48 protein-coding genes and 1 pseudogene are annotated in these 52,943 nt (G+C 35.5%); 21 read left to right on the top strand and 28 right to left on the bottom strand.

The window, feature by feature from the left end:
* Positions 1 to 397 (bottom strand): sulfite exporter TauE/SafE family protein (locus tag JF76_RS10460; RefSeq protein WP_045928821.1); only part of this gene is annotated, 397 nt, incomplete at its 3' end.
* A gap of 101 nt (positions 398 to 498) precedes the next feature.
* Between JF76_RS10460 and JF76_RS09505 the strand changes: the two genes are divergently transcribed.
* A complete protein-coding gene (locus JF76_RS09505; RefSeq protein WP_045928822.1) occupies positions 499 to 1,056 on the top strand; it encodes a TetR/AcrR family transcriptional regulator in 558 nt (185 codons plus the stop codon).
* A gap of 109 nt (positions 1,057 to 1,165) precedes the next feature.
* Here JF76_RS09505 and JF76_RS09510 read toward each other — a convergent pair whose 3' ends face one another.
* The 5 genes from JF76_RS09510 to JF76_RS09530 form a co-directional block, all read right to left on the bottom strand.
* Complete coding sequence (locus JF76_RS09510; protein ID WP_045928823.1) at positions 1,166 to 2,188, bottom strand: branched-chain amino acid aminotransferase; 1,023 nt, start codon at positions 2,186 to 2,188, stop codon at positions 1,166 to 1,168.
* 253 nt (positions 2,189 to 2,441) lie between these two features.
* Positions 2,442 to 4,538 carry an ATP-dependent Clp protease ATP-binding subunit gene (locus JF76_RS09515; protein ID WP_045928824.1) on the bottom strand — a complete coding sequence of 699 codons (2,097 nt, stop codon included), beginning with the start codon at positions 4,536 to 4,538 and terminating at the stop codon, positions 2,442 to 2,444.
* A gap of 205 nt (positions 4,539 to 4,743) precedes the next feature.
* Positions 4,744 to 7,275 carry an AAA family ATPase gene (locus JF76_RS09520; RefSeq protein ID WP_045928825.1) on the bottom strand — a complete coding sequence of 844 codons (2,532 nt, stop codon included), beginning with the start codon at positions 7,273 to 7,275 and terminating at the stop codon, positions 4,744 to 4,746.
* Positions 7,275 to 8,141 (bottom strand): alpha/beta hydrolase, encoded by an 867-nt coding sequence (locus JF76_RS09525; RefSeq protein WP_045928826.1) that lies wholly within the window; start codon positions 8,139 to 8,141, stop codon positions 7,275 to 7,277. Before JF76_RS09525 ends, JF76_RS09520 begins: the two co-directional genes overlap by 1 nt.
* Before the next feature lie 4 nt (positions 8,142 to 8,145).
* Entirely contained in the window at positions 8,146 to 9,441 is a 1,296-nt protein-coding gene (locus tag JF76_RS09530; protein WP_045928827.1) for a PTS sugar transporter subunit IIC, read from the bottom strand.
* 150 nt (positions 9,442 to 9,591) lie between these two features.
* On the opposite strand from JF76_RS09530, the gene JF76_RS09535 reads away from it, so the two are divergent.
* Complete coding sequence (locus JF76_RS09535; RefSeq protein WP_045928828.1) at positions 9,592 to 9,825, top strand: hypothetical protein; 234 nt, start codon at positions 9,592 to 9,594, stop codon at positions 9,823 to 9,825.
* Positions 9,826 to 10,001: 176 nt separating this feature from the next.
* Here JF76_RS09535 and JF76_RS09540 read toward each other — a convergent pair whose 3' ends face one another.
* The 15 genes from JF76_RS09540 to JF76_RS09610 all read right to left on the bottom strand — a co-directional run bounded on the left by JF76_RS09540 (position 10,002) and on the right by JF76_RS09610 (position 24,921).
* Complete coding sequence (locus JF76_RS09540; RefSeq protein ID WP_052697122.1) at positions 10,002 to 10,709, bottom strand: DUF975 family protein; 708 nt, start codon at positions 10,707 to 10,709, stop codon at positions 10,002 to 10,004.
* Positions 10,710 to 10,867: 158 nt separating this feature from the next.
* Positions 10,868 to 11,284, bottom strand: a complete 417-nt coding sequence (locus JF76_RS09545; protein WP_045928830.1) for a PTS sugar transporter subunit IIA — start codon at positions 11,282 to 11,284, stop codon at positions 10,868 to 10,870.
* 9 nt (positions 11,285 to 11,293) lie between these two features.
* Complete coding sequence (locus tag JF76_RS09550; RefSeq protein WP_379854800.1) at positions 11,294 to 12,133, bottom strand: PTS system mannose/fructose/sorbose family transporter subunit IID; 840 nt, start codon at positions 12,131 to 12,133, stop codon at positions 11,294 to 11,296.
* The gene (locus tag JF76_RS09555; protein ID WP_187160788.1) at positions 12,111 to 12,908 is read right to left on the bottom strand and encodes a PTS mannose/fructose/sorbose/N-acetylgalactosamine transporter subunit IIC; all 798 of its coding nucleotides are present in this window, start codon (positions 12,906 to 12,908) and stop codon (positions 12,111 to 12,113) included. Before JF76_RS09555 ends, JF76_RS09550 begins: the two co-directional genes overlap by 23 nt.
* Positions 12,905 to 13,384 (bottom strand): PTS sugar transporter subunit IIB, encoded by a 480-nt coding sequence (locus JF76_RS09560; protein ID WP_045928833.1) that lies wholly within the window; start codon positions 13,382 to 13,384, stop codon positions 12,905 to 12,907. Before JF76_RS09560 ends, JF76_RS09555 begins: the two co-directional genes overlap by 4 nt.
* A 1-nt stretch (position 13,385) precedes the next feature.
* A complete protein-coding gene (locus tag JF76_RS09565) occupies positions 13,386 to 15,509 on the bottom strand; it encodes a glucosidase family protein (RefSeq protein ID WP_052697123.1) in 2,124 nt (707 codons plus the stop codon).
* Between the two features lie 52 nt (positions 15,510 to 15,561).
* The gene (locus JF76_RS09570; RefSeq protein WP_045928834.1) at positions 15,562 to 16,050 is read right to left on the bottom strand and encodes a PTS sugar transporter subunit IIB; all 489 of its coding nucleotides are present in this window, start codon (positions 16,048 to 16,050) and stop codon (positions 15,562 to 15,564) included.
* A gap of 75 nt (positions 16,051 to 16,125) precedes the next feature.
* Positions 16,126 to 18,762 (bottom strand): sigma 54-interacting transcriptional regulator, encoded by a 2,637-nt coding sequence (locus JF76_RS09575; protein ID WP_244267940.1) that lies wholly within the window; start codon positions 18,760 to 18,762, stop codon positions 16,126 to 16,128.
* A 258-nt stretch (positions 18,763 to 19,020) separates the two neighbouring features.
* A complete protein-coding gene (locus JF76_RS09580; protein ID WP_045928836.1) occupies positions 19,021 to 19,995 on the bottom strand; it encodes a serine hydrolase domain-containing protein in 975 nt (324 codons plus the stop codon).
* The gene (gene dltD / locus JF76_RS09585; protein ID WP_045928837.1) at positions 19,995 to 21,302 is read right to left on the bottom strand and encodes a D-alanyl-lipoteichoic acid biosynthesis protein DltD; all 1,308 of its coding nucleotides are present in this window, start codon (positions 21,300 to 21,302) and stop codon (positions 19,995 to 19,997) included. The genes JF76_RS09580 and dltD overlap by 1 nt, the downstream gene beginning before the upstream one ends.
* Entirely contained in the window at positions 21,295 to 21,534 is a 240-nt protein-coding gene (gene dltC / locus JF76_RS09590) for a D-alanine--poly(phosphoribitol) ligase subunit DltC (protein WP_034978535.1), read from the bottom strand. Before dltC ends, dltD begins: the two co-directional genes overlap by 8 nt.
* 28 nt (positions 21,535 to 21,562) lie before the next feature.
* Positions 21,563 to 22,807, bottom strand: coding sequence for a D-alanyl-lipoteichoic acid biosynthesis protein DltB (gene dltB / locus JF76_RS09595; protein WP_045928838.1), 1,245 nt, complete (start codon positions 22,805 to 22,807; stop codon positions 21,563 to 21,565).
* Positions 22,807 to 24,321 carry a D-alanine--poly(phosphoribitol) ligase subunit DltA gene (gene dltA / locus JF76_RS09600; protein WP_045928839.1) on the bottom strand — a complete coding sequence of 505 codons (1,515 nt, stop codon included), beginning with the start codon at positions 24,319 to 24,321 and terminating at the stop codon, positions 22,807 to 22,809. The genes dltB and dltA overlap by 1 nt, the downstream gene beginning before the upstream one ends.
* A gap of 15 nt (positions 24,322 to 24,336) precedes the next feature.
* A complete protein-coding gene (locus JF76_RS09605) occupies positions 24,337 to 24,489 on the bottom strand; it encodes a teichoic acid D-Ala incorporation-associated protein DltX (RefSeq protein WP_034978542.1) in 153 nt (50 codons plus the stop codon).
* Positions 24,490 to 24,603: 114 nt separating this feature from the next.
* Positions 24,604 to 24,921, bottom strand: a complete 318-nt coding sequence (locus JF76_RS09610; RefSeq protein WP_045929013.1) for a hypothetical protein — start codon at positions 24,919 to 24,921, stop codon at positions 24,604 to 24,606.
* Between the two features lie 563 nt (positions 24,922 to 25,484).
* Between JF76_RS09610 and cbpB the strand changes: the two genes are divergently transcribed.
* The 3 genes from cbpB (at position 25,485) to JF76_RS09625 (ending at position 28,830) form a co-directional block, all read left to right on the top strand.
* Complete coding sequence (cbpB, locus tag JF76_RS09615) at positions 25,485 to 25,970, top strand: cyclic-di-AMP-binding protein CbpB (RefSeq protein ID WP_034978546.1); 486 nt, start codon at positions 25,485 to 25,487, stop codon at positions 25,968 to 25,970.
* Positions 25,971 to 26,252: 282 nt separating this feature from the next.
* Positions 26,253 to 26,825 carry a hypothetical protein gene (locus JF76_RS09620; protein ID WP_045928840.1) on the top strand — a complete coding sequence of 191 codons (573 nt, stop codon included), beginning with the start codon at positions 26,253 to 26,255 and terminating at the stop codon, positions 26,823 to 26,825.
* A 136-nt stretch (positions 26,826 to 26,961) separates the two neighbouring features.
* Complete coding sequence (locus JF76_RS09625) at positions 26,962 to 28,830, top strand: heavy metal translocating P-type ATPase (protein ID WP_045928841.1); 1,869 nt, start codon at positions 26,962 to 26,964, stop codon at positions 28,828 to 28,830.
* Positions 28,831 to 28,904: 74 nt separating this feature from the next.
* Here JF76_RS09625 and JF76_RS09630 read toward each other — a convergent pair whose 3' ends face one another.
* Positions 28,905 to 29,582, bottom strand: a complete 678-nt coding sequence (locus JF76_RS09630; RefSeq protein WP_045928842.1) for a CPBP family intramembrane glutamic endopeptidase — start codon at positions 29,580 to 29,582, stop codon at positions 28,905 to 28,907.
* 203 nt (positions 29,583 to 29,785) lie between these two features.
* On the opposite strand from JF76_RS09630, the gene JF76_RS09635 reads away from it, so the two are divergent.
* The 6 genes from JF76_RS09635 to JF76_RS09660 all read left to right on the top strand — a co-directional run bounded on the left by JF76_RS09635 (position 29,786) and on the right by JF76_RS09660 (position 35,655).
* Complete coding sequence (locus JF76_RS09635; RefSeq protein WP_045928843.1) at positions 29,786 to 30,877, top strand: YdcF family protein; 1,092 nt, start codon at positions 29,786 to 29,788, stop codon at positions 30,875 to 30,877.
* Between the two features lie 98 nt (positions 30,878 to 30,975).
* On the top strand, positions 30,976 to 33,321 hold the full coding sequence (locus JF76_RS09640; protein WP_045928844.1) for an ABC transporter ATP-binding protein/permease: 2,346 nt from the start codon (positions 30,976 to 30,978) through the stop codon (positions 33,319 to 33,321).
* Positions 33,322 to 33,479: 158 nt separating this feature from the next.
* A complete protein-coding gene (locus JF76_RS09645) occupies positions 33,480 to 34,205 on the top strand; it encodes a glucosamine-6-phosphate deaminase (protein WP_045928845.1) in 726 nt (241 codons plus the stop codon).
* 156 nt (positions 34,206 to 34,361) lie between these two features.
* Positions 34,362 to 34,916, top strand: coding sequence for an alkaline shock response membrane anchor protein AmaP (amaP, locus tag JF76_RS09650; protein ID WP_147446241.1), 555 nt, complete (start codon positions 34,362 to 34,364; stop codon positions 34,914 to 34,916).
* An 11-nt stretch (positions 34,917 to 34,927) separates the two neighbouring features.
* Positions 34,928 to 35,110: a DUF2273 domain-containing protein gene (locus tag JF76_RS09655; protein WP_045928847.1), complete on the top strand. Its 183-nt coding sequence runs from the start codon at positions 34,928 to 34,930 to the stop codon at positions 35,108 to 35,110.
* A gap of 14 nt (positions 35,111 to 35,124) precedes the next feature.
* A complete protein-coding gene (locus JF76_RS09660; RefSeq protein ID WP_379854803.1) occupies positions 35,125 to 35,655 on the top strand; it encodes an Asp23/Gls24 family envelope stress response protein in 531 nt (176 codons plus the stop codon).
* Positions 35,656 to 35,953: 298 nt separating this feature from the next.
* Here the strand turns inward: JF76_RS09660 and JF76_RS09665 are convergent, their stop codons facing one another.
* From JF76_RS09665 to JF76_RS09675, 3 genes are all read right to left on the bottom strand, one after another.
* A complete protein-coding gene (locus JF76_RS09665; protein ID WP_045928849.1) occupies positions 35,954 to 36,361 on the bottom strand; it encodes a hypothetical protein in 408 nt (135 codons plus the stop codon).
* A gap of 334 nt (positions 36,362 to 36,695) precedes the next feature.
* Positions 36,696 to 37,922 carry an MFS transporter gene (locus tag JF76_RS09670; protein WP_045928850.1) on the bottom strand — a complete coding sequence of 409 codons (1,227 nt, stop codon included), beginning with the start codon at positions 37,920 to 37,922 and terminating at the stop codon, positions 36,696 to 36,698.
* 274 nt (positions 37,923 to 38,196) lie between these two features.
* A complete protein-coding gene (locus tag JF76_RS09675) occupies positions 38,197 to 39,825 on the bottom strand; it encodes an ABC transporter ATP-binding protein (protein WP_052697124.1) in 1,629 nt (542 codons plus the stop codon).
* Positions 39,826 to 40,571: 746 nt separating this feature from the next.
* Between JF76_RS09675 and JF76_RS09680 the strand changes: the two genes are divergently transcribed.
* From JF76_RS09680 to JF76_RS09700, 5 genes are all read left to right on the top strand, one after another.
* Positions 40,572 to 41,222 (top strand): deoxynucleoside kinase, encoded by a 651-nt coding sequence (locus JF76_RS09680; RefSeq protein WP_045928851.1) that lies wholly within the window; start codon positions 40,572 to 40,574, stop codon positions 41,220 to 41,222.
* 12 nt (positions 41,223 to 41,234) lie between these two features.
* On the top strand, positions 41,235 to 41,924 hold the full coding sequence (locus tag JF76_RS09685; protein WP_045928852.1) for a deoxynucleoside kinase: 690 nt from the start codon (positions 41,235 to 41,237) through the stop codon (positions 41,922 to 41,924).
* Positions 41,925 to 42,164: 240 nt separating this feature from the next.
* Positions 42,165 to 42,806: an amino acid ABC transporter permease gene (locus JF76_RS09690; protein WP_045928853.1), complete on the top strand. Its 642-nt coding sequence runs from the start codon at positions 42,165 to 42,167 to the stop codon at positions 42,804 to 42,806.
* 15 nt (positions 42,807 to 42,821) lie between these two features.
* Complete coding sequence (locus JF76_RS09695; RefSeq protein ID WP_045928854.1) at positions 42,822 to 43,475, top strand: amino acid ABC transporter ATP-binding protein; 654 nt, start codon at positions 42,822 to 42,824, stop codon at positions 43,473 to 43,475.
* Positions 43,476 to 44,330, top strand: a complete 855-nt coding sequence (locus JF76_RS09700; protein ID WP_052697125.1) for an amino acid ABC transporter substrate-binding protein — start codon at positions 43,476 to 43,478, stop codon at positions 44,328 to 44,330.
* On the opposite strand, the gene JF76_RS09705 is transcribed toward JF76_RS09700, so the two are convergent.
* Complete coding sequence (locus tag JF76_RS09705) at positions 44,327 to 45,118, bottom strand: Cof-type HAD-IIB family hydrolase (protein WP_045928855.1); 792 nt, start codon at positions 45,116 to 45,118, stop codon at positions 44,327 to 44,329. The genes JF76_RS09700 and JF76_RS09705 overlap by 4 nt on opposite strands.
* A gap of 225 nt (positions 45,119 to 45,343) precedes the next feature.
* On the opposite strand from JF76_RS09705, the gene JF76_RS09710 reads away from it, so the two are divergent.
* The 5 genes and pseudogenes from JF76_RS09710 to JF76_RS10465 all read left to right on the top strand — a co-directional run.
* On the top strand, positions 45,344 to 46,651 hold the full coding sequence (locus tag JF76_RS09710) for an NCS2 family permease (RefSeq protein ID WP_045928856.1): 1,308 nt from the start codon (positions 45,344 to 45,346) through the stop codon (positions 46,649 to 46,651).
* 101 nt (positions 46,652 to 46,752) lie between these two features.
* The gene (locus JF76_RS09715) at positions 46,753 to 48,198 is read left to right on the top strand and encodes a DASS family sodium-coupled anion symporter (protein ID WP_045928857.1); all 1,446 of its coding nucleotides are present in this window, start codon (positions 46,753 to 46,755) and stop codon (positions 48,196 to 48,198) included.
* 138 nt (positions 48,199 to 48,336) lie between these two features.
* Complete coding sequence (locus JF76_RS09720) at positions 48,337 to 49,647, top strand: NCS2 family permease (RefSeq protein ID WP_045928858.1); 1,311 nt, start codon at positions 48,337 to 48,339, stop codon at positions 49,645 to 49,647.
* A 146-nt stretch (positions 49,648 to 49,793) separates the two neighbouring features.
* On the top strand, positions 49,794 to 50,084 hold the full coding sequence (locus tag JF76_RS09725; RefSeq protein WP_045928859.1) for a hypothetical protein: 291 nt from the start codon (positions 49,794 to 49,796) through the stop codon (positions 50,082 to 50,084).
* 341 nt (positions 50,085 to 50,425) lie between these two features.
* Positions 50,426 to 50,605, top strand: a pseudogene (locus JF76_RS10465) (MFS transporter); the annotation flags it as partial.
* Between the two features lie 109 nt (positions 50,606 to 50,714).
* Here JF76_RS10465 and JF76_RS09735 read toward each other — a convergent pair.
* Positions 50,715 to 52,271, bottom strand: coding sequence for a ClC family H(+)/Cl(-) exchange transporter (locus JF76_RS09735; protein ID WP_045928861.1), 1,557 nt, complete (start codon positions 52,269 to 52,271; stop codon positions 50,715 to 50,717).
* Positions 52,272 to 52,356: 85 nt separating this feature from the next.
* On the bottom strand, positions 52,357 to 52,943 hold a 587-nt coding region (locus JF76_RS10470; protein WP_045928862.1), incomplete at its 5' end, for an NADP(+)-dependent, decarboxylating phosphogluconate dehydrogenase.

Genomic DNA, 52,943 nt, shown 5'->3' on the forward strand with positions numbered 1-52,943 from the left:
TAGCATATTGCGTTTTTTTAACAGTTGCGGCAGTTTGCGTTTTCTTCTTAAGTAGCATATTAATGCCAAGAACTACCAAAACTATTCCTATCAGCCATTTATAAATTTGGGCAGGAATATATTTTGATAGTAATGCGCCTATTATCACAGCTGGAATTGCTGTCATTAACATTTGATTACCTATTTTGGTATTTATTTGTCTTTGATGATAATAGCTAATTGCACCAATAATTAATGAAGGCAAAGCTGTCACTAAGGAAGTTGAAGATGCTGTTGCAGCATTTAATCCAAATAAGCCGGTCAATATTGCCAGGTAAATGGCTGCTCCACCACCGCCAAAAAGAATAACGAAGGTTCCTATTATCAACCCTATTAATCCCAACAAAAAAATTTTCATGATATTTGACCTTCTTAATTTTCTTAATATTATATGGTATAGTTACAGTATGTAATTATAGTTTACATGTTGTAAAAGTCAAATTAAGTACGGAGTGCAAAATGCCACGAAAAATTTTGTCTAAAGAAATAATTATTAAAACAAGTATTATGTTAATTGAAGACAATAAAGAAAACAATTTTGCGGCCATTGCCAGAAAACTTGGCACTCAATCGCAAGCTCTATATAATTATTTTCCCAATCAGTTAGCACTAAATTACGCCATAGTTGCGTGGGCTGTTAACCTACTAACAGATCAATTACGCCAAGATTTGTTTGGCAAAGCTGGCCTGACAGCGATTATTGATTTTGCAATGGCATTTCGTGAAAGAGCACTGAATCATTTTCTCTTAACTCAATTTGTTTTAAAAATGCCACGCACTGATAACTATCCAGAAGTTGATACGGCTTTTGCTGAATTAAAAACTATTTTTAATCAGATAATAGGAACGAAATTTACTGATCCTCAAAAGCAATTATTGGCAAGCAGGTGCATTAGAGATTTAGCAATAGGAGATATTGTGAACGTGGGAACTGGTTGGTTTGCGGATAAATCGTTACCAGCTGACAAAAGTTTTCGTAAATTGCTGAAACAAAACCTTAGTGATATTGCAAAATAAAAGGTTTTAAGCATTGGGTCTAAATTGTATCGAAATCTTTGATTTTGTTTTGAAACTAAAAAGAAAAAGCGAGTCCTAAGACTCGCCTTTTTTGTTCCCAATTTGTAACTTAATCCAATGTTTGGACCCAGCCTTCTGGGCCTTTCTTGTTACCATACTGAATATCAACCAGTTCGTTATAAAGTTTCTTAGTAACTGGACCAGTTTCTGTTTCACTATAGATAACATGTTTTTTACCCTCGTAGGTAATTGAACCTACAGGAGAAATTACAGCAGCTGTACCCATCGCACCAGCTTCTTTCATGTTGAACGCTTCTTCCAAGGTAATCTGACGTTCAACTGGGTTTAGACCTTGCCACTTAGCGACTTCCAAAAGTGAGCGCTTAGTAATAGAAACCAAAATCGATTTTGATTTTGGTGTGACAAACTGTCCTTCTTGGGTAATGCCGTAGAAGTTAGCACCACCAAATTCGTCAATATATTTATGTTCACGTGGATCCAAGTAAAGACTATCGGCAAAACCGTTTTTGTGTGCTTCAACTGTCGGAAGCAAACTGCTGGCATAGTTACCGGCTGTCTTTGCTTGACCGGTACCAGCATATGCGGCACGGTCGTATTCACTAACAACGTAATCTGCAGGGTTCAATCCTTTAATGTATGCGCCAACTGGAACCGCAAAAACGCGGAAGGTATATTCGCTGGCTGCTTCAACACCTAAAACTTTACTTGTTCCCACCATAAGTGGTCGTAAATAAAGAGTTGCACCACTATCGTATGGTGGTACAAATTCCTCGTTAGCCTTAACAACCTGTTTTACGGCATCAACAAATCTATCTTCAGGAAATGGTGGCATGGCTAACCGCTTTGCTGAAAGAGTAAAGCGGTGTGCATTTTGATCAGGTCTAAAGAGATTGATCTTACCATCTTTTCTACGGTAAGCCTTTAGTCCTTCGAAAACCTCTTGTCCATAGTGCAGTACTTCCGCGCCTTCAGAAAAGGTCATGGATGAATCTTCGGTCAGTTTTCCTTCCTGCCATTCTCCATCTTTATATTTCGCCTCATATCGATAAGGCAGATCACGATACTTAAATCCCAGATTTTTCCAATCCAGGTCTTCTACTCGTTGTTTCATTTGATTGTCCCCTATAACAAAACTACAAAAGCTAAAAAATAATTTTTAGCTTTTTAATAATAATTTAATTGCTACCTAATTTAAACTATATTTTTGTTGATGTCAATAGTGAATTTACATTAATTTTAATAAAATAATATGAATTTCTGATAATTAAACAAAAATTCAATTTTGTTACTGTATGGAAGGTTTCACATGAAACAACTAGAAGCAAAAAAGGAATCATCCTCTATTGAATGATCCCTTTTTGAGATTAGTCTTGTTTTGTTTTATCATTATTTTCAGTTTTTTCTTTTGGTTTAATGTCTAATACTGCAGCATCATTTAAGTAAACATGCTTGTCATCTGCAGTAAATTTGACTTCTTTGGTGTCAGGCTCTTTCATCAATAATTTAGCAATCGGTGTTTCCAAGTCCTGCTCAACTACCCGACGTAAAGGTCTAGCACCAAATTTCTTATCATAGCCCTTTTCAGCTAAATAAGCTTTAGTCTCATCAGAAACGTCAACCTTAACGTTCTTTTTTGCCAAAACATGTGCCATTTTACATAAGTAAATGTCAATAATTTTATTCATATCATCTTTAGTTAATGAATTAAATGGCACAATCGCATCAAGTCTGTTCAAAAATTCTGGTCTGAAGTATGCTTCCAAAGCCTTGATTAATTTATCATGATCTACTTTACCGTCCTTTAGCAATTGGTCGGAATAACCCGCATTAGAAGTCATGATTAAAATTGTATCCTTGAAGGAGACTGTTCTGCCTTGTGCATCAGTTAAACGGCCATCATCCATGATTTGAAGTAAAGCATTAAACACTTGCGGATTAGCTTTTTCAATTTCATCGAACAAAATCAAGCTGTATGGCTGGTGACGAACTTTTTCAGTCAACTGACCGCCTTCACCGTAGCCAACATAACCTGGAGCAGAACCAATTAGCTTGTTAACTGCCATTTGATCTTGATATTCTGACATATCAAGTCTAATCAGATGATTTTCACCACCAAACAATTGAATAGCCAATTGTTTAGCTAATTCTGTCTTACCTACACCAGTAGGTCCGGTTAATAAGAATGTACCAGTAGGACGATCATTGTCTTTAAAAACTTGTTTACGGGCAATTGCATCAGTAATGACATCAACCGCATTATCCTGATCAATAACCACTTTCTTTAATTTTTCAGCTAAATCAAGATTTTTTTGTCCCTCACTTGCATGCAATTCACTCATTGGAATCTTTGTCTTGGCTTCAATCAAAGCATAGATATCTTCATCAGTAACATGTGGAGTCGCTTGATTATCTACATGATCAGCCTTATCGTGCAACTCTTCAATCTTCTTTTTCAGCTCACTTGCTTTACTGTAATCTTCCTTTTTGGCAGCAGCTTCTTTTTCACTTTCCAGCTTTTTAATCCGCTTCTTTAAAGTTGCTTCATCATCAGGAATAGTGTCGAGACCCTTTTTGGCACCTGCTTCATCCATTAAATCAATGGCTTTGTCAGGTAAGTACCGTCCCTGAATGTAACGCTGTGATAATTCAACAGCCAGCTTTAAAGCACTGTCATTGTACTTTACATGATGAAAAGCTTCATATTTATCTTTTAAACCCTCCAAAATTTTGACAGTCACTGCAGCAGATGGCTCAGGAACTTGTACAGGCTGAAACCTACGTGCTAGAGCTGCATCATTTTCAATCCTGCGGTACTCACTCGTGGTCGTCGCACCAATCAGATTCAAGTCGCCACTAGCTAAAGCCGGTTTCAAAATATTAGCAGCGTCACCATTGTTATTTTCAGAATCAGTTGACCCTGCTCCGACAATATTATGTAATTCATCAATAAATAAGATAATATTAGGATTTTTCTTAGCTTCGTCAATCACTTTTTTCAGGCGTTCTTCAAAGCTACCACGCAAACTTGATCCAGCAACCATATCATTAATGTTGATTGCAATAATATGTTTGTCTTTCATCTTGTCAGGAACATCGCCTGCAGCGATCTTTTGTGCTAATCCTTCTACAATGGCAGTTTTACCTACACCTGCTGGTCCAACTAAAACTGGATTGTTCTTTTTACGCCGGCTTAGAATCTCTATTACTTCCTGAATTTGTTCATCACGCCCAATTACAGGATCGTATTTATTTTTCTTTGCTTGCTCAACCAAATCAACTCCAATTGGCTTTTGTCCTTGCTTTTGCCCCATTTGTCCGTTTTGAGATATGTCTTGCGGTGCAATATTCATGCTGCTTGAATAGTGAATAGGAATAGCTCCACCTTTATCATTAGTATTATTAAAGAAAGAATTGTTTAATTCGTTAAATAAATCGTCAAAATCATTATCAAAATATGCCATATGTAAACACCCCTTCGATAGGTTATAAATTTGTAATTAGCACTCGTAACGTTCGACTGCTAATTACTTACATATAATATTATAGCAGGTTATCCACAGAAAGCAATAGTTTTGACTAACTTTTCCACAGACTGTTCTATTTTTCCACAGAAATCAAAAAAGCCTTAAAAGCACCGCTTTCAGCTACTTTTTAGGCTCTAATTTTTTATTTTTGATATAATTTAAATTGCTTTGCCAAATATTTACCAGTTAAACTACCAGAATTTTGAGAAATATCCACAGGGGATCCGTCTGCAATAATTTTTCCTCCTTGTAGTCCTCCTCTTGGTCCCATATCAATCATATAATCACTGTTAGCCATAATATCCAAGTCATGCGTAATAGTAATAATAGTTCCTTCTTGCTCAATTAATCTTTGAAACACTTGTAAGAGTGTTCTCACATCTTGTGGATGCAGTCCCACTGTCGGTTCATCAAAAACAAATAAAGTGCCTTTTTGCCTTTGATGAATGTGACTAGTTAACTTTAACCGCTGTGCTTCTCCTCCTGATAATGCTGGAGTAGACTCCCCTAGATGAAGATAACCTAACCCCATCTCATGTAATGTTATAATTGTTTTATTAATTTTTGGCTCTTTTTGAAAAATTTCTTCTTTTAAGGCATCATCTACTGAGTAATCCAAAACGTCAGCAATACTTAAATTGTGCCATTTTACCTGCAAGACATTTTGATTGAAACGATGACCTCCACATACTGAACATGTTTCAACCATGTCTGGCAAATATTGGATATCAAGTGCAATAACACCAGTGCCACCGCATGCAGGGCATGCACCTTCTTTATTATTATATGAAAAATGAGACGCACGGAATTTCAACTTTTTAGCTAAAGGCTGTTTGGCAAAAAGTTTACGCAAGTTGTCCATAATATCTGTATAAGTTGCAACAGTTGAGCGCTGATTTTTACCAACTGGAGTAGAATCAACACTAACCACGTTTTTAATATAGTCATTATCTAAGTTCTTTACCCACTTAGGTCTTTCACTATTATTTTTTTGTGCCTTCCATGCCGGAATCAAAGAATCTAGAATGAGAGTAGTTTTACCAGCACCTGAAAATCCGGTAACAGAAGTTAAGCGATTGACAGGTATTTGCACATGCAAGTTTTTTAAGTTAAAGCGCTTAGTAACATCAAGCTTTATTTTGCCATGTTTAAAGATTTGGTCTTTATTGGCCCTGGGTCTGACAAATAATGGTGCTTTACCTGTTAAATATGGTCCAATTAAGGATTTTTCATTATGTTCTATCTCTTTGGGTATTCCCTGGGAAATAATTTCACCACCCTGGCTGCCTGAACCGGGACCAATTTCAATCACCCAATCAGCTGCGTTAATAATGGCAGTTTCATGATCAACAACAACTAAAGAATTGCCTTGATTGACCAATTCATGAAATACATCAATCAACCCAGCTACATTATCAGGGTGCAAGCCCACTGATGGTTCATCTAATACATAGAGTACCCCTGTGGTTTCGGTGCGCAACGTTCTGCCAAGCTGGATACGTTGAAGTTCACCTGTAGACAGACTACTTGCCTGTCTGTCTATGCTCAAATAATCTAGTCCTAATTTTAACAGAGGTTTGACTTGATGCAACAACTCACTCGTTAAATTTTCTGCTAAGTCTTGCATGTCTTGTGGCAAACTTGCTAAAATCTCGTTCATATATTGAGTTAATTCACCTAAAGTCAGTTTCTCAGCTTCAACAATATTTTTGCCGGCAACTAGTTGCTGCCAGCGACTAGGATCAATCCGATAGCCATGGCAGCGAGGACAGGTACTAAATTTATAAAAAGAATTAATTCTTTGCAACCCTCGCTCCGACTTTGTAGTTTTACGGGAGTTAGCCACCGCATTATAGGCATTCTCATATAACGCATCAAGATGATAAACCCGACCAGTTGAAGTTGGCAAGTCAATAGGGACTTTTCGCTCTTTACCATGAAGGACAATGTCTTTTTCTTTAGCATTCAACTTTTTATATGGGATATCAGTACGTACACCTAATTCACGGGCAATGCGCCACATCCAATTTCGACCAGGAATTTGCCAAGTGGCTACCGCACCTTTTTCAAGAGATAAATTTTCATCAGCAATAATCTTACTATCATCAATCTGCTCGACAGTTCCTAGACCTTGGCATTTTTGACAAGCACCATCTGAATTAAACGCAAAGTCTTCAGCACTGAAAGCATAAAATTGTACTCCACATGTAGGACACGTCAATCGTCCCATTGCTTCCCCAGTTAAATCCATTGCTTCCGCAATTTTAATAGTTGGTGGAACCCTATGACCATTGGGACATACAGGTGAACCTAACCGGGAAAAAATTAATCGTATGATATTAAAAATTTCCGTTACTGTGCCAACAGTCGAGCGCACTCCCGGAACAGCCGGTCGCTGTCTTAATGCCAAAGCTGAAGGAATATGTTTGACCTCATCAACTTGTGCACGACCAACTTGACTAATGCGCCGCCTAGTATAGGCTGCTAGAGAATCAAGATAACGTCTAGCACCTTCTGAATACAGAATACCCATTGCTAAGCTGGATTTTCCAGAACCGCTTAAGCCAGAGATGGCTACAAATTTATGTAAGGGAATATTAACGTTAATATTTTTGAGATTATTAACTCTACCACCAATAACTTCAATTTTATTAGGTTGTTTTTGGTACTTCATTAATGATTATCCTTTCCTTTAATTGGCTTTAATGGCTTATTGGGTTTCTTCAACAAGTATTGCCTAATTGCTTGAATTACCTGCTTATTTTGCGGCAAGTCTGAATGATCAGCTTTTTCACCCGTGACTGTTATTGCAGTATAGGTCTTGACCTGATTTTGAAAAATAAATTTGCCAGCCGCGACACTTGTTTCAGGTACGATCCCATCTGATTCATAATTTTTGCCACCAGAAAGAGAATAAACTTTTAAAAATGGTGGCAGTGTTGCACGATTTTTAATAAAATCAGCCAGCATTTGCGTCCGGTTATTAATATTACTTTCCGTAAAATTATAAGGAGTGCCTAAAGTCATTAATTTCTTTATCTTAATATTATCAGAATATTCAGAATAATAATGCTCCAGCCAGTAGGTCCAAATTAAACCACCGTTAGAATGACCAAAGGCTTTAAAATTATTAAACTTATAATTTTGAATTAGTGATTCAAACGCAACATTTAGCCATTTTGCTTGCTTTTTGATATTAGTGTAACCGTCTTTATTGTTATCAAAGCCAATAATAATAAAGGGCTCGAGGTCATTCTTACCAATAGAACCACTGTAAGTTAATTTTGCTTCACGTGAAACTTTGATTTTTATTACGCTGTGTCTGTTGAGAGTAGTTTTATTCAGTTCATCAATTAAATCGTTAAAACGCTCTGTTGTAGCACTAGATCCAGGTACCATTATTACAGGCGAAAGCAGCGATTTGCTAAGCTCAGCTCTTGATTTATTATCCTTTTTCATCCAAAAGAAACTGGGAACAGCCAGCATAATTAAAATAATTATGACTAAAACTAACCATTTATAATTAGGATTTTTACGCATCTGATCATTCCTTCTTCTGGTAAGCAATTTTTATTCCGATTTTTTCATTGATTTTAATTACTGGTAAAAGCAAAACTATATCTAACAGAAACAGCAGTAGTGTAAAAATCAACGTTGGCCAGTTACCATTGGTACCGAAAAATGAGACTAAAATTCCGGGGGTTCCTTTTAAAATTTGATAAACACTCACAGGAATAATATGTACACTAATAGCCACAGCAGCCAATGTCATATTAATAACCGGGATCATAACACTAGGCAATACGAACACAGGATTTAAAATTAGAGGTAAACCAATTGTAAATCCCAAGGTAGAACCAAAAGCAGCTGGTAATAAATTAATTTTAGCATTTATTTCATTTTCTCTATTACCTCGCCTTATTAAAAGCAACACAATCACGGCTAAAGCAACACTGGCACCACCCATTATGCCATAACTGTTAATAAGCGAACTGCCCAAGTATTTATACGGCACATTCCAAGAATTACCGTGTTTTAATGTATACGTCAAATTTTCAGCAGTAAAAGCATTATTAACTGTTCCTGATAAGGAACGCAATGGATAACCGATTCCTAACCAATCTAAAAAAGTAATCACAGCTGAAAGCAATAAAACTTCGCCAAAATTATTAGTGGTCTGAACTCGACTGACAATTTCATTAAAACTGGTGGAATTAAGGAGTTTAAGTTGTAATTCATAAATTATAATTCCTAAGAAAATACCCAGTAGCAGTGAAACAGCGCTAGGCAAAACAGCATCCCCTGCCCTTTTTTGAATTATCTTTGTTCCCTCATCTTTAACGTAGGAAAAGTCTTTACCTAATAAATGAAATATTTGTCCCACACAATATCCTATAACTAAGGCTATAAAAACCGCATTAATTTGTAACAAACTAGCAGTAAACGGCATGCGAGCATTGCGGCCACTGCTGGATGCATATGAACAAAAAAGCATAATTAGAACAGCAGTTAAACCTGCCATAGTTGAATCCTTATGATAAAGCCGTGCTGTATAGCGAGCCATAAAGTAACTGGCATAGACACCAAACACCCCAAAAGTAATTTCTACCATTCCACGGCAAACAAAAGAACCACCATACCAAATATGATCTGATAATACTTTATCCAAGCTAAATATATTATAAATTAGTCCATTAGGTGTAAAAACCAAGTCACTAAAAAGTTTAAAATATGAGCCAACCACTGCAATTGGCATTAACACTGCCATGGTATGTCTTGTTGCACGAAAAAAAGAGAATTCCTGCATACGTGCTACGATATTGATAGTATATTCTTTCATTAAATATGACCCTAACCTTGATTATTGTATTTAAAATAAAATAATACTCTATTTTTCTAATGCTAGCCATTTTTATACCAACCATTATCTTTTTTATTATTAGTAATGAATAAAATGGTATAATGAAAGTGTATTTTAAGAGGCGAGAAAATGAGCAGGAAGAAAATTGAATTAACTGAAAAGGTAGCAAAGCTAACAGAAAAGTATTTAGAAGTTAACGATACTGATTTTAATGATCTGATTAATAAGGCTTTAAAGACCTACCTTATTGATCACTTAAATTCCAGCCAAGTAAAGGATGCTCTCAAAAAAACAGATGATTTTAATTCTAAATACGCTGGCAAATGGTTTCAGGAAAGTATTGAAGACTTGAACAAATACTAATTTTTTAAATGGACACTTAAAAAGTGTGTGGGAAAAAAGTGCTCTTTGAAGTTAAATTAAAAAATTTCACAATTTAAAAAGACTGACAAATCAACGTTTTATTGACGTGATTTGTCAGCCTTTTTAGTTAAGTTAGAGTTTTTTCCCAGACTCTTTTAATTTGTTTTGTTATCAATTTATTTTTTTAAATAACGATCGCCGGCTAGCCTGCGGTAAAAATTAGCTTTAGTTGTCTGCTCGTAAGGAACTAACCAAATATAACCAATGCCTAAAGTTAGTACACTCAAAAGATACCAGCCAATAAAACTTAAATTTAATACAAATAATTCCCATTTATGCCCGTTCATTAACTGGCGACTTTCAGTAATCGCTGTTGTTGCGTGAACTTCTTGTCCACTTTCCACTAAGTCATTAACAATATATGGCGTCATGGCATAAGAATAAGACTTAATTAAGCCTGGGATAACTAATAATAGAGACCACAGAAATTGAAAAATATACCCACAAAGATAATTCAAAAATTCCGGTACAAACCGGCCATCAGTAAAAGCAGAAAAAATACCTTTAAAAAAGCCTAGTCTTTCTCCACGAGCAAAGTGTAAGAAAGTGACCACCATACTCAACATGAAAAAGTTGCCAATAATGGTTAATCCCGTATCAGGACCAAATTGTCCTGCCCAAAATGCTGGCTTAAACAGCGAATCAATTGAGCCAGTTCCCATGACATCATTCACACTATTCGCAGTCTTAAGCGAACCATTTACTACTGGCCTGGCAAAAAAGAAACCAACAAATAGCGTCATTACGAAACCAATACTAATAGCCCAGCCCCAGTTATGACGCAGTTGATTCTTAGCTTCTAGTTTTAGTTCTGCTCTGTTCATACTTATCTCCTTATCTAGTATATATTAAATATATTTTACCCCCTTGCAATAGCAGTTAGCAAAGAAAACACAAAAAAAGCCTAGTTCCACCAACATCGGAACTAAGCTGAGACAGTGTTTGTGCTACCACTACTGACCACATTATAGAAATTTTACATTTATTCGTCTTCTTTATCCAAGCTTTTTTTACTTTGGTTAACATAAACCAAAGAATCTTTTGCTTGATTAACTAACTTCTTGATTGCTTCTTCACTAAAATATTCCTGCGAACTATTTAAAGCTACACTCATTATAATAGGCAAATTCATTCCAGCTATAATGTGGGTATGCGGTCGATTAATGTACTTATAAAATTTTTGGTTTACACTGCCAGATGCAATATCCGTAAAAATGAAGACTTCATCTTCTTTTTTAAATTTACTCATTACATTTGCAACTTCTGAATCGATTTTTTTGTTTTCCATATATGCACATAGTACACAAACATCAAGATCTGTATGGGTCAAATACTTTAAAGTATCCTCAATACCCTTAGCCATAGCATGATGTGAAGCAATTACAATTTTTCTATCCATTCAATAACCTTAAGCTTTAAAAATTCCTAAAAAGGTTCCAACGAGTGCTATTAAGATAACTAAAAATATAATCTTAGTTGGAGTCCATTTTTTATTATCCAATAATTTATAAATAAAGAAAGTAAACACAGCTGGTAATAATGCTGGCATTATTTTATCTAAAATGTCGGTTTGAATATTCATTGATACTTTACCAAACTTAAAGACATACGGTACTGAAACTTTGACTACCGTAGCAACTAAGGCGCCAATAACTGTGACCCCCATTACTGATGCAGCCTCGGTAAAAGTATTTATCTTATCTCCTAAAGTGTCAATTAGTCTTGTTCCAGATGAATAGCCAACATGGTACAGCCAAACTTTCATAATATTAAATAAAATATTAACCAAAAACCAAATTATTGCTCCAAGCGGATTACCTTGCAAAGCCATATATCCAGCGATTGATCCCATAATAGTGGGCCATAGTACCCAGAATATTGTATCACCAATACCCGCTAACGGTCCCATAATACTAGTTTTAAAAGATTGAACTGTTGGCAATGCCTTGACTCCATCTTTTTCTTCCATAGCTACCGTGGTACCTAGCACTATATTTGCTAAATACGGAGTAGTATTAAAGTAGTTAAAGTGATTTTTTAGTGAGGCCTGGTAATCTGAATCTTTCGGATAAATTTTACGCAATAGCGGAGCCATAGACCATACTAGTGACGGGCCCAGTTGTGACTCATAATTAAATAGATTCACGCATATCCAATTAAATCGTAACGATGCCCACGTCAAATCTTTTTTTGTAACGTGGTAGCTTGATTTGTTTTCAACATTTTTATTCATCATAATCTTCTCCAGTTGTATCATTTTTAGCTACTGCTTGGTTTTGGCTATATTTATTTTTGTCAATCTCAGAATTAAAGTACCAGTATGCTGCTGCTAAACCTAATAATGCTATACCAATTATTGGTATTTTGATAAAAGCTGCCAAAACAAATCCCGCAACTAGAAAAGGTAAAAACTTTTTCACTGGCATATAGTGTAGCAGCATTGCAATACCAACTACAGGTAATAAGCCACCAGCAACTGTTAATCCATCTGTTATCCAAGTAGGTATAAATTTCAAAATCATTTTAATTGCAGTTGGTCCAACTAAAACTACTATTGCAGTAGGTAAAGCTGTCTCAACAAAACATAAAACGGGTCCTGCGTATCCCCAGCGTAGCATTTGCTTCCACTTTTTTTCTTCATTAAGAGTCTGCATTTTATGAGCAACAAAGTTGGCTATAATTCTCCGTAAAACTTCTAACTGAATTGCTAATAAGCCAACAGGTATGCCAACAGCAATGGCAGTTTTTAAACCTGTACCTGTTCTAATTGCGACAAATGCACCTACAATAGTTGCTAACCCATAATTAGGAACTGAAGCTCCTCCTAAAGCTGCGACCCCTAACATCATTAACTGGAATGTACCTGCAACAACCATAGCTGTATGTAAATCACCCATAATTAAACCAGTGGCTAAACCGACTATCACGGGAAAATATGTCAATAAAACTATCCCATCTTCATCCATAGTCATGTATCCAGCTAAAATAATGATCAGGATATCTTGTAAAATCTCCATTATTATTCTCCTTTTTTATCGAAATAATCTTTCTCAGGATCATTAGGAACAAATTGTAATTTTATCGGAACACCATATTCATGGATTTTATTTAAATCAGCTTTTTCTTTTTCATTTAATGCGATAAATTTAGTAATTTGCGTACGATCATCCGACTTAAAAATTATTCCCAAATTTACCTTGGGTATTTTGATACCTGCTTCAAGCATTTTCACTATAGTTTCTGGCTCTTTTACCAAAACAAGTACTCGTTGATTATCATATTTTCCAGCTTTGAAATTATTAAGCGCTTTTTCAGTGTCAATTATTGACATCCCTGTACCAGCCGGCTTCACAATTCTCATACTTGTTTTCATATTTTCATTTTTACTAACTTCATCATCAATAACCATAAATCTGTTGACTTGCAAGTACTGATACCAAGCATTAACTATTACTCCGTGAACCAGTCTTTGATCAACTCTTGCTAATACTACTGTCATACTACTTCTCACTTCTTTTGAAACTCACAGTTTTTTTATCTTTTAATTGCAACAAATATTGCTCACTCTCGTTACATTGACTGATATTTATGTCATGGCCTGAAAGATTTGTAACTATTATTTCGTTATCGTGACAACTAATATTTGCTGTGATATTGCCTATATGGGCATTTTCCCAACAATAATTAAAATGCGACAGTGGCCGAATATTTAAAGTGTTGTTTTTTACTTGTATGCCTAAAAATTGTGTAATAAATAAGCTAACAAATGTTCCAGAAGCCCAGCCACACTTACCACAGCCAATATCTCTATAAACATCCCCAGGTTTGCCATTAATATCATATGGCCACCACCACCATGAACCATCAAGATCAGATAAATGCAGTAATTCGGTCAGTTGCTTTGTTCTTTCTTCTTTATCATTGATAAAACCCATAAGAACAGTGACGAAGCCCGGGAAGGTTGCACCGGACTTATCCCCCCATCGTATTCCTCTAATATTTGCTCCATAGGTTGGATTATAGGTACTTGCAGCAAATTTCATAGAATTTTGATATTTCGGATCTTTCAAATCTAAAAAGCCGTAAAAGGGAATCATCGTAGTGTCTGATTCTTCACCATCATGCATTTTTAAATCTATTTTTTGGTCTTTAATAACGTCAGTCAGAAAAATCATACCTTGATCTAAAATCGGTCTATCATAATTATTGACGTCATAAAATTCTTTTTCTTGATCCCCAATTCCTTCCAAAAACTGTTCGCCAAAATGGCCTTTAAAAGTCATATTTTCCAAAATGGCTTTTTTTACTTTGCAGGCAATTTTTTCATAATAGTTTGCAAGTTCTACTTTTCCTAAACCTTGATAGATTCTTGCCAGTGAATCACATGCCTTCCAAAAGCAGATATTGCTACCAGTATGATATTTACCTAATGAATAAGCATCACTAATCCAAGTAGAGGAAAATAGCATTACATCCCCTGGAACTTTCGTGCTGACTTCCGTATCTATAATTTGGCGAGCTTTTTGTAATATAACTGGATGATTTACAAAAAATGAAAGGTCATTGGTATATTCGTAATAAAGTCCTGCAAGAATAATTGCTGACATAGAATTACTTAAAGAGTGTTCTATCCCACCTTTAAATTTCTTACTTTTGAATCTCACACCGTATTTGGTAAACCATAAAATCTGTTTTCGGCATAATCTAGCATCAAAGAAAATGGAAGGCAGTGTCGAATAAAACATATCCTTGTTCCAAATTTGTTCAGTTGCCGGGGTACTTCCCCAATGACTACCAACACTTTCTCCTTTTTGGTTCTCAGCAAAAGCTGACAGGCTTTGATATATTGCACGATTAAAGAGGTGCGGCAATCTGTTATCTTCCAGTTGCAAATCTCCGTAGATCTTTTTATAATAGTCAATTGTTTCTTCTAGCCACTTAGCAGTATCAGCTTTTTCAAAAACATTGATTTCACTATAAGCATCGGGATCAATTAATCCGATAGAAAAAGTTGTGTATTCATGCGGCTTAACAACTTCGTTAATCAAATTGGCTTGAGCCACAATGACATTAAACTGATCTGAATACTTTTTTTGATATTTTGGTATTTCAAACTGGTTAATAGTTAAGTTGTGATCAGTTAAGTTTTCAATATATATCTGATATACGAGCATGCTAGGCTTTTTATCCTTTAAAATTGGACAAAAAGGTATTAAAACAATGTTATATTCCTGATACCTATGAATAAACCTTGGTAAAGAGTCTGCAATTAAGTCCGTATCAAAATCATGATTTTGGTCAGTAAATTTAATGTTTTTTCCGTTTATGGCAACTGCAAAATGTAAATTCTTTGATACAGTATATTGCTTATGAACCCATACACCTGGCTTTTGTTCTACATAAAAATTTCCGTGAAAAAAATTTAGCTGCTTTACTTCTCCATATACATCTATATTTCCCAAAACTTTTTGATTTGACACATCATAAGAGAAAGAACTTATTCTTTCATTCAAATTGTTTTTAAAATAACTAAAATTGTTAGTTGTTTTAAATTTTTTATTTATAAAACTAATATTAAAATTGGGATTAATAGTTTTATTAATTATGCTTGAGTACATTTTCATCTATCACTACTTTCTTAATTAATTTAGTTAATTAACAAATTCAACTGTTATTTCACAACCCTTCTTCATTTATTTTTGCGGTAATATCTTTAGGCTTATCTGCGGGAACATACTGAACGGAAATCGACACTCCTTTTTGTGCCAATATTTGATAAATTTCGAGTTCCTCCTTTGTAGCAAATACTCTACTAGAAAGCCGGACAGCATCTTTTCTTATAATCGTCGATCCAATTGTTAATGAATGGATTTCTATTCCCTCGTTTAAGAGACGTAAAATAATATCTGGCTTTTTTACAATTACAAATACTTTCTCACGATTATATTGTCCATTCGTAAAATTTCTTAAAGCAGTTTGTTCAGAAATAATTGAAACAGCCATATGTACAGGACGAGCTAAACGCATACTGGCTTTCGCTATATCATCGGACGCAATATCATTGTCTATTACCATAACTCGGTTAGCATTAGAAATTGGCGCCCATTGTGTGACAATTATTCCATGAAGCAATCTGTTATCAATTCTCGCCATTACAACAGTCATAAGAAAACCTCCAAAGATGTTACATTCTTATATAAGCATATAAGCAAAAATTGTGCCAAAAAAAAGAAGCTTGATCTAGCAAGCTTCTTTGATGTAGTCATAGACATATTTTACTTCTATTTCTGGTATTTCGACACTATAATACTGTTCAACGACAGTAAATGAGTTCTTAAATGCTTTATAAAAATTTTTAAATTCATTACTACTTGTTTTACTTAAGTTTATTTCATCTGCCATCCCTTTTTGCATGACCAATCTTTCAATTAAACAACAAATGTGAATATATAAGCCAAAACAGGTGTTGTTTTTTAAAGAAAGATTTAGTTTCGTTTGCAAAATATATATCGCATCCGTCACTTGTTCTAATAATTTCGTTGGATTCAAAATTGTTAGTTGGTCCGTTAAATTGGTAAGACTAAAATTCCTTAAAATATTATTATTAATTGTCTCAAGTTGCTTCTGATCAAAATAAACAGCTAATTTATTAGTTATTTTTTTAACATTTATACCTAAAATCAAGTCTTCTATTGAAAAGAAAGTTACTCCTTTAACTTGAGGATCTAGTGTTCCCACTATAAACAAAATATTGTAGTTTTTTCGTAACTCTGAAATGTAATTCTCTTTAGCAATAGAATAGTAATCAAAGGAATCTATTACTATTTTAGAATTATTAGGAAAACTTTTTACCATGATTTGTTTTAATTTCGTGGCTGTTCCCAACCCACTTTCACAAGTACAAACAATCATATCTTGTTTTTTAACAGATTTTTGAAAGAATACCTCAATTGTTTGATTTTTCTTAACATTCTGTGCAATCGAAGCTGTATCAATTTTTAGTTTTATTTGGTTTGCAACATCTAGAGCTATTCCAGTAGATACATTAGTTATTAACGCAAAATTTTTATTATTACTTATTTCCAGTTGTGATGATATTTTTTCAAGCGATCCCATGTCAACTAGAAGCAGTAAGTCTGTAAAACTTTTTCTTTTATTCAAATAATTATTGACACGTAGAGCAATTTCTTTACTGGTAACGTCTAGTGGCATGTCGATAGCATCAAAAATATAATCACCTACCATAGTATTAACCGTTTGTGCAATTGACGAAGCGGTATTAGCACCATGGGCAACAATCAGCGACAATCTTTTTTGAGACTTATGTTCTTCAACCATCAATTTGAACAATATTATAAATAGTAACTCTTCGCCTTCATTTGACGTCAAATCTACTTCATTTTTGAATTCTCTTACTAAGCCAACCTCATATCCCAAATACTGATTAACATCATTTTTAAAATCAGACCACTTCTGAAAATCAACTTCCTTAAATTCATAATGATAGTTATTTTTATCAAATAAATATAAGATAATTTTATAAAAAAAGGTATCAACACTAATCTTGTAGTCATCTTCAATATGCCTAGTAAACTGTTGAAATTTAAGCCCGAAAAAACTATTTAATGTTTCACTATCAGAAATAGAAATATTGATAAACCGCTTTTTAAAATACTTTTCATAACAGTCAAACAACTTTTCACTGGATTTCTTTTTGATATCTATTGCGTATAAATCTGTAATTATATGTTCTATTGAGTTCTTTTGATCATTTTTGGTTAAGTCGCTGACTGCAATAAAACGAGAATTATTAGTGTTTTTTAATTCATTATAATTTTCAAAACCCACTTTTTCAGGTAATTCCATTAATGTGATTTTTAATTCATTTTCTTCAACTTGTTGTATTAAAGCATTTGCACAAGAAAGCTGAATTACGTTTTTTAAATCGCCTACATTCCCTTTAAAAGTATAATGTACTAAAAAATTGACTAAATTGTTAGTAACATTAATTTTTTTACCTATCTTTTTTTGCTCATTTTTTAAGAAAAATTGGATCAATTCTTTCTTTTCTTGTTCACTTCTTTTATTAAAAGCTGGAAGAAAAACTTTCACAGGAATTCTACGCAACAATGTCGGTAAGATTTTTCTTTCAGGATTTTCAGAAGTAGCAAACACAAATCTACAGTTCGATTTAAACCAGTGCTCATTATCACCAAGCCTATGAAAATTGCCGGTATCCATAAACTGAAAAAGCTTTTCTTGACACTCTTTACTTAGTGAATGAATTTCGTCTAGAAATAAAACCCCTCCATCAGCTATTTCTGCTAAACCCTTATTATTTTGCGTAGCACCAGTAAAAGCACCCTTCACGTAACCAAAAAAATTTGATAAAAAGAGTTCCGGATTGTTTGAATATTCACTGCAATTAACTGAAACGAATTTAGCAGTTTTAGCTATAAATTTCATTTTCTGTAAATGCTTGTATATAACCTGCGCCAAATAGCTTTTTCCTGTTCCAGTTTCACCGGTTATCAAAATAGGTAAGCCATGAGGGGGATATTGGATAGCCGCTTTAATTTGACTGATTATTTGATATAAGCTTCTTTCACTACCAATAATGGCATCTAATGGACTAACAGAGTGGCTACTATTCCACACTTTGGCCGCATGAAGGCTTTTAAATGTTTTAGCATTAATCTCGACTTGTGGCAATTTGAAAAAGAGTACTGGCCTTGAAACAATTTTTCCAAAAACTCCTTTTTCCCAATACTCATTTAAATATTGTGAAACCAAATTTCTACTACAATTAAAGTGATCAGCAATTTTCTTTGCATTATTTTGATGCCAAACTTCAGAATTTTCTGTATTTTTTTCCACAAGTTTGTATACTTTTTCCCGTAAATTGCTCATATAAAACCCCTATATTTTTATTGCTCATTATAAATGTATTTATCATTATTTTCATGTATACAAAAAGCCTAGTTCCACCAACATCGGAACTAAGCTCACACAGTGTTTGTGTCACCATTACTGACCACATTATAGAAATTTTACATTTTCGCTACCGGAGAAAATGACTACTTCCCTATGGTGACACAACAGAATTTTAGCATGCAATTAACCAAAAAACAAGTTTCAACCAACTATATTTGCACTGTCAGCCTTACGGCCAAGCAGTTCGAGCATGATTTGATTAATTTGACTTTTTAACTGGTTAAATTCACCCTCACGTGTCTTATTAGACTGTATAATCACTAGCGTTTTAGCATTATTAGTACTGCGCATGAAGGTATAATAACCCTCTCCTGCACCATTAGCAGTTTTAGTTTTTAATTTAATATTATTATAAAAGCCGCCATTATAATAAGCAGGTGGTTCAGACTGGTAAAGCAATTTACGACTCTTTTGGGTTAACAAGTTACCAGCTAGTAAATATTGTATAACTTTGGCCAGATCATGATTAGACATTACTATTGAACCAGCCCCTAATTCATTGCGAGCTCCCCTTAAAGCTGCCTTATGCTTAACCACGTCATAGCGACCTTTGCGGTAAATCATTCCGGGCACTAAATGACTGGAAATAATTTTGCCTGGCCTTGACCACAAAAATTCTGTTTGTTTCAGCTTTAACGGCCTGATATAGGTATTACGGAACAACCGCTCATAGCTTTGACCCGTTATTTTGCTCATAATGCCACATAAGTACACATAATTTAGTGAACTATAATGCCACTTATTTAATAAATCAGGTTCAAAAATAGTTTTAGCTGCATCATGCTGAATATTATCAGAGTCAGAAACAAAATGCTTTCTTCCTAACTTTGCTCCTGGTTTGAGATCAAGACCTGCCGTCATGGCTAAGAGATTTTTAATTTTGACTTTTTGTGCTCCAGAAATTTGCGGATAAAATTTACTCAATTTATCCTGCAGGCTTAACTTGCCTTCCTGCACGAGCCGCATAATAATTGCAGCCGTCATAGATTTCTGCACAGAATTAATTAGATAACTAGTGTCAGTGTTATTGCCTAAAGCATAGTTAAGCAGTATTTTGCCATTTTTAATGACTAAAATTGAACCCTTGATTCCTAAGGCATCAATTTGCTGGCGCACTATTTTCCTTTTAAAGATTCTTTTGAATTGCCATTTAACGGATTTTCATCTGTCAAACTAATCTGATATGGCTTTTTTTGCCACTTTCTGCTGTAAAAATAGTTATGAATATTATAATTACGTGGCAGATCACTTTGCGCCATGAATGGCTTTACTGCCTTGTCAACAGCTACCCAGCCGCGCCAGCCCAGGTGAATAGTATCTTCCATGAAATACTTTTCACCACCGCGTTTGGATAAATCGGTAACGTTATCAAAACCTTGACTAGCCAGTTGGTACTTAATCTTAGAAACAGCCTTCTGGTACATTGTTTGTGATAAGCCCGTGTAATTAGACCATTTTTCATTAATCGGCGGGATAATGAACAACACATTGGTATGCTGCTTGGCAAATTGGTGCAACATCAATTCAAAATCGCTGTATTCTACCGATTTGGTGTAATTAAAGTGACGTTGACTATCTTTTAATTTGGCTAATAAACGTTTATTCAAACGCCTTTTGTAAAAGCGATTGTTAATACCAAAATTATTAGAATTGGTGTTTATTGCAGCCTGCTCACTTGCTACTTTATCTAAAGCCTTGACTGAATACCTATTCGGCAATAACTTGGCCTGTTTGTTAATCTTTTTAATGCGATCGCGCAATTGGAAAGTGCTGAAGAATTTATCCTCATTGGTAAGCATGCGCCGTTGATTTTCTAAGTAAAAGCGCTGAAACCCAGTTAATTTTTGCCCTCGGGCAATTCTTTTCATACCCAGTTTGATAACACCCTTCACTTCTGGCATCTGCAAGAAACGTTTAGCCGCATAGCGGTTAGTCACCGTGTCTTTTTTAATACCTAAGAGAAAATTACAGGCTTGCAGCGGTGAATAATACAGCGCGAAGGCATCCGGATTTTGTCCCTTTTTAGTAAACCATTGCGGTGAAACAATGACTACGGCTTTTTTGCCCTTAAGCTGTTTAGCAGTCCCCTGCATTTCCAAAAAATGTGCTAAGGATTGACTGCCTGGCCCGCCTAATAAAAATGGCCGGTAATTGCGGCGATACTTTTGCGCAATTACACTGGGATGCAATGGATCAAGCCGTGACAATTCACTTGATCCATAAAAAGGCACGTACCCATCCTTAAACGCATCCTGTTTCATTAAAGAGCCCTTAAAAATAGTATTAGTTTGCGAATTAGCCGCTTGATAAATGGCATCCCTAGAAAAAGTTCGCTCCCACGGCATCAGAAAGATGACCAGCAGCAAGACAAATGCGCAAAGAACCGGGCCAAAAATATGCCACAGCCGGCGTTTGTTATTCATTTTCTAAATTTTCCACCTTTGCCACAATTTTATTGGGCGTATCCCATTCATTTCTGTCAAATTCAGAAACGGGTACATCAATTTGAAACTTTTCCTGTAAATTTAACAACATTTGGACACTGGCCATTGAATCCATTAGACCGTTGGCAAAAATATTTTCATCCATTTTCTCTGTTAAATCTTCACCGGTTAAATCTTGTAAAATTGCTAAAACTTCTTTTTTGGTATCCATGTTAAAACTCCTTAAATAAAATTATTGCCTATTGCCAGCCAAACCATAGCTGGCTGAGAAAACCTGAAAAAATCAGGAAACTAAAACACACTACATTAAAAGTTACAAAAATTGCCAGCCATTTTGTGTATTTATTCGATGGCAGCTTATCTTTGTGCTTCTTTTTGAACCGCAGCCAGCAATCATTGATGATGATGGCAAAAGCATGGAACAAACCATAAACAATATAATACCAGGTTAGTCCATGCCAGAAACCCATCACCAAGAACAAGAGCAGGTATGCTGCCTGCGACAGCCTGACTGGGTTTTTGAACAGCTTTTTCTTCATTGCAAAGAAGGTAAAACGCATGTAGATGTAGTCCCGAAACCAGAAAGACAAGGTCATATGCCAACGGTTCCAGAATTCTTTGATGTTTTGCGAAATAAACGGCTTGTTAAAGTTCATTGGAGTGTGAATGCCCATAAAGTAGGAAATCGACACTGCAAACAAGGAATAACCCGCAAAGTCAAAGAACAAATACATACTGTAGCAGTACATGTAGGCTACTACCCACCAGGATAGTTTTAAGCCGCCCACAGCTGTACCTGTAATTAAAGCAGCTCGAGTGATTCGGGGCAGCCAATAGGTACCAAAGAACCAGCCAAGAACAAATTTATAGAGGAAGCCTTGAAACAAATAACGTGTTGCCAGCTCTAAATCATTTAGGTACTGCTTACGCTTTGGCACTATGTCACATTCTTTGGCAAATCTGCGGTAACGATCGATCGGTCCCGAAGAAATGGTCGGAAAGAACAGGAGAAAACGAAGATAGGTTCCCAAGTTAAGTTCTTTAATAGCGCCATCGCGTACTTCCATCACGACCTGAACTGTCTTAAAGGTCAGATAAGAAATCCCCAGAAAAGCCAAAACTCCAGGAATTTTAGCTTGCGGGAAAGCAGTCTGTACTTTAACCAAAACCAGGGGCACGATTGCTAAAATTACAGCTAAGTAGAAAACCCAGGTTCTATTTGGACTGTTTTTACGACGGCGATAATAAAGATAGCCATAAGTGACCAGCAGCTGAAACAAAATATAGATGATTAAACTAACGCCCTGTTGCCATTTTTCACCATCAAAAATGAGAAACAAGAAAATTAATGAGAATACAACCTCATAGATTTTTAAGCGGTGACCCCAATACAGCCCGATGATAATAGGTATTAAGCCAATCATCAGATACACGAAATAATGCGGATTGGAATATGGCTGCAAGTTAATGAAATTAGCGTTCACTACTCGTTGACCTCCTTAATGACAGCCTTAATATCAACCTTACCATTTTGCGATACCGGCAATGTTTCACGGTAAACATAACGCTGTGGAATCATATATGGCATCAGTTCTTTAGCTAAATCTGCTCTAATCATCTTAGTAATTTCTGCTTCAGAATACTGCTCTTTTACCCCATCTTTGAGTTTAATTTCGGCAACAATTTGCTTAACCGTATGATCCTGATTATATTTTGGTGCAGCTACACCGTGATCAACCAATTTGTTCATACCAATATAGTGGTTGATTTCTTCCAATTCAATACGATAGCCATTAAACTTGATCTGAAAATCAATTCTGCCGCGGTAAAAGAGCATATCCTGGTCAAAGAAGCCTTCGTCCCCTGAGCGGTGGCTCATATATTGGTCACCCGGTTTTTTAAAGAATGCTTTAGCTGTTTTTTCGGGGTTATTCATATAGCCCTTAGAAGTACTTGGTCCAGAAATAATAATTTCGCCTTCATCAGGCTGGTCACCTTTAGATTTATCAATAATAATTTTGGTATCTGCCTTAACCTTGCCAATTGGAAGACGATCATATTTCTTTAAAACAGCATCAGTAATTTCTACCTGAGTAACTGCAACTGTAGTTTCAGTCGGGCCATAGGTATTAAAAATACGCGCCTGGGGGAATTTGTTTTTTAACGTTACCACTTCGCCGTGTGGTAATTCTTCACCACAAAACATAAAGTGAGTTAAATCTGGATGATTCGCAGCAGTAAAAGTTTTATCTAAAAAACACATCTGCGCAAATGACGGCGTTGATACCCAAACATTAAATTGCAACTTAGGCAAAGTCTGAAATAACTGAGCAAAATTTTGCGTAACTTCATGTGGCAAAGCCACCAATTTACCTGCCCCGACTAAAGCAGGATAAAGACTCATGACTGAGAGGTCAAATGAGTATGGCGCTTGGGACAAAAATGAAGGATGTTCTGGCAAATCAAAGTCCGTCATTTCCCAGTTGACGAAACTGAGCAAGTTATTATGACTAATTTGCACGCCTTTAGGTTTGCCACTTGTGCCTGATGTAAAAATAACGTAAAAATTGTCGTCACCCTGTACATAGGTGGCAGGATCAGGTTCAAAATCTCCTTTTTCTACATCAGCGGGATGCACTATTTTAATAGGTGGCAAATCAATTTTCGGCAGTTCATCAATTGCTAAAATTGCTTCAGCATGAGAAACTTCCTGAATCATAACTATTCTTTCAGCATTTGAATAACTGGCAATAGGAATATATGCATGTCCAGACTTTACACAACCAAGAAAACTGGCAATCATTTCAAAATCCTGCCCGCCCCAAATCATCACTGGACTCTTAGTAGAAAGATTCAAACTTACAATCTTATGAGCCCATTCATCTGAACGCTTTTTTAGATCACTATACGTATTAGTTTTACCTAAATAGTCATATGCAATACGTTCAGGCTCTGCCTGAGCAACTTCGTCAATTTTTTTAATTATATTTTCAATCATATTAGTGTACCAGCTTTAAAATTCATTGTAGATAAAGTGAACAGATGTTAACCCACTATATTGATACAAATAAATCAGTACCATTAAAATGACGCAATAGATAATTGTCGTCAAAACAAACTTACCAACACGTTTAGCACGTGACTCAGTTTTTTCTTTTTTAGCCATAATTTCATATCTTTCTCAATATTAATAAAATGTACTATCGAATATAGTACTCCTAAAGATTTGCAACTAAAAAAAAGCTTTCAAACTTTTACCAAATTTAAATATTTTTCCCTATTATCCGTTATTCAGCTTACGACAATCGTTATAAGCAAAACAAAGCGGAATTAGAATTATAAATGAGCCAAAAAGCACTGTAAGTATTAATAAGATAAAAATGTTTGTTGGTTTTAACCAGCGTTCACTTTGTGCGGTTGTCAAAATATAAACAGCAAATAAGACTGTAAAAACGAGTTCCCCTAAAAGCGTGTATCCTAAAGCACCTCGACTAAACATCTGATACAGCCAAAGCCAGCCAGATGCCGGCAACAGGCAAAGCCACCCTGAAAAACGAAGCCAAAAAACGATCTTTTTACGATAATCTTGTTTTCCCATTTTTCTCCTTAAAATTTCAATTTTTTCAAATAAAGTAAAACTAATTATAACAAGGAGTTTTGCAACAAACAATTTTGTAGTTACCTAAAATTTGCATTTTGAGATTTTCGTCATACTTTTTTCACATTTTTTATTTATACTATAGTTGTGATATAGAAAAGATATACATTTTTCTTATATCACACTCAACTTTTTGTTTTTCATTCATACTCCTCCAAGTATAATAATGAAAAAACCGAAATGACTTTACAGGTCATTTTCATATCTATCCCTTTCGACTCACGTGCGTTACGTGAGTTTTTCTATGCTCTTAAACAGTTCTAAAGAAATTCTTTACTCTTTTATAAGAGTTTTTCTACTTTAACTTCATATTTTAGAGATATCATTTTAAATGTAGTAAGCAATAGCAAAACTTACTACATACTCCCACTTTTTTATTTCATTCATTCTTACTCCTTCAAAGTAGATGAAAACTAACAGGCTCGCACAACTTGCGAGCCTTTTTTCTTTGTTATAGTATAAATTTAGCTACCCATTGTTCTCATTACGAAAGGTTATATTTAATGTTCTCACCCACAATAAAACACTTACTAGAAGAAAAATCAGGTTCATTCATTATTCCTGCTTCTCGCATTGCATTCGTCGAAGATGACAACCCCTTGTATCACGCTTTTATGATTCTAACCCGTGTAAAATACTCAAAAATACCAGTACTTGACCGTAAAAATCGTGTTGTTGGCTTATTAAGCTTAGCAATGATCACAGATAAAATGATGGAAACAGATAGCATTTCACTTGAGCCTTTAAATAAATTATTAGTTCGAGATGTGATGCAAACCAAATTTGATAAAATCAACTTTGTTCAGACTACATTGGAAACCCAACTCCATCTGTTAGTTGACAATGCTTTTTTACCTGTAGTTGATGACTATGGCGTTTTCCAAGGACTATTAACCAGGCGTGAATGGATTAAAGCTTTTAATTACATTTCTCATAATTTTGAGAAAGAATATAAAGTTATTCCCATTACCAAAGATAAGCTGTTATAAAATATACTGAAAATTTATTTTTGTTTATTCCTTTTTAGTGTACTTTATTACAATTTAAGCTATAATAATCATTAATAGGGAAACACCAGTACTTTTATTTGGTAATCCAGCTATTTGGTTAATACAATGTTAAAAATTGATTTTAGTTTAATATTTATTTTTTGATATATATATATTTATTGAATATAATCATTTTATTTTCAAAATTAAATAACGCCTTGCCGAGTTAGTTAAAAGAAGCAATGGATATTCCTTAAATAATCAGAAAAGAAGAGCACTATTATGGCAAGTAAAACAATTTCTGCGCAATTGACATTTTTGATAAGCGCAATTATAAAAAATTGGACTTACCCAAATGATCAAGAGCTTTCACTTGAAGAGAAATCTGAATTGGTGTCCCAACTAAAGAAGCTGGCACAAAACGCAGATAATATGGAAGAAGCGGCTAAAATCACTGATGCGTTCTATAAAGACAAAGTTACAAAACGTTTTAAATCAATGGATTCCAATTTTTCCTGGATTTTTATAATATTGCAGCATGAATTGGTATCAGCTACTCGTTTGCATGCCCTTCTTCTAGATTTGGCTCACGAAGAACATTTTTCAGAAAAAGGAATTGCAAAAATTAACCATTATTTTGCAGAAACTGATGACCATGGTGACAATGACAACTTTATTACAATGTCATCTACAGATATAATTGATTCTTTAGGAAGGACTAAAATTTTTCATATTCAACCCTCTAAGGATGAAAATGATTTCCCTGAAATTAAAAATTCTAAATTTACGTCTAAAGCTAAGCCAGTAAAAACCGAAACTCAGTTCAACAAGATTATTAAACTAAAAGATCACTAATTTAAAGAAGGTAAAAATTACCTTCTTTTTTTATATTAATTTGCATCTAATTTAGACTTATTCTAAATAAAATTGAGTATTTAGTGTTAAAATAGAAAACATAATAATTAGTTTAACTTACGGGAGGCTACTATTAATGAGTTTTAAACGCCAATGGAAATTTATTCTTGTATTAGCAATTGGGATAATAGGTCTTTTTTGCCAATTCGGCTTAAAGACCAAAAGTCTTTTTCAAATAGGAAACTTGCAGTTCCCTATTCAAGCAGTATTAATCGATATTGTAGGTATAATGATGGCAATTTCTTTACTTGCCGAAATCGCCAGTGATTTTAAATCCGGACGTTATGGCGTTGATATTTTGGCTGTTATCGCCGTTGTTTCCACTATACTGATTGGTGACATTTGGGCTGAATGGATGATTTTAGTCATGATGACTGGTGGTCAAACATTAGAAGACTATGCTACTGGACAAGCAGATAAAGAACTACGCTCTCTTTTAAGCAATTCACCTACTATTGCCAACAAAATTGTGAACAATGAACTAGTTTCTGTTGACGTTGAGCAACTAAAAATTGGAGATCACGTTTTAATTAAACCAGGTGAACAAGTTCCAGTTGATGGTAAAGTAGTTAGTGGTGAATCTAGTTTTGACCAGTCATCATTAACAGGAGAATCTGTGCCGGTTGCTAAAAAAACCGGCGATGAATTAATGTCTGGCTCGATTAATGGCAGCGTGGCGGTAGAAATGGCTGTCACTAAAAAAGCGAGCGATTCTGAATATCAGACAATTGTTTCACTTGTCGAATCATCGCAGGCAAAACCGGCCAAGTTTGTAAAAATGGCTGACCGCTACGCTGTTCCATTTACCATTATTTCCCTGGTAATAGGAATCGCTGCCTGGATCCATTCGGGCAATCCTGTGAACTTTGCAGAAGTCATGGTTGTGGCTTCACCTTGTCCATTACTAATTGCCGCACCAGTTGCACTGGTATCCGGCATGAGTTCCATGTCCAAGCATCATATTATAGTTAAGTCCGGTCCCACTTTAGAAAAACTGGCTACAGCAAAAACTTTTGCTTTTGATAAAACAGGTACTTTAACTGAAAATCAGTTGGTAATCGATGAAATAATACCTGCCAATAATAGTAGTTATAGTCCAGAAACCCTGCAAAGTTACGCTACCAGCGTTGAACAACAATCTAGTCATATTATCGCTAATTCACTGGTCAATGTAGCTGATAAGAACCTTTTAAAACCGGCTACAAATATCAAAGAATCAACTGGTCAAGGCATTAGCGGCATTGTCGAGGGACATTTAGTGAAAGTCGGTAAGTTAGACTATGTTAACCCACACGAAAAAGCTGCGACAGTCAACGCTACCGCAGTTTATATTTCAATTGACGATGAGTATGCCGGTTACATTACATTTAAGGATCAAGTTCGTCCTGAAAGTGCTGAGACAATAGCACGTTTGAAACGTCAAAGTAATGCACACATTATGATGTTGACAGGAGACCACAAAGATGTGGCTGATAAAATTGGACAAACAGTTGGAGTGCATGATATACGCTATAGTCTGTTACCCGCTGAAAAGATAGCTGCAATTAAAAATGTTCCGCAAGATCAGAGACCAGTAGTTATGACTGGTGACGGCATTAATGACGCCCCTAGTTTGTCAGCTGCAGATGTCGGTATAGCCATGGGAGCCAAAGGTGCATCTGCCGCCAGTGAAAGTGCAGATGCCATTATCATGGTAAACGACTTGTCCAAAATTAATGATGCTGTAGCAATTTCTAAACATACTATGAAAGTTGCCAATATTGATGTATTAACTGCTATTACAATCGTAGTTATCATCGAATTAATTGCATTTACTGGTATTATCCCTGCATTTTGGGGAGCAATTTTGCAGGAAGTGGTTGATATGATTTCCATTAGCTTGGCTCTTTTAGCAAAAACTACTCCTAAAAATCCAGAACAAACAGGAATTAGCACTACAAATTAACTTTCAAAAATATTCTTACATTAAAAAAGCCTGATAAACTACATTGCCTATTAAGCATCAGTTTATCAGGTTTTTTATATGAATCCTAATGCATTAAAAATCATATGAGATAACATTGAATAGCGCAAATCTCTGGTACTTGTGTAAACCCAGGCTAATACACAGCCTAATGCCCAATAGACCAGTATATATTTCGTAAGTCCAGGATCATGTACATATCCAAAGATAAGTCCACTGAAAAGAATGCCTAACCATTTATTTAAATTCGAATTTTTGTAAAAGAAAGTGTTAAAGAAAAAGCCACGAAAAATAAATTCTTCAAATACTGGGCCTATAAATATTACCATCACCGGAAAAAAGTTTCCTGCTTGATGAGAAAATTGATCTAAAAGATTCTGATTAGTTGAAGTTTGATCCGAATTAAAACCTAGTGCCAACTGTATGGTCGCACTAACTATAATCAACATTATTACGCCTAAAAGGGAAAGTAATATCTTCTTAAACTGCCAGTGTGGTCTGCTATTATAATTACGTTCATTTCTATGTTTTAATTGCAAAAGATATAAATAAAACAATATTAATAAAGCTATTGCGGTAATTATCATAGTTAGCAGGATAAAAGAGATATTTCCTAAGTGCAGTTCTCTTCTTAACCTGTAAGGGTAAAAATAAAATTGTTGCACTACGCTATAAATTATAAAAGAGGCTATTATTGTAATTACATTCCCCAAAAAATAGAAAAAATTTTTCATTCATTTCACTCTTTTCAAACTATAAGTAAAAGCAACTTTGACCGTTTTTTCGCAATGTCATCTTATCTTTAAAAATTTAATTTCAATTATGGTGGTAAGCTATTTCCTGGGAAATAACTTTATTATTCTATCATATTTTAATTTACTATGACTTTTTATTCATCTTTATTATAATAGACTTAGCTTTAAACCTAAGGTAGGATATTATGATTAGAATTTTTGAAGTATTAAATCAAAACCGCTCATTTATAATTCTTTCACTTATTATGCTAGCAACTTTTGCAGTTTTTCTAATTTCTTGGCTAAAAGAACCTAGAAGACTGCTTAATGGCATTCTTTTTACTATTTTTTTATTGGCATTTGGCGTTTGGCTGACCGTGATGATTTTATCTACTAGTTTGAGACCTCTCATTCTGACATACGAAATTCTGATAGTGTTATTTGTGGCAACAATTACTTTGTTAGCAGCTTTTTCATGGCTATTTTTTCTATGGAATGCTTATATCGTATGGAAACGTGAAAGTCATACCCTATCAAACTTATTAACTCTTTTTATCGGTATTGGCATAATTGTTGTTTGGTTAGTTGCACTAGTTGGTCCTTTTAGAAATTTGCCCTCTTGGGTTAGAATTTTGCTATATGCGCCAACAGCTATATTAGACTACCTTCTTTTTGTCGCATACAACTTTTTGGTTAATTTAACCTTTTACCAAATTGTTCCTAGACAATATAACCAAGACTATTTAATCGTTTTAGGAGCTGGGTTGTCTCACGGTGAACAAGTCACCCCACTATTAGCCAGTCGAATTAATCGTGCTATTGAATATGCTCAAAAGCAAGTCACTAAAGGACGGAAAATGCCTAAATTTATTATGTCTGGTGGTAAAGGTGTAGATGAAAAAGTTTCTGAAGCTCAAGCAATGACAGAATATGCAATAGCTCGCGGTATAGAGCCAAAAGACATTTTATTAGAAGATAATTCCAAAAATACATACCAAAATATGAAATTTTCAGCCGCAGTTGCTGCAAAAGATTTCGGCAGTAAAAATTACAAGGCAAAATTTTTTAGCAATAATTACCATATTTTTAGAGCTTCCCTCTATGCAAAAGCAGCTGATCTAAATGCAAATGGTGTAGGATGCTATACACGTCTTTACTTTCTACCAAACGCAATTGTGCGTGAATTTGCTGCAGTTTTACTGCTTAAAAAGAAACGACATCTAGTCGCCATATTTTTAATTATTCTTTTCTTTGCTATTTATGCTCTATTTGATTTTACTGGTATCATCCACTAAATAATTCAAAGATAATAACCATCATATTTTGGCGTTACTCTTTCATAAATGTTAAACTATCTCTTATTAATTAATTATTAAAAGAAAGAGAAAAAGACATGTTACAATTAAAAGATTTACGTAAATCATACCATGTCGGTGATACGGTTACTCATGCACTTGACGATGTTTCTATATCATTTCGTAACCAAGAATTTGTTGCAATTTTAGGTCCCAGCGGTTCCGGTAAAACTACGTTATTAAATGTTGTCGGTGGACTTGATCGCTATGATAGCGGCGATCTCATTATTAATGGCAAATCTACTAAGAATTTCAAGGAAACTGACTGGGATGCATATCGAAATAATTCTGTCGGCTTTGTTTTTCAGAATTATAACTTAATCTCACACTTGTCAATTATTGCCAATGTTGAATTAGGGATGAATTTATCTGGAGTTTCTGCCTCAGAACGACGCAAAAGAGCAATAGACGCTTTAACTCAAGTCGGTTTGAAAGAACATATTTCTAAAAATCCTAACCAATTGTCGGGTGGTCAAATGCAACGTGTAGCTATTGCCCGGGCTTTAGCCAATAATCCCGATATTTTGCTTTGCGACGAACCCACTGGCGCTCTTGATACTGAAACCTCTGAGCAGATTATGAAGTTAATTAAAGAGCTGTCAAAAGACCGCTTGGTAGTTATGGTTACGCACAATCCCAAGTTAGCTCAGGAATATGCTACCCGAATAGTTAACTTTCAGGATGGAAAAATTTTAAATGATTCCAATCCTTTTATTCCTGAAGAAGAAAAAGATACTTTTAAATTAAAGCGTACTAAAATGTCATATTGGAATGCTATTAAATTAAGCTTTACCAATATTATGACTAAAAAAGGCAGAACAACTTTAACTGCTTTTGCTTCAAGTATCGGTATTATTTCTATTGCCGTCGTTTTAGCGTTATCCAATGGCTTTCAAAAGCAAATTGATACGACCATGAGTAAAGCATTGGCTAAATATCCTGTGACAATCAACCAAACTGCTACTGATGCCAGTAGTGTTGCAGACCGGAACGAATCTGAAAAGAATGTTAAAAACCGGGGTTATTTAACCGTTGAAAAAGATAAGATGCAGGAATCAACTCATCAAAATAAGATTAATCCAGAATACGTTAATTACATCAAAAAAATAAATCCCAATTATGCTAACAATATTTCCTATCAGCGCGGGATTAACATGAATTTGCTCACTCGCAGCAAAAATAAAATTAAGCGTGTCCAATTCTCTCCTATTTCAACAAGTTCAGATAGCTCTCAAGCAGCTGCACAAATGCGAATGCAAGCAATTAGTGCCACCGGATTAGGCTCATCAGTGTTTCCTACTACACTTAATTCCAGTAAAAGCAATTTCCTTAAAGAAAATTATCAACTTTTGTCTGGTGCATGGCCACATAAGGCTACAGACTTGGTCTTAGTAACAGATAATGAAAACAAATTAAACATTAATATTATTAAAAACTTGGGCTTGAAAGCTAAGGCCGGTGAGAAGTTAAATTATCAAAAATTTGTTGGGAAAAAATTTAAAGTTGTCGACAACGATGACTATTACCAAAAATTGCCAACAGGAATGTTTATTCCGCAAAAAATCAGTAATTCTATGTATGACAATAGTAAAACCCAAATGCAAATTGTAGGTGTCATTAGGCCAAAAGATGAGAATTCTATGGCACTCCTGTCTTCAGGAATTGCTTACAGCGATCAGCTAACTCAAAACATTATCAAGAAGAATAAAAAATCAGAAATAGTACGAGCCCAGAAGAAGGCAGAACAAAATGTAATGACCGGACAAGATATGAATGCCCGAGAAAAGAAACAGATGCTGCAATCAATTGGTGGTTCAACCATTCCAACGAGTATCATGATTTATCCCAACGATTTTGATGCTAAAGATAAAGTGCTTGATTATTTAGATAAATGGAATCGGGGTAAAAAAAGAAAGAATAAAATTATTTATACTGACATGTCTAGTGCCGTTACCTCAATGACTGGTGGCTTACTTAATGGGATTACTACCGTATTAGTTGCATTTGCTGCTATTTCGTTAGTAACTTCAATGATCATGATCGGCATTTTAACTTATACTTCTGTTCTTGAAAGAACGAAAGAAATTGGTATTTTAAAGGCTTTAGGAGCCCGTAAGAAAGATATCACCAGAGTGTTTGATGCTGAAACATTCATTCTGGGTGTCTTTTCTGGAATTTTGGGAGTAGTCGTTGCCTGGCTGCTAGTCTTCCCCATTAACAGTCTTTTATACTCCATCACAGATTTAGCTAACGTTGCCCAACTTAATCCAGTACATGCTTTAATACTAATCCTTATTTCAACAGTTCTAACAATGCTTGGCGGACACTTACCTGCACGTATGGCTGCTAAAAAAGATGCTGCTATTGCTTTAAGAAGCGAATAAAATTTTTAAAAAAGTTCAATTAATGTTACATGTGAAACAAGCATTAGTTGAACTTTTTTATTTACCAAAAACAATACCTGCTATTATTACTAAGTTTGTTGACAAATTGGCATATACCAATTTATAATTGAGATAACGATTATGGAGGGGCAAATAAAATGAAAGTTATTATCTCAAGTGACAAGACTAACGGCAGTAAAAAAGGTTTTGAAATATTTAAGAATATTATTAACAGTGGCAGCAAAGTTATTGGGTTAGCAACTGGATCGACTCCTGTAACTCTCTACCAGGAATGGACCGAGAGTAATCTAGATAACAGCAATTTAATTAGTATTAACCTTGATGAATATGTAGGTTTAACTCCTGATAATGATCAGAGCTATCACTATTTTATGCAAAAGAATCTGTTTGCTAAAAAACCATTCAAACACTCGTATATTCCTGATGGAATTAAAGCTATTAAAGATCCAGAAGGAACTTCTGCTGACTATAATAAAATTATCGCTGAAAATCCAATTGATATTCAGCTATTAGGCTTAGGTCAAAATGGCCACATTGCGTTTAACGAACCAGGTACATCATTTGATTCTGTTACACACGAAGTGCAATTAACAGAGAATACTATTAAAGCCAATTCTCGTTTCTTCAATAATATTGACGAAGTACCTAAATCAGCAATTTGCATGGGTATTGCAAACATTATGTCTGCCAAAGAAATCGTCATTATGGCTTTTGGTGATAATAAAGCTGAAGCTGTTCAAAAGATGGTTGAAGGTCCAGTAACTGAAGAAGTCCCAGCTTCAATTTTGCAAAAGCATGAAAATGTAACTTTGATTGTTGATCAAGCTGCAGCAAATAAATTAGGTGCAAAATATTCTAACTAATTAATTCAAATGATATACAAAAATGCGATGCGTAATGCATCGCATTTTTTGTGTGCTATTTTACAAACTATTATTGTATACATACGGTGCATATTATTAGTCTGTTAAAATAATCAGTATTATTATTAAGATGAACCATGAGAGGATGGTGATAAGTTGAAAAGGAGTAAAAAATGGCTATTGGTATTATGCATGTTGTTACTACTACCTTTGCCTTGTTATTTAATATGGGAAACCAGTAGTTTCTGGCAAAAATATTTAAAGATTAAACTACCGCATTTAGGTTCTCTTAATCCAATATTTGCCTGGTATTTAATTGGTATCAGTCTAATTGTTTTTATAATACTAATTGTTAGTTTAATTGTCATCCTATTCTGGCCAGTCCAGAGAAACTTTAATTTAATTCATAAACGTGATGGTCAAGTTAAGGTTACTTCAAAAGCCATTAATAGCTATGTAATGAATTCACTTGCTGACTTGCCTTACTTAAATAATGCAAAAGTCAGTTCTAAGTTAACAGGACGCCGGATTAAAATTAAAATTGGCGGTGACTTGGGTCCAGGTGAAAACATTGCCGTCCTACTTGACGATTATCTTGAAGAATTAAAAAAGAATCTGAAGCAGTTGCTAGGAATTGAGCAAAAACCAAAAATTAAAATCAAGTTTATCAATTATCACAAGGGTGATAAACCTGAAAAGCGCGTTCAATGAAGGAGGTTAAGATGAAAGAAGAATACAAAAAATACCTCCCAGAAATAAGCGGTGCTGTAATTGGTGTTTTACTAGCATTATGCTTTTTGGTACTGGGATTTTTCAAAACTATTTTTGTCATCGTGATGTTAGTCTGCGGCTTTTTGGTTGGACATTACTGGCCAGTGTTCAAAAAAATGCTGCAAAATAAATAATTTATATAAGGAGTATATGCAATATGGTACAATCAAGTTCAAATCAAGGTAGTTCAAAACCAGAAGTTAAAGGTGACTTAAAATACGATTCAAAAGTAATTCAAAAAATTGTTGGTATTGCTTTATCAGATATTAAAGGTTTATTAACTGTTAATGGTGGCTTTTTCTCAAATATCGCTGATAAAATTGTCAACAGCGATGATGTCACTTCAGGTGTAAACGTTGAAGTTGGTAAAAAACAAGTAGCTGTTGACATTGAAATTGTTGCAGAATATGGCGTTGATATTACTAAACTATATGATCAAATTAAGCAAAAAATTCAAGAAAAAGTCAAAGAAATGACTGGTCTTGATACTGTTGAAGTCAATGTTACTGTAGTTGATATTAAAACTAAAGAGCAACACGAAAAAGATTCTGTCAGCTTACAAGACCGTATCACCGGGGCTGCTAGTGACACTAAGGATAAAATTAGCGATCAAAAAGACAAGGTTCAAGATAAAGCCGAAGAAAAGAAAAAGGAATCTAAAGAATCTAGAGTTAAATAATAAACATAATTTCAATCTGCAAACACAAAATTTATAAAGTGCATGTCTGAGAACAAGTAAATTATGAACTCACGAGAAAAGAAGTATAGCATAATTTTGATGTGAACCCTAAAATTAGGACACTTTATATTAGTTGTTAACTAAGGACTAATTGCCGATATTCCAATCGGAGTTAGTCCTTTTAGTTTGATTTTAATTTTATCTTGTTTAGATAATTTAGTCATAAAAATAGCCTCCAAATTTGTCCTAAATTTGGGGGTCATTTCATAACTCTACTGCCTTTTATGAATTAATGAAATTAACCGTAATATTGATCCTGGTCTAAAGCAGTTTCATCAAAATCAACTATCATAAATTCATAGTTTGAAAAACACTCCATCCAGTTGTTATAATAGTCGTTCTCTCTTTTTAGCGCCTTGCTGTTTTCTTCTCCTTCTATTATAAAAGGCTTTGAACGTATATTAAAATTTGCATGTATTGCACCCAGCAAATTCAATAAACACAAGAAATCTCTTGCGGAATCCACACTTACATGAAAAGATTTAAACGAATTATTATTTTCGCCAAGATAACTTTTTGCTCTATTATACTCATCAGCAGATTCTGTTTTAAAATTTTCAACGCTATTTACATTCTCTTCAATAATAGCTGTCGGAGCTTGTTTTTTAAAAAAATCTAGTATCTTTCTTAATTTCGAAAATTGCAATTTTAAGTTGAATACCCTACTTGATCTGATAGATACAATCTAATCTTCTTTCATATAATTCATCGGGTGTGTGGTAGGCTTCCTTTGGCACCTTAAAGTGGAATATGTTCTACGGCTTTGAACAGACCTTCAAGAACTTACCTTTACCGAAACAAGCAAGCTGAAAGGACTAACCCCGATTTAATATCGGAAGTTAGTCCTTAACTAGAAATTATTAAACTACTTTAATTTCAAGGGGCATATCTATTTTTAGTCTGAATGCTCAATCAAAACATCACCAAACTATAGCAACAGAATCTGATGAATAATCATGTTAATGCCATGCGGATTCTTTTTACTTCTTGGCCTTGTGCCTGACCACGCCGAGGTAGTAGACCGCCGCGAGCAGGAGCGTAACGCCGTAAATGTACTGCGTGCTGATTGCGCCCAGCCGGTCAACCACCAGTCCCCCCGCCATCGTCCCGAGTGGAATCATGACGGACAGGATGCTGTCGTTGATGGTCTCGATGCGCCCCAGCACCGCAGACGAGAAGCTGACCTGCACCAGGGCCTCAAAGTCCGTGTTCATCATGGTGAGCCACAAAGAGGAGACGGCCGAGTTCAGCAGGATGAGTAGGACGCTCAGATCCGCCGTCAGCGGAACCAGGAGGCGGAAGATGCCAGCACCCACAAAGCAAATTGCGATGAACAATTCCATGCTCTTCTTGCCCAGCTTGAAGTGCTGCACCAGGAAGGCACCGGCGATGCCGCCCAGAGACGATGCCATCAGCAAGCCGCCGTAGCCGATTGCCGAGTCATGAACGTAGCTCTGCCCAAAATACGGCAGGCCCACGTCGAAAATGCCGTAGAAGAAGTTGACGACGCAAAGTGGCAGGATCAGTTCCAGGATGTTCTTTTCATCCTTCAGCGTCTGCCAGCCGACGCGTAGGTCCTTCCAGTAGGAGCCGGTGAAGTACTCCTCACTCTCCAAGACGTCCTTGGCCAGGGCGTTAATCTGCAGGCGCCCGTAGGTCAGCAGGGCCAGCGCAAAAACCACGCCGGAGATGACCACGGTCATGCTGATTGACGTTGTCGCAATCAGAAAGGTGGCAAAACCGTCCAGAACTAAGTCCAAAACGCCGTAGGTCACCTGGAACAGGCCGTTGAAGTGGAGCATGTCTTTTTCCGCGACAAACAGCGGCAGCAGTTTGGTTTCGGCCGGGTAAATAATGGTTGAAAGAACCGTGGAGGCCGTGTAAAGAATTAAGACCACGGCGTCAGCCCTGATGTCGCCTTGGCCCAGCTGCAACACCCCCACCACCGCGGCGCTAATTGCAGCCTGGATGATGGTGGAATAGTTCAGCAGCTTCTTCATTGAGATGCGGTCAATCAGGGGGCCCAAGCCGAACGAGACCATGTCAATCCCGGAAGTAACGGTCAACAGGACCGCTACCATGAAAGGTGAGTGCCCGGTCTCCTTGAAGTACCAGAGCACCGCCATGTAGAACAGGCTGTCGGCGATGTTGGTCGTGACTCGGCCAACTAGCAGCTTATATACGTTTGCATATTTTTTACATAACATAATACACTTTTTTAATTATAATCCTTTTCTTAATTTAAAAAATTGTTCATCATTCATTTTTATCATTCCATTTAAAAGGCGGTGCGTGGAAACATTATATCTCCTAAGAAGCCATCAATTTTGCCGCTTATTTCTGCATAATATTAGGTAATAGCTGCATTTGCATTTAAGAGTATCTTCATTGACTGTATCTGCATAAAACACTATGCCCATAATCTAAAAGACTAGAGTTTCACAGCTTATTTAATTGGTCAATAAAAGATTTAGTATTCTATCATCCCAATTCGATTACTTGATCAAACTGCTTTTTAATTTCTGGTCGCAAGTGATGGGAAATGTAGACTAGAGTTATATCATTCAAATTGAGTAAACTTTGTTCAATTTTCTGGCCATCTTTTTCATCAATTGCGGAAGTAATTTCATCAGCCAAAATAACCTGCGGATTACCCAGCAATTGCCGTGCCAGTGCAATTCGTTGCTTTTGTCCACCCGAAATGTTGTTACCGGCGTGTTTTAAAACAGTGTCAAGCCCGCTAGCGCTGTCAGCGACAAATTTTCCCAAACCTGCACGTTTAATCGCAGTCTTCAGCTCTTCTTCAGTTGTCTCACGATCTAAAGTGATGTTATAACGCAGGCTGCCGTCAAAAATATAGGCAGACTGGTCAATGTAAGCAATCTGCTTGTGCAGTGAACTTAAACTGAGTTCGTTGTATTCATCATTATCCCAAGTAAGTGAACCTTGGTAACCTGTTAACAAACCACCGATTAATTTTACCAGGGTTGACTTGCCACAACCAGACGGACCAACAATGGCCACGCGTTCGCCTCGTTTAATGCTGCCGGCAACATTCATTAAAATAGGTCTGTCACTATTAGGATAGCTGAACGAAAGGTCACTAAATGCAATTTGCTGAGTCAAAGGAGCAACATTCTTATCCCCTGTTTTTTCCTGCGTATTAGCTAATTTATTATATTTGTCAAAAATAGGTTGAACTGCCCGAATTGAAGTTAGATCAATACTGATTTCTGTCAAGCTGCCAAAAACATTCCCGGACATTGAACCAACAATTAAAATAGCTCCAATTGGAATCTGGTTGTGAAAGGCCAGGTATCCGGATTCAACAGTTAAAATAGTTTGAGCAGATACACTAATCAGGTTAATCAGTGCATTAGAAAAGGACATTTCCGTAATGTAATTAACCCGAGCCTGTCCAGTCTTATCTGATGCCGCAAGAACTATTTTATTGAGCAATTTCTGCTGACCAAGTGTGAGCAGATTGACAAAGCCCTCAAGAACATCAGTTATTTTTGACGTTAATACTTCATTTTGCCTGCTTTGTTTTTGCGACAGTTGTTCCAACTTTTTCTTAAAAAGACGGGGAAATAAAATCATAACAACAGCAAAAACCAAAGTGGTTACAAATAAGAGTGGATGGTAAGAAAACAGGATGACACTGGCAATAATGCCCAAAAGCGCACTGCTAAATGTTTGCTCTAAACTGAAAAAGCCATCTTGATTAATTTGGTTAATATCGTTAGTAAACCAGGAAACATAGTCAGCTTCCGTGTGCTTGTTGAAGTCTTCATACTCTTGGCGACCAATTATATGGGCCAATGCGTTCCTAATGGAATTATCGACAGCCTTGATGATTACAGCAGAATATCGTGAACTACAAAAAAAGAAAATCAGAAAAAAGCCCCAGCTAAGCAAGTTTAAACCTGTATCAATCATAAAGCCGTTTAAATTATGCTGAGTCAAAGCAGTAAGTGCATTACCTTTAAAAATGCTGGCAGCAGTTTGTGCCAAATTCCGGCCAAAATAGAAAATAGCCAGAATCACATACATGCCTGAATTACATTTAATGTAGGTCCAAAGCGAAAATTTTGTTATAGTATCGTCCATGATTTACTTCCTGTCAAAACATCTATTTTTAGAGCTAATACTAAAATGACATATCTTCCTGAGAGAAACAGTTTGCAAAGAACATTAATCTTTGACCTATTTCAAAGCTGCAGGCTCTCAAATAATTTAATTATTGTGGGCTTTAGCATTCCTTCTAAAAATCCCCTAAGTACCAATTACGGCATGAAACATACTAATTTGCCCTTTTTATTTGAAGTATTTTCTACTACCTTTATAATTTATTTATCATTTTATGGTTTTTATAATATAAAAGCAATCTATTTTTAATTTTTATATTTAGAATTATTTCTTCGCAACAGTATATAAATAGTGCAACTGCTTTATATTCTTAAAAAAATTTTGTTTCATAGTTGAGATATCATTATCATGTTTTAATTGAATTAAATCATGCAACTGCTTTCAGCTTCGTTTGCTTTAACAATAAAAAAGCTAAATGCCAGCTGTACGGCTTGCTATAGAATAAATATTTCCATCATGCTCTAACTCTATTGCAAGTTAATAACTATTAGTTTAATTTTGAGGATTTATTTTAGTTTCACGTGTAACACAGTTTAAAATCATAAGTTAAAATTTTCAATTTTGACAATAACTACAACTTTTTTACTTCTGTATTATACAAAATCACTTGACTTTTTCACTACAATTTAAATTTACTTTTTCCTTGTCTACCACTATATCTCGTATTAAACTAAATAAGAATCTATATATTGTATTTAAGAAAGAACGTGATCCAAGTTATTGTTTTAAGTGGGCCAATTGGAGCCGGTAAATCCAGTTTAACTAGTATTTTAGCTGAGCACTTAGGTACACAAGCCTTTTATGAGGGAGTAGATAATAATCCTGTTCTTCCTTTATATTACCAAGACATGAAACGCTATACTTTTTTGCTTAATATCTATTTGCTTAACCACCGTTTAGCACAAATCAACCAGGCAATTCGTGAAAAAAATAGTGTATCTGACCGTTCAATTTATGAAGATGCACTCTTTTTCAAAATGAACGCGGACAGTAAAGTAGCTGATCCAACTGAGTTTAAGATATATGATAGTCTACTCGAAAATATGATGGAAGATACCCCAGGTAATCCCAGCAAAAAGCCAGATTTACTAATTTACATTCACGTTTCTCTAGACACTATGCTTAAGCGCATAAAAAAACGTGGACGTTCATTTGAACAAATTAGCACAGATCCCAGTTTAAAAGACTACTACGCACGGTTAATTAAGTATTATGAACCATGGTATGAAAAATATGATGCCTCACCTAAAATTAAAATTGATGGGGATAAATACGATTTTATCTGCGATGAAGATGCAAAAAAAGAAGTTTTAAATCAAATTGATAATAAGTTGCACGCAATAGGCAATTTAGAATAGAGAAGGAACGTGATGACAGTTATTGTTTTAAGCGGGCCAATTGGAGCCGGTAAATCCAGTTTAACCAGTATATTAGCTAAGTATTTAGGAACCAAACCATTTTATGAGAGTGTCGATAACAATCCTGTTTTGCCACTTTTTTATGCCGATCCTAAAAAGTATGCATTCTTACTTCAGGTATTTTTCCTAAATACTCGTTTTCGTAGTATCAAGGATGCATTAACTGATGATAATAACGTTCTTGATCGTTCAATTTATGAAGATGCCCTTTTCTTCCAAATGAATGCAGACATTGGTCGGGCTACCAAAGAAGAAGTTGATACATATTATGAACTGCTCAATAATATGATGGGTGAACTTAAGCACATGCCAAAGAAAAATCCTGATCTTCTGGTTCATATTAAGGTTTCATATGACACTATGATTAAAAGGATTCAAAAACGTGGTCGACCATACGAACAGCTGAGTTATGACGCGACGCTGGAAGATTATTATAAGAGACTTTTGCGTTACTACAAACCCTGGTATGAAAAATACGATTACTCTCCTAAAATGGAAATAGATGGTGACAAGCTAGACTTCATGACTGATGACCATGCTAGAGAAGTTGTACTTGATCAAATCGTTGCCAAGCTAAAAGAAATGGGTAAATTGCCTAAATCTTGGGACAAGTCCACAGCTATTCAAATTGAGCAACCATAAATCATTTTAAAGAGCCATTAGCTACAGCTAGTGGCTTTTTTCATGTCATGCTTATTAAATCAACTATCAGCAAGTTACAAATTTCCATATTAATTAAATAAAATTTCGAAAACTATGTTATGATTAAAACATATATTTTTTCACATATTTTTTTAATCAATTTATATAATTGAGCTAGTATCAAAAGAGTTGCCCTATTAGCCTCTCTAATCAAATTAATTTCAGTAAAAAGGAGAAAAAATGAACTATATCCTTTCAATTATGCCCTCTTTAATTTCAGGTGCAAAGATGACATTAATTTTATTCTTTTGGACTTTAATTGTTTCTATTCCCTTGGGAATTATAGTCAGCCTAGGCTTGCTTTCGCATTTTAAGCCCTTAAGATTAATCTTAAAATTTTACATTTGGATTATGCGGGGTACTCCCCTTCTGCTGCAATTAATTTTTATTTTCTATGGTTTGCCTATAGTCGGCATCATCTTTGAGCGCTATGATGCAGCACTTTTCGCCTTTATTTTAAACTATACGGCATATTTTGCTGAGATATTCCGTGGTGGCTTTCAATCAATCCCTGTAGGTCAATACGAAAGTGCTCGCGTTTTAAGACTAAATTACTGGCAAACATTGAGCCATATTATTATTCCTCAGGTCAGCAAAATAGTTATACCCTCAATTGGCAATGAAGTGATCAACTTAGTTAAAGATACTTCTTTAGTCTATGTCATTGGTTTGGGTGAGCTCTTACGTGCCGGCAATGTTGCTACAGCAAGAGATGTAACACTAATTCCTTTAGTGATAGTTGGTATAATTTATCTATTAATGACGGGTATCGCATCATTTTTGCTGAAAAAAATTGAACACAATTTTGCAAAGTGGAAGTAAATTAGGGGAAATACTATGCTAGAACTTAAAAACATTACCAAAAAATTTGGCTCTCGTACGATTTTAAACAAGTTAAACTTAACTATTCCTGACAGACAAATTTTAGCCATTGTAGGACCATCTGGAGCAGGCAAAACTACTTTGCTGCGCTGCTTAAGTGGTTTAGAAAAAATTGATTCCGGTGATTTTTTGTGGGATGGGCAAAAGTTTGACCCAGCCGCTCCTGATAGCAAAAGTCATATTATCGGAGTCGTTTTTCAAAGCTATGAGCTTTTTCCCAATTTAACTGTAATCGAAAATATTACCTTGGCACCAACACTAGTTTTAAAAGAAAGTGCAGATCAAGCACAAACCCGTGCGCGAAAGTTACTTGGACAACTAGATTTAACGGGTAAAGAGCAGCTCTATCCCTATCAGCTCTCTGGAGGTCAGCAACAAAGAGTAGCTATTGTACGTGCGCTAGCAATGGAACCCCATATTTTATGTTATGACGAACCTACTTCTGCTTTAGATCCTGCTTTAAGAACAAAAGTTGGAGAAATAATTTTAAAACTTAAAAATAATAACAACATGACACAAATTATTGTTACCCATGACATGGAATTTGCTCGCCAAGTGGCCGATCAGGTATTCAAAGTGAAAGCATTAGATGATAAGAAGGTAATATAAGTGAAAACTAAGCGCCTCTTAACCCTCATAATAACGCTCATCTGTACTTTATTTATTTCTGCCTGTAGTGGCATATCAGTTAATAGAAAAGCTAACGCAGTTGACAACTGGTCTCATATCAAGCAACGTGGCTATGTTACAGTTGGTGTAGATGATACTTTTGTGCCCATGGACTTTAGGCAAAAAAATGGTCAGTTAATTGGTTACGACGTTGACCTTGCAAATGCTGTATTTAAACAATACGGTATTAACGTTAGTTTTCAAACAATTGACTGGTCCATGAATACTACTGAATTAAAAAACGGCACAATTGATCTCATATGGAATGGTTTTAGCAAAAACCCTGAGCGTGAAGCTAAGGTAAGTTTTAGTAAAACTTACTTATATACTTCTCAGGTATTAGTAAGTCTTAAAAAGAATAAAATTAATACCATTGCCGCAATGAAAAATAAGACTTTGGGCGTTCAAACCGGCTCTTCCGGCTATAATGACGTAATGAAATATCCAAAAGTCTTTAAAAATCATATTAAAAATCAGGACCCGATTCTTTATGATTCCTTTACTAATGCTTTTATAGATCTAAATGCAGGTCGCATCCAAGGGTTGTTAATTGATAGCACCTATGCAAATTATTACATTTCGCGACAAAAACATCCTGAAAACTTTACTGAGATCGAAAGTCCTTTTCCAAAAGAAGAATTTGGTGTAGGTATGAGAAAAAGCGACTTAACCTTGCACAAGAAAATTAATTACGCCTTAGAAAAGCTGGCAAAAAATGGTACCTTAACAAAGATTAACCACAAATGGTTTGGCAACAAAGCCGAATCTCCTTTACTTCAAACGAAAAAGGATTAATTTAAACTATCAAGTACTGCAGCTATTCCATCGTGGTTGTTATCTAAAGTAGTTCTAAATTTCTTTTTCAAGTCTTCTGGTGCATTTCCCATTATTACAGGATGACCTACTGATTGAAGCATTTTCTCATCATTATAATTATCCCCAAAAGCCCAGCAGTCTTTCAGTTCCATGCCAAAAGCCTGGGCTATTACTTTTACCCCTTGACCTTTAGAAACTCGTTTAACAACGACCTCCAATAAATTTGCGGCAGATTTCACTATATAGAGTTCTGGATAGAGCCGCCTTAATTCTTTTTGAGTAGCATCTAATAAGTCTGGTGTCCCCATGAGCAAAATTTTATGTACATTTTTGAGTTGCTCTATTTCAGTAATCGAACTAGGTTGAGCTTTAAATTTAACAATTTTCTCCTCATTTTCAACCAAACCATTATTATTACCTGGGAAATAATACCAGTTGTCGTCACTATAGACATTCCACACAACACCATTATTTTTACCTTCGATATAAGAACATATTTTGGCAGCTTTTGTAGAAGACATAAAATGAGAATCAAGGATATGACCCATTTCATCTAAAACCAAAGCACCATTATAGGCTACCATTGGACATGATTTGGTAATTTCTCCCACAACAGACATAATTGCCTTAGGCATACGTGCAGAAACTGGCACAAATACATTGCCTTTAATAATTTGTTTACGAATGGCAAGTTTAGTCTTCGGTGTAACTTCTTGCTTTGAGTTGATTAATGTGCCGTCTATATCCGAAAAAATTAGTATTCCCATTTTTTCTCCTAACAAGATGTATAATCCACTACTGATTTATGTTTATTTTACCGAGTAAAGCATTAGTTGGTCAATTTTGTCAAACGTACTTTTATTTGCAAATTGTATTTATTTTACTATATTTTTACACATATAATTCGTATTTACATCGCTTTAAATGAATGATAAACTGTTAAAGGCGTTAAATTTAATGTAAAACGCGAACAATATTTTGGGAGAGATTAGATGAACTTTATAAAGAGTTATTTTCAACTCGATAAGTATAAAACTAATGTAAAAATTGAATTTCTTGCTGGATTAACAACTTTTATCAGCATGTCATATATTTTATTTATTAATCCCAGTGTTCTGAGAGCCAGTGGCATGGATAAAGGAGCAGTCTTCACAGCAACTGCCTTAGCTAGTGCCTTGGGTACTGCAATAATGGGAATTGTTGCCAATTATCCTATTGGAGAAGCACCAGCCTTAGGAATCAATGCGTTTTTTGCTTATACAGTTTGCGTAGGCATGCATGTTTCATGGGAAACAGCCTTAGCTGCTGTTTTTGTCGCATCGATCATCTTTATTTTAATTACTATGTTTAAGCTACGGGAGAAGATAATTAACGCTATTCCTTCTGATTTAAAATTCGCAATTTCTTCTGGAATTGGTTTGTTTATCGCTTTTTTGGGAATGCAAGACGGTGGCTTAATTGTAGCAAACAAATCAACTTTGGTTGGTTTAGGTTCTCTTCATGATCCAGCCGTTTGGATTACCATTTTTGGCTTAATTGTTACTGTTATTTTAATGATCTTAAACGTGCCAGGTGCTATTTTTATTGGAATGGTTTTAGCAGCCATCTTCGGTGTAGTCACAAGGCAAATTTCTTTACCAACTAAAATAATTTCTGTTGCACCAAGCATCGCTCCATCATTTGGTCAAGCAATTTTTCATGTTAAAGACATCAATACTTTACAAATGTGGGTTGTTGTTCTTACTTTTCTTTTAGTAACCTTCTTTGATACTGCAGGTACTTTAATTGGCTTAGCCCAGCAAGCCGGTTTTATGAAAGACAATAAGATGCCCCGGGTAGGTAAAGCGCTGGCTTCAGACTCCACGGCCATGATGGTTGGCTCAGTCTTAGGAACTTCACCAGTTGGTGCATTTGTCGAATCTAGTGCTGGTATTGCTGTTGGCGGCAGAACAGGTTTAACAGCCGTCTTTGTAGCAATTTTCTTTTTAATATCAATGATCTTTAGTCCACTCTTAGGCTTATTTACAACTCACGTAACGGCTCCAGCACTAATTATTGTTGGTGTCTTGATGGCTCAAAACACCGCTCATATTCAGTGGGATAAAATGGAAATTGCTGTTCCAGCCTTCTTAATTTTAATTGGTATGCCTTTAACTTATTCAATTTCAGATGGTTTGGCTCTAGGACTAATAACATATCCTATATGTATGGTTGCCGCTAAGAGAACAAAAGAAGTTACACCAATGATGTGGATACTTTTCTTCGTATTCATCGTATTCTTATGGGTATTAAATTTTTAAACTTACTGATTGTTTTAAACGAATAATATGTTAAACTAAGCAAATATAGAGGTGTTTATCCGCCTAATATATTTGCTTTTTTATTTAGAAGGGAGTCTTTTATGAAGACGATAGATTATAAAAAATTTATATTGCCACTGTTGTTTGGTCTTATTTTCTGGTTTACGACCCCAATTCGTCCTGCCGGAGTATCAGTCCAAGCTTGGCATATGCTGGCAATATTTATTGGAACTATCATTGGTTGTATTACGTTACCTATAGCTATTAGCGGTGTTACTTTAATAGGATTTACTCTCACTATTTGCCTCGGGCTTGCACCCCTTGCCGACAAAGTTGTTAACGGAAAAGTCGTTGCAAAAGGTGCCATTGACGCATTCTCCAATTCATCTGCTTGGCTAATCGTTATGGCTTTTATGATTTCACGTGGTATTGTAAAAACCGGCTTAGGTCAAAGAATTGCTTTATATTTTGTTAAATGGTTTGGTCATAAATCCTTAGGCTTAGGCTATGCTATTGGTGCTATTGACTTAATAGTTTCTCCTGCAACTCCTTCAAATGGTGCGAGAGCAGGTGGCGTGGTATATCCATTAATTCAATCATTAGCAAATACATTTGACTCTAAGCCCAATGACCCATCACGTAAAAAGATGGGAGCATATCTAACTTTTACAGAATTTCAAGTTAACATTATTACTTCATCATTATTTATGACTGCTTGTGCACCTAACTTAATTGCTGTTGCACTCGCTGGTAAAGCAGGTGTAACTCTTAGCTGGATGCCATGGCTAATGGCCAGCATTGTTCCTGCAGCAATTTGTTTAATTGTTGTACCATATTTTGTTTATAAACTTTACCCACCAGAAATCAAGGAAACTCCTAACGCTAAGGAGTGGGCTGATGGTGAACTGGCAAAAATGGGTAAACTTACTTTGTCTGAAAAATTAATGGCAATTATTTTTGCAATTACTTTAGTACTCTGGATGCTTTCCAGTACTCTAGGAATAGATGCTACATTAATTGCATTTATTTCTGTTTCACTTTTACTACTCACAGGTGTATTAGCACCAAAAGACTTGCTAAGTGAAACCGGAGCTTGGAACATTCTGATCTGGTTATCTATTTTAGTATTCATGGCTGAAAAACTAACTCAATTCGGTTTAATAGGTTGGATATCAACTAGTATTTCCAGCGCAATGAAGGGTCTCAACTGGCTATTAGTTCTAGTAGTTTTAGCACTTGTTTTATTCTACACTCATTACTTGTTTGCAAGTGCCACAGCTCATAATTCAGCAATGTATCTGCCACTTTTAACTGTAGCTATTTCAGCTGGAGCACCTAAATTACTAGCAGCCCAGTTTTTAGCATTATTTTCAGCAATCATGGGTTCCACAACTCATTATTCTAGCCCTGCCGCTTCAGTTTTAGCTTCTTCTGGCTATGTCAAACAAGATGAATGGTGGAAATTAAGTTTTATATTCGGTATCTTCTATATCTTAGTTTATGGCATAATCGGATTAGCCTGGATGAAACTAATTGGTATGTGGTAAGCTGTTAAAGCAAATCTATCCAGATTTGCTTTTTTTATTACCTGGGAAATAATTTTGAATAAAATGGATTTCTAGGCTTAATAAGTTATATACTAGTTATATTAGTTCTTTATAATTTTAATATTTTTTGGAGGAAAAATGACGACATTAGATAAAGTCTTTCATTTAAACGATGCTCATACCACTGTTAAACGCGAGTTAATAGCTGCATTAACCACGTTTGTCAGTCTCTCCTACATCCTTTTTGTTAACCCTAACATTTTACACGCAGCAGGTATTAATAAGGGAGCGGCTTTTACAGTAACCGCAGTTTCAATTGCAATAGGCTGTTTTATTATGGGTCTGGTTGCTAACTATCCTGTAGCCTTGGCTCCCACACTTGGCAGTGCTGCATTTTTTGCTTACAACGTTTGTGGCGGAATGCACATTAACTGGCAAACTGCCTTAGCTGCTGTTTTAGTTGCATCTGTTTTGTTTATTTTAATAACAGTTTTGAAACTTCGTGAAATAGTAGTCGATGCTATTCCGCAGGATCTCAAATATGCTATTTCGGCTGGTATTGGCTTATTTATTGCCTTTATTGGCCTGCAAAACGGCAAATTAATTGTTAATAGTGATTCAAATTTAGTTACTCTGGGCAAATTTAATTCACCAGCCGTTTGGATTACCCTCTTCGGTTTAGTTTTAACTGTGATTTTAATGGCAATGAATGTGCCAGGTTCCATTTTTATCGGTATGGTAGTAACAGCTGTCTTTGGGGTTATTATTGGCCAAGTAGCTGTTCCTAAAGGTATTATCGCCAGTGCACCAAGCATTGCTCCTACCTTTGGTCAAGCCGTATTTCATTTAAAAGATATTAATACTCCCCAACTATTCATGGTAGTTTTAACCTTTTTACTGGTTACTTTCTTCGACACTGCAGGAACGCTGATTGGCATGAGTGAACAAGCAGGAATGGTTGATCAAAATGGTAAAATACCACGAATTGGTAGAGCGTTCCTATCGGATTCGTTAGCCATGGTTGAAGGAGCAGTCTTAGGAACTGCACCACTTGGTACATCTGTTGAATCTAGTGCCGGCATCGCTATGGGTGGTCGCACAGGTTTAACTGCAATCTTTGTAGGAATCTTTTTCTTGATTTCAATGATTTTCAGCCCGCTTTTGGCGGTTATCCCTACTACTGTTACTGCTCCAGCATTGATTATTGTTGGGGTGCTCATGGCAGGAAACCTGAAAAAAATTGACTGGGATAAATTTGAGATTGCCCTTCCAGCATTTTTAACAGTAGTTGGTATGCCTTTAACGTATAGCATTTCTGATGGCTTGGCTCTTGGCATGATTGCTTACCCGATTACTATGATCGCTTCTAAACAGGCCAAGAAAGTTTCACCAATGATGTATGTTCTGTTAGTCGTATTTGTCCTCTTTTTCCTGATCACAAATATGTAAGAATATCTGTCTAATTACAAAGGCCACTTTTAGAAGTGGCCTTTTTGTTTATGCTTAATTGATAAATTACACTTTATTTTTTATTTATTTGCTATTATAATTCATAAAAATATTTACATTTTATTCATGAAAGAAGGTAAATTATCATGTCTAACACTAAAGAGAAATGGTTCAGCCGCTATATTGGCACTGTTACGTTTTTTGTTGTTGCTTTACTAACCAGTCTTAATTCTGGCTTTTTCCCTTATTCAATTGCTGGAAGACTCTGTGCCATTTTGTGGCTGGTCGCATTCAGCTTTTTGATATTTGCCTGCGAATATTTGATTAATCACACTAACCTTGATAATAAAAATACTGCAAAAGCAGTGGTAAATTTTAGTATTTGGCTCCTTGCAGCCTTAGTTTTAGTTATATTCATTTTAATTTTTAAAAAATGAATTTTTGCTTTTAATTAATTTTAGGTTATTTTTGCACGAATCGTCAAAATTTGTTATGTTAAGTAGCAGTTAATTCATTCAATGAAAGGGAAGTTGTAAAGTAGATTAAGTAGCTCGTATTTAGTCTATTATCATGAAAGAAAAAAAGACAAAAACAATTAAAAAAGATTATAAAAAGGCACCTCTTGCAAAAGTTCATTTACGCGTAATGACTGCAATTGCTTTAGGGCAATTTACTTGTGGCTTCTCACTAAGAATTACCGGCGTAGCTATGAACAGTGCTGCCAAATACATTCAAATTAGTAACATGTGGACTGGATTAATTGGAGCCGGTGGTGTGTGGAACCTATATTACAATCAGTCGCATTGGCGCTGCTGCCGGTACATTTTTATTGCCAATTTTAACAGAACTTGGTGGACCCAACTTAGCAATGCTTGTTTGTGCTTGCGTTCTCTTTCTTGCTTTTGTCATTTGTTTAATCTGGGCACCAGAAACTTCACCTAAATATCTAAAAAAATAAAATTTGATATAATAAAAAAGCTAATAGATCATGTTTAAAAACGTAGATTTATTAGCTTTTAAAATTGTTATAAAAATGGAAATTTATCTAATAATTTTCTTTACACCCTTTAGCCATCATATTCTACTTTTTGCATTCGTTTTATCTGACTAAAAACATGTCCGCGCTGACCTGCATCAAGAGTTAAAACCAGAGAATCACCGGCTTTAATTATAGACTGGCCATTGGGAACTACATATTGACCATCACGATATATTGCCTTAACCAATGTATGTTTAGGCCATTTCACCTGCATAATTTCTTTACCTGCTAGACGGCTATCCTCATAAATCGGCACAGTCAGTTGATCAGTTTTACCAGATATAATAGGAACATCATTTTTACTTTTCGATGACATCGCACGAGCTAAGGTACCATATATTGGGTCACCATTCAGGAGCATATCAACCAAAAGCGCAATGAAAGCTACAACCGCTAGTGGCATTAAATGGAGTAACGATCCTACCATTTCAGTAATTAACATTATTGCCGTGAAAGGAGCACGAATCACAGCTGCAAAAAATCCGGCCATTGCAAAAATAATCAAGTTTATCACTAATTTAGCCGGCAATAAATGTAATTGAACTAACATCAGGCCATAACTGGCACCAATCACAGCTCCCATTGTCAATATGGGTAAGAAAATACCACTTGGTAGTCCTGAATCGTAAGAAATAATAGAAAAAGCAATTCTCACAATAAAGAAAAACAATAGTAGACCAACTATTTTCCAGCTGCTATGACGAATAATATGTGGCAAGGCTAAAATTAAACGATTACCAGGTCCAGTGATTAAGGGCCAAAAATAAGCGATCGGAATTAATAGTGTCAGTGGAATTAATCCATACAGCCAACTTGGCAAGAAAGTAATTTTAGCGTATATCTTTTTCCCTTTAAATAAGCCAACTTTATATAGATGACCCAATAAGCCTAAAATTAAACCTAAGACAAGTAAGTAGCCATATAGTTTTACTGGAAAACTATGGCGATAAACAAGGGACAAAGACGGTTTTTGACCAAAAATATTTGAAACAACAAAATCTGACACTAAAGCACCTGCAAGTGCATTTAACCAAATTCGTGGAGAAAAATTATGAAAAACTTCTTCAAGTACAAATAAAGCACCACTTAATGGCGCTCCAAAAGCTGCAGCTAATCCACTAGCTGCTCCTGTCGCTAACAACACCCTAGAGTTTGTTTTTGACTCCTTAGTGCCCTCTCCAATGCCTTGACCGATAGTTGAACCTATTTGTAAAGAAGGCCCCTCAGGACCTAAAAACAAGCCTGTGCTGATTACCAAAATGCCACCAATAACTTTACGCCACAATGTGGGCCACCACTTTAAAGTTAAATTTCCTGCAAGTTGTAATTTAACTTCAGGAATGCCTGATCCACCAACGTGAGGATACTTTTTAACAAAATAACCAGCAATTAATCCTACTAAAGCAAGTCCAATAACAATCGGGATGAACCATAATGCATTCCGATGTGCCACGTGAAACAAGTTAAGCCACAGCTCAGTCATCTTTCCTATGCCAAAACGAAAGAAGCCTACTACAAAGCCACTGAACAGTCCAACTACCATAGCTTCCAGTAAAAGTTTTATTTGTTCTTTTTTATCTTTCATATTACCTCCACTTTCTTTATTTAACGCTAGCAAAAAACCAGTTAAAGTTGCGACTTAACTGGTTTTAGTTGTTACACGTGTAACATTATTTTTCTTCATACCATTCTGTGTGATAAACACCATCACGGTCGTTTCTAAAGTAAGTGTGAGCACCAAAGTAATCACGTTGACCCTGAATTAAGTTTGCAGGTAGACTAGGATTGAAAATTGATTCCAAGTAGTTCAATGATGCACTTAATGTTGGGGTTGGAATACCAGCTTCAGTAGCAAGTTCAATCACAGCGCGGAGTGCAGGAATGTTTTTATTCATCAAATCCTTGAAATAAGGGTCCTGGAACATGTTGTCGAGTTTTTTACCTTCAGCAAATGCCTTTTCAATATCTTTTAGCATTGATGAGCGAATAATGCAGCCTGCTTCCCATGATTGAGCAATAGCCGGATAACGCAAGTCCCAGTTATATGCATCTGCAGCCATTTTTAATTGCTGGAAGCCTTGAGCATAAGCAACAGCTTGGCTTAATTGCAATGCTTTACCCAAATTATCAACTAAGTCCTGTGGAACTTCACCGTTCCACTTTATTTCCTTGCCTTCACGTGTAGTGGCCTTGGACATGAAACGGCTAATAACAGCTTCTGCAATAACACTGATTGGAACACCTAAGTGCACGCCAT

This window comes from Lactobacillus kullabergensis, from assembly GCF_000967195.1.
GTDB classification, from domain to species: Bacteria; Bacillota; Bacilli; order Lactobacillales; family Lactobacillaceae; genus Lactobacillus; species Lactobacillus kullabergensis.

Bases quoted from the DNA above. Each gene is read 5' to 3' on its own strand.
- JF76_RS09545 (WP_045928830.1), bottom strand. From the start codon at position 11,284: ATGGATAGAAAAATTGTAATTGCTTCACATCATGCTATGGCTAAGGGT.
- JF76_RS09520 (WP_045928825.1), bottom strand. From the start codon at position 7,275: ATGAAGTACCAAAAACAACCTAATAAAATTGAAGTTATTGGTGGTAGA.
- JF76_RS09605 (WP_034978542.1), bottom strand. From the start codon at position 24,489: ATGGCTAAAAAAGAAAAAACTGAGTCACGTGCTAAACGTGTTGGTAAG.
- JF76_RS09725 (WP_045928859.1), top strand. From the start codon at position 49,794: ATGTCTAACACTAAAGAGAAATGGTTCAGCCGCTATATTGGCACTGTT.
- JF76_RS09710 (WP_045928856.1), top strand. From the start codon at position 45,344: ATGAACTTTATAAAGAGTTATTTTCAACTCGATAAGTATAAAACTAAT.
- JF76_RS09625 (WP_045928841.1), top strand. From the start codon at position 26,962: ATGAGTTTTAAACGCCAATGGAAATTTATTCTTGTATTAGCAATTGGG.
- dltD (WP_045928837.1), bottom strand. From the start codon at position 21,302: ATGAATAACAAACGCCGGCTGTGGCATATTTTTGGCCCGGTTCTTTGC.
- JF76_RS09540 (WP_052697122.1), bottom strand. From the start codon at position 10,709: ATGAACAGAGCAGAACTAAAACTAGAAGCTAAGAATCAACTGCGTCAT.
- JF76_RS09570 (WP_045928834.1), bottom strand. From the start codon at position 16,050: ATGACTGTTGTAATGGCGAGAATTGATAACAGATTGCTTCATGGAATA.
- JF76_RS09630 (WP_045928842.1), bottom strand. From the start codon at position 29,582: ATGAAAAATTTTTTCTATTTTTTGGGGAATGTAATTACAATAATAGCC.
- JF76_RS09565 (WP_052697123.1), bottom strand. From the start codon at position 15,509: ATGAAAATGTACTCAAGCATAATTAATAAAACTATTAATCCCAATTTT.
- JF76_RS09720 (WP_045928858.1), top strand. From the start codon at position 48,337: ATGACGACATTAGATAAAGTCTTTCATTTAAACGATGCTCATACCACT.
- JF76_RS09610 (WP_045929013.1), bottom strand. From the start codon at position 24,921: ATGGGAAAACAAGATTATCGTAAAAAGATCGTTTTTTGGCTTCGTTTT.
- JF76_RS09685 (WP_045928852.1), top strand. From the start codon at position 41,235: ATGACAGTTATTGTTTTAAGCGGGCCAATTGGAGCCGGTAAATCCAGT.
- JF76_RS09690 (WP_045928853.1), top strand. From the start codon at position 42,165: ATGAACTATATCCTTTCAATTATGCCCTCTTTAATTTCAGGTGCAAAG.
- JF76_RS09560 (WP_045928833.1), bottom strand. From the start codon at position 13,384: ATGACAGTAGTATTAGCAAGAGTTGATCAAAGACTGGTTCACGGAGTA.
- cbpB (WP_034978546.1), top strand. From the start codon at position 25,485: ATGTTCTCACCCACAATAAAACACTTACTAGAAGAAAAATCAGGTTCA.
- dltC (WP_034978535.1), bottom strand. From the start codon at position 21,534: ATGGATACCAAAAAAGAAGTTTTAGCAATTTTACAAGATTTAACCGGT.
- JF76_RS09670 (WP_045928850.1), bottom strand. From the start codon at position 37,922: ATGTTATGTAAAAAATATGCAAACGTATATAAGCTGCTAGTTGGCCGA.
- JF76_RS09525 (WP_045928826.1), bottom strand. From the start codon at position 8,141: ATGCGTAAAAATCCTAATTATAAATGGTTAGTTTTAGTCATAATTATT.
- dltA (WP_045928839.1), bottom strand. From the start codon at position 24,321: ATGATTGAAAATATAATTAAAAAAATTGACGAAGTTGCTCAGGCAGAG.
- JF76_RS09675 (WP_052697124.1), bottom strand. From the start codon at position 39,825: ATGGACGATACTATAACAAAATTTTCGCTTTGGACCTACATTAAATGT.
- JF76_RS09735 (WP_045928861.1), bottom strand. From the start codon at position 52,271: ATGAAAGATAAAAAAGAACAAATAAAACTTTTACTGGAAGCTATGGTA.
- JF76_RS09515 (WP_045928824.1), bottom strand. From the start codon at position 4,538: ATGGCATATTTTGATAATGATTTTGACGATTTATTTAACGAATTAAAC.
- JF76_RS09655 (WP_045928847.1), top strand. From the start codon at position 34,928: ATGAAAGAAGAATACAAAAAATACCTCCCAGAAATAAGCGGTGCTGTA.
- JF76_RS09620 (WP_045928840.1), top strand. From the start codon at position 26,253: ATGGCAAGTAAAACAATTTCTGCGCAATTGACATTTTTGATAAGCGCA.
- JF76_RS09535 (WP_045928828.1), top strand. From the start codon at position 9,592: ATGAGCAGGAAGAAAATTGAATTAACTGAAAAGGTAGCAAAGCTAACA.
- JF76_RS09530 (WP_045928827.1), bottom strand. From the start codon at position 9,441: ATGAAAGAATATACTATCAATATCGTAGCACGTATGCAGGAATTCTCT.
- JF76_RS09640 (WP_045928844.1), top strand. From the start codon at position 30,976: ATGTTACAATTAAAAGATTTACGTAAATCATACCATGTCGGTGATACG.
- JF76_RS09705 (WP_045928855.1), bottom strand. From the start codon at position 45,118: ATGGGAATACTAATTTTTTCGGATATAGACGGCACATTAATCAACTCA.
- JF76_RS09715 (WP_045928857.1), top strand. From the start codon at position 46,753: ATGAAGACGATAGATTATAAAAAATTTATATTGCCACTGTTGTTTGGT.
- JF76_RS09510 (WP_045928823.1), bottom strand. From the start codon at position 2,188: ATGAAACAACGAGTAGAAGACCTGGATTGGAAAAATCTGGGATTTAAG.
- JF76_RS09645 (WP_045928845.1), top strand. From the start codon at position 33,480: ATGAAAGTTATTATCTCAAGTGACAAGACTAACGGCAGTAAAAAAGGT.
- JF76_RS09695 (WP_045928854.1), top strand. From the start codon at position 42,822: ATGCTAGAACTTAAAAACATTACCAAAAAATTTGGCTCTCGTACGATT.
- JF76_RS09505 (WP_045928822.1), top strand. From the start codon at position 499: ATGCCACGAAAAATTTTGTCTAAAGAAATAATTATTAAAACAAGTATT.